Raw genomic sequence first — 57,671 nt, 5'->3', positions numbered from 1 at the left:
AACAAGTAAATCCTAAAACCGGAGGTGAGTGTAAAGGCACACAGGAGTATAATGGGCAAATAATTTCATTTGTGGATCAAGTAGCTCGATTTACAGAGGTAGGAGTCGGTAAAAAATATGCCTCTGTGGCCGAATTGCCTTCAACTATTGCTGATGGTGAGGAGAATTCAGGCGTGAGATTTGTAAAATATCCATTACCTAATATGGCAGAACGGAATTTACGATATAATCCCGATTTACCAGTTTACCGTTTGGCTGAAGTATACTATATGTTGGCTGAATGTAAAATGAGAGCCGGTTATAACAGTGATGCTGCAGCTCTTATAAATACTGTACGTAAGCGTAATTTTGAAAATCAGATTGACCCGAATCCGGTAACAGCGGAAAATCTTGATAAATATCGTATGCTCGACGAATGGCTTATCGAATTTTTAGGAGAGCAACGTCGTCGTACTGATCTTATACGTTGGGGTGCTTTTGTTAACGAAGATTGGTGGGATCATAAAGCATCGAAGAACGAAAACTTTAATCGATATCCGGTGCCTGCTAAGGCAATGTCAAGTAGTAATCTGTTGATTCAGAATCCCGGATATTAAATAGGTGTTATAGGTATTTTAAGGTAAGTTTTTATTTCCCGACTTAGATATTTAAATCTAAGTCGGGATTTTTTTTATATATAAAGATGGTACGGATTTAGTTAGGGTGTATTTATACCATTAAACTGTGCTTGTTTAATAGCCCATGCCATAACATTACACCATACAATAGAGTTATATACATTTTGTCCTGCCGAACCATAACCATAATTGGGTTTTGGAATAGGTTTCATTGTTCCAGCCTCCCAGTAGAAGGGGCATATTGTTGCTGAGTTGGAGCTATTTCCATTTGCAGTATATGTAGAAGAAGGGAATCCTCCATCACCAAAGAATATTAAGTTGAGCGTTCTGTGTTTAAATCCGGTTACATAAGAGTGTGTCGCTGTATCTCCATTATCAGTATAGTCATCTCCCCAAGAATATACATCAATTTCGCCCGATGGCAAATTTCCTATAGACATAGCCCATGAGGCATCTTCTCCCCAGTACTTACCTCTGGCATCACCGAATGGGCCATTTGTAATTTCGTCATTTATTCCCGATAACTTGTATAGACCACCACCTCTAGCGTTAACACGTTCTTGTTTTATGTTAGGATTGGCAAAGAATTCCTGAAAAAAGGTTTGAGCTCCACCATTTGAATAAGGATTAGCTTCCCAAAATAAAATAAGCACTCCTTTTTTATTCAGATATTCTGCTAAGATGGATCGGAACTCTTTATCGCTGGCGGACGTACCTCCTGCATAAATATCCTGACCAATATAGCAAATATCTACTTTCTCTGTTAATAAATAATTTTTTATTGACGATACCTGCGTTGTTGTTGGGGACCCATTTATACCTGGATATATGATCTCATAACCCTCAGTTTTGAGGTAGCTTGTTTCTTTCTTTCGTACCAAAGTTGTTGTCAGACATTAAAACTTCATATGATCCTACCCCGGATGTTCCCGGAACCCAACCGTATGTAGCTGCAGTTCCTAATACCAACATTCTTTTTTTTGGAATAACCATAATTACTGTGGCTTCACAGGTTGCCGTTGTTTTTTTACTATTTGAGGTAATCGTAAATTTCTTATCATTCAAACTGTTCGGTGTACCGTATCCTATTAGTTTTATATTTTGGGTAGTACTTGATAATAGACCTTGCCCTTTGAAATAGATTCCGTCCACAGTATTAGTTTCTATAATATATGTTGCACCTATACCTGCTAGATCCACATTAAGGGTCATCTCTATATAGTTGGTAGCAGGATCTAGAGGAGTGTCTATTTTATATACACCTCTAACTTTTGTCAGAGCACAATTCATGACAAAAAGTGGTTTTTTGGAAGAATCCTCTACCTGAACATATAGAGGGTCACAGCTATCCAATACTTTTCCGTTAAATGTTATTTTCATTAAATCTCCGGGTGTACCTTCTGTATGATTGATTGGTGTACCAGCTCCAGGTACAGTAATTGTATAATCACCTGTGGTTAAGAATACACCGGTCAGTGTAAAATAGTATCCATTCTCTGGATCCGATATAGCAGTTATAGTATAGGCCCCGGCCTTAGTTACAGTTAAATCTATTGTTAAATAATTCGAACTATTCAATGCAACATCATTTTGGTATTGACCCTTGAATTTTAAGGTATTACAGTCTTTTATGTCTGCTATTGCATTTCCCATCTTTGTTTGAAAACAATTCCATTCTTTTCCATTCCACTGATTTAATCCAATACATAGCTCTTTTTCTTCATTTTCTATAAGATTGTATACTAGCAATCCTGTGTGAGTCTTATCCAGAGTTTCTTTGTTTACAGAGTATTGGCCATTTGATCCGGAGGTAGGATCTTCTGGGTTGTTAAGAAACATTGGATAAAGTTGATATTTGTCAGATAGAGTCACTCTTGGCAACCCGAACCCTTTGTATGAATTCAGAGTGTCATTCAGTACGTTTTCTTTCTCTTTTAATTGAAGAATAGCACCACTGACAGGCCGCTCGTTCGATCCTATGGTTACTTGTGCCCTCGACGGCAGTGTAAAGTTTGAAACTACTAATAATAAGATAAACCAGAATGTAGCCCATCTTTGTCGTTGTTTAAAGGTTCTTTGTTTCATCGATTTTAATTTAAAAAAGTTTGTTTATTTCAAAGGAATAGTATCTTGCTACTTTCCAATAAAGCATCAATAAATCATCTTTACTCTGTGACTATCTAAGTAGAGATAGAGTAGGGTGACAAAGTAAAGACAACTAAAATGTCTTATTATGAATAGTTGGAGCAATCATATAAAATAAAATCCTCAGCAAATCTGAATGGATAAATACTTTTTAATGTTTCCAAAAAGTTGCCACAGAAAGATAGTAAGTGAAAGTTTTTTTTCTTAATAGTTAATACATGTGTATACGTAAAATTATTTGAATAAAATAAGAATTGATTACTAGTGTACGGATGGGTACACAGTTCATTAATAGGAAAAGAAATAAGTTGTGCTAGATACATTCTTTATACTACTCAAAGTGTAATATTAATAAGATTTATTTGTCAATCGTTAAATAAAAGCTAGACCCAAATAAACCTTTTCGTAATACAAACTTAATAAATAATATATAAAAGTACAAGAAGAGGATAGATTAAGTTCCATTAATATAGCTCAAATTTGTTTATAAAAAGGAACGACAATGAAGAAAATTAATGAGTATTAAATTAAAATTTTATATGTAAATAGAGTATAGAATAATTCTATAAATATATTTTATTGCATAAGATTAGAGCGGCAATTAGGTTGAAATCTTTGATATAGATATACCAGACCAAGTTGTCGCTCTAATTTCCTTTAACGATGAACGTATTATAATTATAACTATTTTTCTAAAAGAATATCAATCGTATAAGATCCATTGCCTATTACAATGTTTTTATTTTTATTATTAATATTTTTTTTATTTAACTTATACTCTATCATATTTTGAGGCAGAATAACTGTACCTGTACTGCCCACAGGTAAAACTACATTAATAGTTAGCCTATCAGCTTTTAGATTCCAATCTACCGAGATGGTACCATAAGGTGATTCTTTAGTTGTTTTTGCCCATGATACACCTTGTGGAATCTGAGGATCTATTATTACATGCTGATAACCTGGTTTATTTTCATCTGTACGTATACCTCCAATAGCCTGATAAAACCAAGATCCGATACCGTTGTAACAGTTATGAATACGGCTGCGTTCACCACTCCAATACTCCCATGTAGTCGAAGCCCCATTGTCTATCATATGTAAAAAACCCGGGTAATCATGTTTTTTTAGCATCGTGTACATAAAGTCAACAGCTTTATTTTCAATTGCCCATTTTGTGAGAATTGGAACTCCTACTAACCCTACAGCTATATGATTATTATGATTCTTAGTTGTCAGAGCGAATAATTGTTCCTTCACTTTAGCATATATAGAGGGAGGGGTAACTCCAACCAGCATAGGGTAGGACATATCCAGTTGTGAACCTGTTGAGTATGTTTTCTGATTATCGTTATAGTATGTTTTGTGTAGGAGCTGATTCAGATTTTCTTTTCGTATCGCAAATTCTTTGGCATCGTCTTCTTTACCAAGTAATTTTGCCATTTTTCCCATTTTGGAGAAACAATCGCTTACGAAACAGTTATTGACCAGATTGATAGATAATTCATTGCCGGAATCTACTCCCATCGGTGCTAGCCAATCACCCAGAAACCAGTCTCTATACGGAGTGTCGGGCCATCGTTTTAGCAATCCGTCAACGGTATATTTCTCAACGTAGGTAAGCCATTTTTTCATGGCTGGATAATGTTTTTTTATCAATCTTGAATCGTTATAATTCAGATATGTTTGCCAAGGCGCCATAATAATAAAGCCACACCAGTATGGTCCACCTCCACCTGCTCCCGGATTTGGGGCAACATGAGGCAGGCTACCGCCCTCACGCATAGAATCGTCCCAAGCTTGCATCCAGTTAGTAAACAATGGAGCTACATCGTACATAGTTTGAAGGCTTTCGGTCGAAGAATTTCCATCACCACCATATCCGGCACGTTCCAAATGTGGGCAATCTACCATATATCCACTGTATGCTAAACATTTCATAGTATATTGAATCATATTGTGGATAGCATTGAGCTCCGGATCCGAACATTCGAAAGCCGATGTCGAACGATAGTTGGTATGGATAAGATATGCTTTTATATCTTCTAACTTTGGTTTAGTAGCTAGATTAGATATTCGGATATACTGAAAAGCATGATTATGAAATTTATTACAAAATATATCAGTCCCATTACCTACACCAACATAAATATCACTTTGTCCCTGATCTAGAAACTGTCCTTCTTTATCCAGAAAGTCGGTATATTCTATTAAAACTTCTTTTCCTTCCTTTAACTTAGGTAAACGAATTTCAAACCATCCATTCAGAGCTTTTCCCATATCTATTAACCAAACACTATCTCTAAGCTGTTTTATGCTTCGCGGAATTACAGTTTCTTGTATCTTGTTAGGCTCAGTCATTTCAGGAGTTACTTGATGTTCAGGAACCTGGACTTCTACGGCAGGATACCAGACCATCTGATCTAGTGTTGTCGGATTCAAGTCCTTGGGAATTACTCTTCCATCCAACTTCTCTCCTGCAAACTGAAGAGCTTGCCATGTACCGGTTTCAATATAGCCTCCGTGTCTGCCGGCCCAAGAATCATTTGTAGATATTAATGTATGCCATTGGTTATTTTCTTTAATATCTAATTGAGCTCTAACTAAAGGTCCGTCATATGCTGCGTTAAATGTATTTTTACGATACCATCCCTTGGCTAACCATAAGACTAAATCGTTTCTTCCCTCTTTCAAATATGGTGTAACATCGTATGTTACAATCAACGATCTTTTGTTTAACTGCGATACGGCTGGAGAAAGTACATCATCACTCACTTTCTTACCATTGATATATACCTCATAGTAGCCCAATGCATTTATATGTAAAAATGATGTATTCTTATTTTTTATATCAAAACTTTTTCTTAGTAAAGGACTTTGTATATTTCCTGCCACTGAGGATAAACCTATATAGCTTCCTTGTAACTCAGTCTGGTCGATTATGCCAACTCCAAATCGAGCGATTTCACTCCATTCCGAGACTTCTTTCTTTTGATTCCATATGCGCACCCGCCAATAGCACAGAGAACGGGATACCAATTCTTTTCCATTATACGGAATCATTATTGAAGAAGTTCCTTTTTGTTTACCCGAACTCCATAAATCACCTTTGTTCTTGAGCAAACTCACACTGTCGGACGCAACCTGTATTTCGTAATACTTTTGTTGCATTGTACCTTCGGTATAATCAATTTTCCAACTGAAATGCGGAGATGTATTGTCAATAGCATTAGGGTTTATGAGGTTTTCACATTTTAGATCATACACTATTACAGAAGCCCTTATATTGCAGTTTGTTGCAATAAGAATGAGCGATACAATAGTGAAAATCAAATAGGTTCTTTTTTGCATGATCATCTGTTTTTCGGGTTGTATACAGCTACAGCTACCCGAGAATCTGCACATCCGTAGTATAAGAACCATTTGTTTTGATGAAAAACAAGTCCTTCGATAAATACTGTACCTGCAGGGTATTGTCCACTTTTTTCGAAGCTGGCTTCAGGTATAAAGAAAGGTTTATCTAATTGAGCAATTAATTTCGTTGGGTCTTTCAAATCGAATAATGCCTGCCCTGCACAATAAGAATTTGCTGTATATAGTGTATCTCCTTCAGCTCCTGCTCTATTTTTACCATTATATAGTAATAATATGCCATTATCTGTCATTACTGCAGGGGGGCCGCATTCGGTTAGGTCACTATCGAATTTCCCTTCACGAGTAACTATCGGTTTGATTAATTCTCCTTTCTCATCTAATATAGGTGTCCAGTTTACCAGATCTTCCGAGGTAGCCACATTTACGAATTTTTCACCCCAATACATCCAATATTTTCCATCTATTTTAGCTATAACTTGCTTTCCGTCTACCACTTTTGTTATAATAGATGCCGATTTAGAAAAATCATCTTTAAAACGGCCATTATATGCTTTTGCAAAAGCTGGTCCGTGTTTTTCCCATGTTTGCAGATCTCTTGTTGTAGCTACGGCTAAACGGGCTTGTTTACGATTCCATTGAGTATAGAGCATTACATACAGGCCATCTTCTGTAACTGCTATACGAGGGTCCTCGCAGCCTCCGGGCCATTCAAGTTCAGTTTGACTGTCATTGTCAGGATAGAAAACCGGTGTGGGCTTACGTTGAAAATTTAATCCATCTTCAGACCAAGCGTAACCTAATCTGGAAGTGCGTCTTCCAATCCCTTCGCCAAATCTGTCTTCTGCACGATATAAAACGACTACTTTCCCATCATAAATAGTAGCCGCAGGATTGAATGTATCGTTAGATTCCCAAGCAACAGAATCTTTTGTCATAGGGCAGTAGAAGCGGGTTGTAGAATCGGGAGAAATGATAGGATTGATTCCCTCTGGTCGTTGGAATTCGGCCCAAGCCCAATCTGGGAAATCAGATGATGATTCTGTCTTTTTCTTACTGTTGCAGGAAACTAATATAGTTGCTATAAGTATTATACTAAAAGTTATTCTTTTCATGATTATTATATTTTTATTTATTGATTTGAAATAACATGTGATTATTTACACATCATATGTGTACAAAATATTAATCTCAACTTTATATATTACGGAAATGATGGAGGGGCAATTTTAGTACCCCATTGTCGATTGGGCTTATTCGATGTACTATAGTCTAATATTGCTCCATTGGAAATATCGTCCCAATTAATCCAAGTATTATCGTATGGTTCTCCGTTTAACTTCAAGGATTGAATATAAATATTTTTTTCCGAACCACCATTTATTACTATATCTCCATTTTTTAAATGTATTTTGATAGAAGAGAAAATTGGTGTGTTCAGAGAGAATCCTCCAATACCCGGAATCTCGGGATATAGTCCTATACAGGCAAAGACGTACCATGCTCCCATTGTACCCAAGTCGTCGTTGCCGGGAAGGCCATTTATCTTACTTGAATATTGTTCATTCAATACCCTGTTTATTATTTTTTGAGCTTTATCAGGACGTCCTACCCAATTGTAGATCCATGGAATCTGGAAGCTTGGTTCGTTTCCTGATGCAAACCAATCGTCGCCATAACCAGCATCAAGTCTTCTGAACAAATCATCTAAACGCTTTTCGGCTTCTTGTTTTCCTCCTATTAATTCGATCAGTCCACCAAGGTTATAAGGCACCATCCAGAAATAGTTTTTATATGTAGATTCACGAAAATCGTCACTTAATGGTTTCCATGTGCCATCTTCTCTTCTTGATTGTAGCCATCCCGTTTCACTATTGTACAGATTCTTCCATGAACGGGCAAAGTGAGAGTAACGCCAACTTAGAAACTCGTCCCCAACAGCACGTAAGGCAAACTGGGCTATCGCAAAATCAGCAGAAGTATATTCCAACTGCTCGGATGCATTATAATAACCCTTCTCTAAGTATTGTTTCAGTCCGGGACGGACTTCTATATCTTGTGATTTAGTTTCCGGAATCTCTGCTCCATTTTGCATTATTCTTAATATTGGTTTCGGATCATAGTTTCTTGCACCGAAAGCCCACGCATTAGAAATTAATATTGGAGTAGGGTCTCCTTGCATTATTCCTGTTTCTATATTAGCCATTACCCAACGAGGAAAGCCTCCTCCTGCTTGTTCAGCAAATAGCTGATGTGAGACTACTACATCAGAGGCAATATCAGGATCGAGGATCGACAAAAGTTGTATTTGAGTTCGGTATGTATCCCAGTTGCTAAATGAAGTATAATGTTTTGACTTGGTTTTGTGGATTTTAAAATCGGCTCCTATATATTCCCCATTTACATCACTACATACATTCGGATGTATCAGAACTCTGTATAGATGTGTATAAAATTGGTTTATTCTATCAGCATTTGTACCTATTACTTCTATTTTTCCTAAATATTCATTCCATTTGGTTATTGCCTGATTTTTGATTGCATCAAAATCCCATTTGGTATTTTCAGCTTTGAGATTCTCTCTCGCATTTTCTACAGAAACATAAGAAATACCAATTTTGTATTGTACTTTTTTCTTTTTACTAATGTCGAACGTAAAAAAGACTCCTGAATTTTTTCCTTCTGCAAAAGTTGTCTTTTGCATTAATTTATCTCCTTTCCAAGTACCTGTCTCAACGGCTTCAGCATCGAATTCAGCAACGAAATAAACTTTATAGGGTGTTCGATATCCGCAAAAATTACCTCCTTCGGCATATCCTTCGCATGTATTAGGGGCAGTGATAACAATTGCTGCCTGATTAATATCCGTAGCTGCTATGCCTCCTCCAATTATGATTGTGCCGAAGTCTTGATTTTGCGAATATTCGTAACGAGCCATTCCTGTCCGTTCAGTAACTGTTAGTTCGGCTTTAGTATCATCCTGAACCATTGTTTCGTAATACCCTGCTGTTCCTTTCTCCTGAGAGATATTCACACGATAATTGATAATATTGTCGGGAGATATTTTTAATTTACCTTTTATAGGGAATGTAGGGAAGTTGCCCATATGTTCACATCCTCCGCCACTAAGTTGATTGATAACAAATCCAGCACGCTTATTGAAGTAGGTAGGTGTAAATTGTACCATTCCAAAAGGATATGTTGCACCTGGATACATATACCCTGAAGCTAGTCCAAGCCCTTTCGTTCCAATAAGTGTATTTACTTTATGAGCGTAATCATGATTTTGTCCATTGGTAAAACAGAATGGAAGAAATATCGATAAACACAATAATAGACTTTTTCTAATATACATATTTAGTTAATTATTATAAGGTATTACTTTTAGTTCATAATCATCTGCTGGTAATAATTCTCCGTCAAATTGAATATTAAGTTCTTTATTCTCTCCAGGGAATAATGTAAAGTAGTTTTCATTCATTATAGCAGGAAGAATACGTTCTCCATCAGATTTTCTGTATGCTTGTACATGGATAGAGAACGCTGTGGATGAACCAATATTTTTAATAGATGCTTTTATCACTTTTTTATCATTATTCGTTTCTATAGATGATTTAACGTTAAGTTTTGCCTTTGTCAATTTATTCAACGCTGTATAATCATTCAATACATTAGAACGCCAATAGAAGTTATCGGATAATAACTTACCTTCATTATTCATCAGTTCTAAACGAATAAAATGTACAGGGCTTAGATCTGTTTTTACTTTCTTCTTACCAAATAACTCAAATTCATAAAGAGAATAACCCCATTCAGTTGCACGTTTTATACCTAACATTTTTACATATCGAGCTGTAGTAGGTTTAATTTTAATATCTTCATTTCCTCCTTTCGAATTTGTATTTTCATACACATCTCGCCAAGTTACAGTATCATCCGAAACCTGTAGTTTGTAATGCTTAGCATGGGCATGTTCCCATTTAAGAGTAATGTGCGCTATCTCTTTTTGCTCTCCAAGGTCTACGTAAATCCATTCGTTATCAGAGTATTTACTTGCCCATCGACTACCATCACTACCATCGACAACTTCGTCTGCATCACCGGCATCTCCCGAAATAGAGGAAGCCAGAGCTTTCTTTTTATATGACATATTATCGGTAGTAAAATTCATATCAAAGAAATGTGTTGAACTATTTGCTTTACTATCAGCGACAGCTTGTTGTCCGTATTTTATCATTTCTTTTCCATGCAGATTGTAAACTGTAGCTCTCGCTTTCAATTCTTTGAGATCTTCTAATGTCGTATTTATTACTTTGACAGAATTGTCGGCGTAGCTCCATTGTATGTGAACATGCTCTAATGCTTTTTTTACACCCCAATATGCACCTGTAAGATCATAATAATAATCATAAGTTTGCCAAACAAAAGAAGGATATGCCGATTGGCTCATCCATGTCATAATACCACTAGCATCATTCCACATATGATCTTGCCATCCTTCGAACATGGCTTTGTTGGATTCCAGATTTACTAATTGAGCTTTACGACAAAAATCTTCAATGCCTGATGCTTTTCCGTAGTTTTCATTGACCATTTCAAAATATTTGTCAGGATTTGCATTAGCAGCCTTAGGCCCGAAGAAGTGAAGGTTCCACATCTCGTTACGGGGCCATCAGTCCTTTTGGGGCATGAATTTTTTGAAACTATCGAATGTTGTAAATACAGCGGTTCCTATTTCTGTACGAAATCCCCATCCCGGACGGCCTTTGTAACCAAATGCCATCGGATATTTGGAAAAATACCAACTTGGATGATAATTTCCCCACGGTCCACTGCCTGATAAGCCATCACTATTAGAGTTGGCTTGATAGTGACGGTCACCACCATCAAAATATTTTACATTTTCTGCAAGCCAATTATTTAATGGTGGTAATGGATAACCTTCGTTTTCTCCACACCAAACAGCAATAGATGGATGGTTTCGTAATCGCTTAATTTTTTCTATGGCATTATTATTGAACGCTTGCACATCGTCTGGTAAATTTTTATGTGAATTCAACCAAAAATCGTCCCATACCATAATACCATATTTGTCGCATGCATCGTAGAATTCTTCATCGGTGACGGAACCAATCCAATTTCGGATCATGTTCATATTCATTTCTTTATGAAGTTTAATTTTAAGATCGTATTCTTCACCGCGACAACGAAGCATATACTCGCTCATTCCCCAATTTCCCCCTTTTATATAAACAGGCTCACCATTTATTTTGATACGGAATACCTCATCAACATATTCATAACTATACTCTCTAATGCCAAATGTGATTTGTTTGGAATCAAATACTTCACCGTTCACAGAATAAGTAATGTTACAGGTATATAAATTCGGGTCTCCATAACCATTAGGCCACCATAACTTAGGGCTTTTAATTTCAAATTGCTTATAATCTTTAGCTTTCAGTTTAAAAGATTTTTGCTGTTCTGCCCCAATTGTAATTTCTTTCGTGAATTCAATATTTCCTGGTTGGATTATTCCCTTGAGAATCCCTGTTTGCTCGGTAGTCGTATTGTTTTTCAGTTCTAGTTGTAATTCTAAAAGTGCTTTATCTTTGCTCGGAACTTTGCTCCTTATCCAGGGATCAATAAGAGAAATTTCTCTTGACGTTGTAAGATAGACATCATCGGTAATACCACTTAATAGCCCCGGTACGTATGGCATCCAATCCCAGCTGGCACTTGAGATATAAGTCGGACTTGCATGATTAGGTACTGGGAGTCCTACCCACGATACAAGTACGGCCAAAATATTTTTCTCATTTTTATTTATGAAGGGTGTAATATTAAATTTACCTCGATGCATAAAACCATCGAGAGTGCCAAGTCTATTTCCATTCAGGTAAATATCCCCTTTGCGATTTACTCCTTCAAAGTTGAGCCATAGTATATCTTCAGATGAAAACTCTGGCGTATAAAATTCTGCTCGGTACCAAAAGTTTTGGTCATATTTTGATTTATCTACTTTATAGGCGTTATCACCAAAGTTTGGATCTTCTTCCAAGCCCGCCTCCACATATGACCCGAAGATTGTTCCCGGAACAACGGCCGAAACCCAGTTCGACATATTGTAAGATGTGGACATTATTTGTGTCGGATTTGCTCCGAGTTCTGATTGGGGTTTTACTTTCCAGCTTATAATCTTACTGCCGCTATTTAATGAAATCGTATTTTTCTGAGCATTCACACTAACGAGAAAGGCATAGAACAGGAGAATAATTGATAACCTTAAATTCATTATTATGATTTTATATTTATTGATAATTGCTTTAGGGAAAAATGTTTCTCTTTCCCTAAAGCACATCTTAATTGTTTGTTATTATTTAGATAAAGAGAATGGCGCAGCGTTTTTGCCTGTTGCTCTGTCCTTATTGGGTAGATTACCCATTTCGAAACGAAGAATACCTCCATTTGCAATATCTTTATAAGTAATATAATTTTTGTTTAGAGGATTTCCATTTAATGATGCAGATTGGATATATACATTTTCTTTATTGTTATTATTAGCTTCTATAATGAATTTTTTGCCATCCTCCAGAGTTAAAGTTACTTTCTTGAATAACGGGCTGCCTATTACATATTCATCAGTTCCCGGACAAACGCTATATATGCCAAGAGCACTGAGTACATACCAAGAAGACATTCCTCCCTGGTCTTCATCTCCGGGATAACCTCTCTCAGAGGAATTGTATAGCCTATCCATTATCTGACGTATCCAATATTGTGTTTTCCAAGGTTGTCCAGCGTAAGTGTACATATACGGCATATGTTGAATTGGTTGGTTGCCATGGGCGTACTGACCCATATTGGCAAGTTCCATTTCTTTCATTTCGTGAATGACACTACCGTAAGTACCCGGTTTGATAATGTTAGGAATGGTGAAAACAGAGTCCATTTTAGTTGTGAATTTTTCATCACTGCCATATAAATTTATCAGACCTTGTACATCATGGAAAACAGACCATGTATAGTGCCAGGCATTACCTTCACAATATGCTCCACCCCATTCATAAGGATCGAATGGTTCTACCCATTTTCCACTTAAGGTTCTCCCTCTCATAAATCCGGTAGAATGATCAAATACATTTCGATAATTATACATTTGTTTAGCAAAAACATCTTCATAGAATTTGTTTCCTGTCATTTTAGCCAGTTGATAGCCGCAAAAATCATCGTAAGCGTACTCTAAAGTTTGAGCTGTTGAACCCATCGACTCGGGATAGGTTACGTAGCCTAATTGCCAATATTCTTTCCATCCGGCACGTCCGTTTGCACCTCCCCAAGGCCCCTTGTTCATAGCCTCGTGTGCATATGCTTTTAACGCTCTCTCAGAATCGAAAGTACGTATACCTTTTGCCCAAGCATCGGCTATCAGTGAGATAGCGTGATTACCAATCATTCCTCCGGTTTCTCCTGGTGCAGACCACGAAGGTAACCATCCACATTGCTCTTGTGCATCTAATAAGGCATTCATATATCTACCTTGCATAGTAGGGTGGAGGATATTGGTCAATGGAAATTGTGAGCGGAAAGTATCCCAGAATCCGTTATCGGTATACATATATCCTTTATATATTTTTCCATTATATGGACTGTAGTAATATGGTTCATTGTTTTCATCGCGTTCATAGAACTTACGTGAGAAAAGATTGGCACGAAAAAGACAAGAGTAGAAAGTTCTTATTTGTTCATCTGTACCACCTTCTACAATTACCCTGTTTAGTAGCTCATTCCAAGTTTTTGCTCCTTTTGCTTTTGTAACTTCTAGTGTCTTGTCATTACCCAATTCTCGTTTTAGGGTTAGTAAAGCCTGTTCTGGGCTGATATAAGAAGACGCGGCTTTAGCCTGCACTTTTATTCCTTTTTTAAACTTGATATATCCACCTGCTCCTTTGCCTTCCCGATGAGTTTCGTTAGGAAAAGTTTGGTCCTTTTCATTTTCCCATGTACCATAAGCCTCAAAAGGGCTGTCGAATTGAACAATGAAGTAATTACGAAAATTATCCGAATGATTTACAAAACGCTGATTATTTACCCATCCGCTTATTTGTCTTTTTACAGGGTCTATCTTTATTTCGCTCATGGCTTTTAACCCATCTAATACAAGATAAGCATCTCCGTTTTTGGGGAATGAAAAACGCAGATGCACTCCTCGTATTGTTGGAGCCATTTCTGTTGTAATACCATTGTCTAAGGTTACTTTATAATAATGGGGCTTGGCAATTTCGTTATCGTGGCTGAATTTTGTTGCTCTTTGTTCTTCATTTACAATTAATTCACCAACCATAGGCATAAAAGAATAAACCGCATAATCACTCATCCAAGGACTACATTGATGTGCCTGTTGGAAGCCTCTTATCTTGTCTACAAAGTATTGATATTTCCAACCTTCGCCATTAGGCCCTGTTTGTGCCGACCAAGTATGCATTCCATATGGCATTGCTGTAGTAGGGTAGGTGTTTCCATAGCTAAGTCCGAAATGGGAGTCTGTGCCTTGTAATGTATTTACATACTGTACCAAATCTTTTAACTGAGCATTGACAGTCATTATTGGTAATATAAAAATAAAAAATATTACGGTGATCTTTTTCATTATATTTAATTGTTTGTTATCTCTTCATTACATATGCAATATTTTGCCGATTAGTGTAAGCCATATATTTTTCATATACTATGATGATATCCTTAATTTCTTTCCCTAGCAGACACAAATACCTATATGGGGCAAGTATCTGCCAGGGAAAAATCTATTATTGGAGACAATCGGTAATTTCTAATTAATCAAACTAGAACGATACCTGTACACCCAGATTAATAACACGTTGGTTCATGTATGAATCTCCTGCCGAGTTTGTCTTAATCTCAGGGTCTTGTTGATATTTATCGTAATTTGTTTTTGTAAACATATTATAAGCATTTACATAAAAACGGGTACTGTTTATTCCTTTAGGCAAACTACTTTTAGGAAGTTCATACCCAAGATCTATTGTCTTAAGCCTGATATACCATGCATTTACTAACCAGAAATCCGACATGTAGCCTTCGCTACTACTTACGGTTGCCGGGTTTGTTGTTAAACGAGGAAAATCGATTTGTTCTCCATTATCATATCTTTCCTGAGTCCAACGTTTTTGGTGGATTGGTTGAAACTGGCTCTTGAATGATTCAATACCTGTACCTACAACACTGAAACTGTAATCAAATGATCCTTGGAACAACAAGCTAATAGTAAATCCTTTGTATCCGGCGCCAATAGTCCAACCTAAGGTTGTAGTCGGGAGATTAGGTTTGCCAATTGCACCTTTATCGAAATCATCGATAATTCCATCCCCGTTAAGATCTTTATATTTTAGGTCTCCGGCAGTTACGGGAATATTAGGTATTGCTATTTTATTAGGATTCCCTTGATTATAAATTTCATCGATTTCGTTTTGAGTATAATATCCATCCCATGTATATCCAAACGGTTGACCTATAGGTTTACCAGTTTCTGAAAGCCATGGGTAGCGTTGTTGGGCTTCAGCCTTGTATTTCACATTGTTTTTGGCGTAAGAGAAAACCAGATTAGTATTGAAATCTACTTGTCCAAATTTATCATTATATCCTATTTGTCCATCAAATCCTTGATTGGTAGTCTCTCCAATATTTGTACGAGGAAGCCCGATCCCTAACATCAGAGGAACATCATTTTTTTCTACTAACTGATCGTAACGGAAGTCGTGGAAATAGTCGATACTGAATGATAATTTATGAAACATATTGGCATCTATACCCACATTGAATTTACGAGCTTTTTCCCATGTTACAAAAGCATTACCCAATGTACCCTCTTTGTATGAATCATAACTTTGAGGCGATTCGCCGAAATTGTATCCAGATCCTTTTTCATATACCTGCTTGTATAAGTAGCGATTACCCGGAGTAACATCAGAACCTACCAATCCATAAGAAGCTCTAAGTTTCAACATCGCTATGTTTTTAAAGCGTTCTTGAAAGAAGTTTTCTTCTGCAATATTCCAACCAGCTGCAACTGCAGGGAAAAATCCAAATCGATTATCTGCTCCAAATCGGTCTGTACCGTTATATGCTCCATTGAAGTCGATCAGATACCTATTCTTGTAATTGTAACTGATTTGTCCTGTATATCCTTCGAATTTCTCAGGTACAGCAGCACTAGTCCACATGTCTTTGTCTGCAGTACGACTTTGCCGGTTATACATTAACATAGATTTTATAGTATGCACTTCATTAAATGTTCTTTCATAATTCAGGAAAGTCTGGATATTGACATCCCTGATAGCTTTTTCAGTACCTCCATTGATTATATACCTTGAGTAGGCATAAGATGTTGCTGTAGGATTGATAGTATATGATCCTGGTTCTGTGTTAGGATTGTAGTGATAGGTAGGATACATATCCTTAGACCGTCTCATTCCTCTGAAATTTTCATCTATACTAGAGTAAGCTATACGAAACATACCAGAAAGCCCTTGAGTGACAAAATCCAATTTTTGAGATACATCGAATAAAATATTGGAATCGAATCGTCTTGTACGCTTATATCCTTCGTTTGCCAAGCGTGCGTTTAGAGTAGGATCTTTACTCTCTGTCAAAAAATAATTATGATATGCATATGTTCCATCAGGATTAATTACCGGAGCCGAGAATGGAGTCATGCTCTTGAAATTGTAAATTTCTCCTACAGCATTCAAACTATTTGGTTCGTTAATATTCATAAAACGAGATGACATGTCTAAACGTGCTTTTGTCGTTGACGTAACATCAAAATCCAGATTTGCACGGAAATTGAATCTTCTGTAGAAATAGTCTGTGTTTACTTCTCCGTATGGATCATCAAAATTCCGGGTCAACCCGTTCTGGGAGAAAAATCCTCCTGTCAGAAAGTATCTCAATTTCTGAGTACCACCCGAAATATCCACATTCATATTTTTCTGAGAGGCTGTTTTCTTAAAGATCTCATTGTACCAGTCTACATTTGGGTGTCCATATGGATCTTCTCCTGTCTGATATAATCTGAGATCCTCATCGGTAAATGGTTTCTGGGTATACAATCCGTCATTTTCGTAGGCTTCATTTACTAATGATGCCGATTCGTAAGCATTTAAGAATTTAGGAGTACGAACAGGCATTGTCAAACCTCCTTCTAAACGAACGTTTATGCGAGGTGTACCTTCAGATCCGCGTCGGGTTTTAACTACTAATACACCATTGGCTCCCTTTATTCCATAAATAGCTGTAGTCGAGGCATCTTTCAATATAGAGATACTCTCTATTTCATTTACATTGATTTGTTGTAACTGATCGTATGAATATTGTACATCGTCGACAATAATAAGAGGTTGGTTTCCGCTGTCATTTAAAGAGCTAGCTCCACGTATAAAAAAGTCCGAAGCGTCCTTACCTGGCTGTCCCGATCGCTGTTGAGCAAAGAATCCCGGAAGTTTACCATATAGAGCATTCTGCACGTTAGATGTGGGCACATTTTGTATTTCAGAGGCAGAAATGGCACTTACAGCTCCGGTTAGAGTGATTTTTTTAGTTTTTCCAAAACCAACTACTATAACTTCATCCAAATCTGTTTGATCGCTGGACAATACAATGTCCAATACTTTCTGATTAGTTATTTTGATAGTTTGTTTCTTAAAGCTAATAAAAGAAAAAGAAACATTATCTCCTGATTTTACTGTTAATGTATAATTCCCGTTTATATCAGTCATCGTACCGTTTATCGTACCGTCTACAACAACACTAACACCGGCCAATAACTCACCGTCTGTTGAAGATACTTTTCCTTTCAGTTGGATCTGTTGTTGTCCAAAAGCGAAGGTAAATATCTGTATACTAATAAATAATAAAAATAGTCTTTTCATATTGTTTATCTATATTAAAGATTCAATAAACATTCATTTTACCACATCGGGTTTTGAACCAGATTACTGTTTTTGTTTACTTCGCTATATGGTATAGGGTAGAGATATCTTCTTGTATCGAATTTTGCATCCAGAATATCTTTTTCCATAAACTGCATATTTCCTGTTATAAGCGTTATAGTCAATCCTTTAATTGGTTTATTGAAAATCTCTTCAGCTTTCCTCCAACGGCGTATATCCCAATAACGATGTTCTTCGAATGCCATTTCTATCCTTCTTTCATTACGAATAAGTTCTTGCATGGCTTGGCATGTTACGTTGTTATCGATTCCATATGTACCATCATCACCTTCGATACCAGCTCTTTTTCTAATTTCTCTTATTACGTTTAATACTTTCGGATTAACAGTGCTTTTCCCTGTTGACAAATCATATTCATTTTGCGCTTCGGCATAATTGAGCAAAATTTCGGCATAACGAAATACTACCCAGTTGCGAGTAACACCTGAATATTCCACTTCATTTTCGAATTTGCCCATAAACTTACGCATATAGTAACTCGTTCTTGTTTTTGTTTCACTTATGCCTGCAGGATTGCTTCGCCCGCCTTCATAAGTAGCCAAGATAGAGCTCAACCAATGTGATCCTTGATGTAATATTGTATAGTCTAGTCGAGGGTCACGATTGTCGTACATACTTGCATTGAAGCTATAAGGATATTTAGAACTTTGCCCTATTGCTTTTCCATCTTTCATTGGGAATGCATTCACTAGGTCTTGAGTAGGACTGGTACGGGCATTTCCTTTTGCATTGCCCGAATATCCATACGGACCATTAGCCATTTCCACATCTTTATTGCCAGAACCACCTTGTACATGGAATATTACTTCTTTAGCGTTTGCATTGTAATATTGTAGGAAGACATCTCTGAAATCACTCATCAGCTCATAACCTTGATAGGTACCGTCCGGACCCCATTCGGCCATAAATTGTTCGGCTGCGTTTGCTGCTTTTTGCCAACGTTCTGCTTTATAGTCTGTATACCCCACATATGGATTATTGGCATCGAGTGTGTTACCATTAAAGAGTGGGCTTGCGGCATATAAAAGTACTCTCACTTTAAGGGCCATTGCGGCACCAGCTGTTACAACATGTCCGTTATCATTTATATTGGCTACTGGAGCTGATCGTAAACTATCCTTTATTACATCGAGTTCGCTTACAATATAGTCTATACACTCTTCGAATTTATTTCTGGGTAATTCCATTGATTGATCTAGCTCATAAGGGATATCTCCAACTAACGGTACACCGCCATAACGTTTTACCAATTCGAAATAATATAGGGCTTTCAAGAAACGAGCTTCTGCTTTCCAAGCTCTGTTCATTGGTATTCTTTGAGCTACATGATTATTAAATCTCTCCTTAAGGGGAACGATATCGATATTGTTTATAAATGTATTAGCTCTGCGGATACCTGTATAAAACTCACCCCATGACATATCTTGACTTATACGTGTCGATGCTGTATATTGCCCTGCGGATAGTTTTTTTATTTGATTATTGTTTGTCACAGATGTTACTGCATCATCAGTCGCTGCGTCCAAATAATCGCCATCGATGCGATTATGTCCATACATTTTAGTTCTTAAAACACTATATACTGAATTCAAATATTTTTGAGCATCGACTCCTAATGAGTCTCTATCTGAAAATACATATTCGAGGGTATATTTTTCTACTGGTACTTCTTCGTAATCGTTACACGCCGATAGTCCAAAGAAAAGACCTATTAGTATTATATATATATTATTTTTCATATACTTCATTTTTTAGGAAATACTAAAATTTGATATTGATTCCTGTATTAAATCCTCGTAGCATAGGGTAATTTCTAAAGTCCATAACTTCAGGATCTACAAGATCGGTGGCAGATTGTGTCCATAAGTTTTGTCCTCCGACGAATATTTTGACTTTTGCACCACCCAAATAGTTTCTGGATAGAGATTCGGGTAATGTATATGCTATGTTTAGATTCTTAAGTCGTATATAGTTGCCTGATCTTAGCCAAAAAGAGTTGTTCATTCCGTTCGGTCTGTTATTGTATTGATTCGAACCTGACGATAATCTAGGGAAAAGTGCTGTTTCAGCAGTTTCTGGAGTCCAACGATTTATTATGTGTTCATAAGCTTGGCTATAATCACCGAAGACCTTGTGGAATCCGGTAGTGAATTCATGCCCGGCATCGGGTAAGTAAATCTCTCTGTTATATACACCCTGAAATAAAGCCGACACTTCAAAACCTTTATATTCAAAACCTAAGTTTAACCCAAAATAAGAAATGGGCTTATCACCTCCGATGACTGTTTGGTCAAACTCATCTATAACTCCGTCTCCATTCAAGTCTTTATATTTCAGGTCTCCCGGTATAATTCTTTCTCCTGCAATAACAGGACTGTTTTTAATTTCTTCCTCAGTTTGGAAAAAGCCATCGGATACTAATCCATATATAGCATTTACAGGACGCCCTGTTCTACGCAAATAATCATAAGGAACATTTTGTTCGTCCATAAACTTAACCTTCGAGGAGTATATATTCCAGTTTCCTGTGATGTAATAATTAAAGTCCTCAACATTATTCTGATAAGTGATCGATAGGTCTATTCCTTTATATTGATTTTTCCCTATATTTTCAGCAGGGTAGTTTAGTCCTATAAGTTCTATAGTTTTACCTCTTTGTCTTAGCAGATCAAAGTAATTGTCACAATAAAAATCAGCTGTAATCAAAAGACTTTTGTTTAATAATGCTGCATCTACTCCCACATTTAGCTTATGTGCTCTTTCCCATGAAACGTAAGGGTTTGCCAATGCATTGTCAACTTCATTTATACCATTAGCAGAACCAGCTAACCAGCCTCCATATCCGGACCCGTGATCGTACCATACTCCATTATTAATATCATTACTATATTGTTGTCTCCATGTAAAATAACCGGCAGAAGAATTTCCTGTTTCACCGAATACTCCACGTAATTTAAATTGATCTAACCAATTTGCGTCAGATAAAAAGGCTTCTTTGCTTATATCCCAGCCTAAGCCTACAGCATAAAATGTACCCCATCGTTTTCCTGGAGCTAATCTGTTAGAATAACTTCTTGAAACCGAAGCCTGAGCAAAATATTTTTTGAGATAATCATATTTAGCTTCGACATTAATATTTACGGGCTTTTCAGGTAATAAATAGTTATCAAGGACTTCACCTACGTCAGAGAATACATTACCTTCTATGGTATGAGCATTATTTATTGTTTTAATATAGTTTAAAGCTATTTGCCCATACATAGACTGATAATTGGAAACTCCCCGAAATTCATTTATTTGGGTATCAGTTGATCCAAAGTGTTCATAACTACCTCCTTGTCCGTTAGCATATGGTATATATAAAAATACCGGTTCACGTTTGCTGCGTACTAATGCACTACGGCTCTGAAAAGCAACATTACCGACCATGTGTGCTGATAAACCTTCGAGGAGCCAGTTCATATTGTGATCTAATGTTATATTTCCAGTTCCGTCACGAGTTATATCTTGTGTATATCCCGAACTGATAGTTCGAGCCATTAGGTTTTGATCATGTAAATTGTTTCCGCCAAAAGAACCATTCGGATTATATATTGGATATGCAATATTAGATGTGGAATATAGGTTGTTAAAAATCTCTTTCCATCCGTTTCCCGGCTGATTTCCATCTTCGATACGTCCCATAATGGAAGCTCCCAATTTGAGGTTATCCATTACATTTACATTAATTTTAGATGTAATCATGTAACGTTCATACTTAAGATTGGTATTATAACCATTGTTTGAAGATTCTCTTAATAAACCATCTTCTGACATATATCCCAGATTCACAAAATATTGAGCAACTTTACCTCCTCCGGTTGCATTGAGATTGTATGATTGTATTGCAGAATTATTTTTCAATATTTGGTCATACCAGTTCACATTTGGGTGTGTTTCAGGGCTAGTAGAGTTACGGAATTTTTCGATGTCGGCTGAGCTGTAAATTGGTTTTTCACCATCGTTAACTCTTGCTTCATTTAGCAAATATGCATATTGAAAAGCTGAAAGAGGCTTAGGTGTTTTTATCGGTTCTTGTATACCATACCTTCCGGTAAATGATACTTGAAATCCTCCTTCTACAGGTTTCTTGGTCGTTATATACAATACTCCACGAGAACTGCGTCCACCTAGAAACATCGAAGACAAAGCGTCTTTTTGAACCGAGACAGACTCGATACTTTCTACATCTAAATTGAATAGGTTACTCTGAAAACCATCAACTATTACCACCGGGCTTGTTGCTCCTCTGAGATTGATGCCAAATTGAGAGGTATTGTCACTATATCCGGAATTGGCATCTATCGGTTGTGAACCAATGTAAGCATTGTTATCGACACCCGAAGAAGTGAAAATATCTCTCATTCCACTATTTTGTGTAATATTTAAGCCTGGAATTCTTCCAACCAAAGCAGGAATTATACTATGCGACAATGTAGATGACAGTTCTTCGGTATATATAGTAGAAATTGCGCCTAAATGGCTTTCTTTACTGATGGTCTTACCAAACGGAACATCTATAGTATCAGGATTCTTAAGCTTTTTATCCTTTAAGGTTACTTTGAATACTTTTTTCTTGTCCGATGTAGAATTCACTTTTACTTCTTTTACCAAATAATCTGGATGAGAGAGAACTAATGTAGCTCCATTTCCAGAGTCAAGGTTAAAGGAGCCATCCATATCGGTAGTTACTACATGATTACTCTTCTTTATAGATACTTTTACTTTAGAGATAGGCCTTCCATATTGGTCTATTACCATACCCGAGAACCCTGGCTTATCAGCAGGTGTAATGTCTTGGGCATAACAGAATCCGTACCCTGACAAAAACCATACAAGCATAAGTAAGAAATAGTTTTTGCTAATTCTTTTATATATTATATTATACATATATTTTGGCTTTTTAATTTAAAAATTGACTCACGATCATTTACAAATAAAATTGTATACAAACGGTTCTATTGGTTTTCCCGGTTGATTAGGGTTTTGCTCCACTTCTTCTTTATGCTGCTCGTCATAGTCGCTGACATATTTAGTCTTATCACTATTTGTGAAGTAATATTTTATTGAAGTTATAGTCTCACCTGCGGGTATATTGAAATATGCTTCAGACCAAAATGTTTTACTATAGGCTATTCCGTATTCAGAATCTTTCTTCATTTTCGTTTTATCGGATATTTCATCTACTTTATAACTATTGCCTTTATCTGTAATGGCCGTAGCATTTAAGTAAATATTATTTACCTCTGACATTAAGTCGTTGGTATAGTAATCTCCGATATATTCGAATGTCAAAATATCATTTTGAGTAGCTGTTCCCGGAGTAGCTCTGTTAAAATGATATTCACAGAAATCGATAATATCACCTTCTCCATCAGTAACATCAAAGCAGTCGCCCCAAAGCACCTTCCATCTGTCCTCATCGCTACCTAGTCCATCATCGGCATGATTGACAAAAAAGCCAATTTTAGCCCTTAAATTATCCGGACCTGTTTTTATCTTTATTCTTACTTTAATAAATAAGTGTATATTATTGTGGATAGTCCATGAGTCTTTTGCTTGAAACGCATACCATTGCATATCATCCAAAACATTTGTAGTACGGCCTCCTACGGTATTTAATAGAGCCTGATCCCAAGATAGTCCCGGCTTATTTTTAGGAGATCCGGTTAGCAATTCCATAGGTCTTAATTCTCCTATATCATTCCACAATTCCCATGTTACTTCAGCATCCTTAGCTTCACTCCATGATTTTGGAACTTGAAAAGCTATTATCAGCTTATCGGTTTTATCTTCGTTAGCCATTGCTTTTACATAAAATGTAAAATTTGCATATTCCCCGGCTTTCACAGAACTTGTATTATATACTACCGGAGACTTGATGTCTTTGAATTCGTCATCGAAATATGCGCCATGATCATTAAGCAATTCAAAACCACAAGCAACAAATATGATGGCAATTATTGCTACTCCAAGGGGCTTTAATATTAGCCTGATATTTAATTTGTTTTTCATCAGATTCGGATTTTTAGTTAATTAGCTACTCTTTCCAATACATAGGTATATACGTTGCTATGGCAACCTGGAGCGAAGGACAAGATTATCTGCCGCTCTCCTTTATTTATTATGTATTCGAAAGATGAAATATTAGCTGTCGGAGCTCCGTTTTCTTTGAATATAAGCTGAGATGGGTACTGAGGGTCATCAATATTCCATGTACCGTTTTCTTTGACTAGAAATGGAAGATAATTTTCTATTTTGTATGTTTTATCTGTATTGAAAGTTATTGAGAATGCTTTAAAGTCCATAGCATTAGTAATATCCGATCCATTTCTTGTAACCTGACTGATACTCCAGCTTCCACTAAGATTTTTATCTATTTCTTCAGCCGAATAATCATTTGAATCTTTGAATTCATCACAGGAGCTAACCATGCTTGCCAGTAAGATAAGTAAGATGACAAGCTTAAAATTCAGTATATTCATAATTAATTAGGTATATAATTAAATATCTATTTTTATAAATTATAATTAGGATTTTGTATCAATCCTGGCGACTTGATTGTTTCCTTGTATGGGATAGGCCAGAAGTACATTGCTTTTCTGAAAATACGTTTACGTACATTGAACTTTTGGTACGTTCTGCCACCATCTGTGGTCATACGGGGCTCCATTCCGGTCATTTGCTGATTTTCGGTTTCTTCAGCTATTTTCCAACGTCTTACATCCCAAAATCTATGTCCCTCTATGGCAAATTCTATACGTTTCTCATTTTGAATAGCTTTACGCATTTCTAAACGTGTCATGTTGGGCTTCAAACCAAACATATTGTTAGAATTTGCAGGGTCGTCGTTAATATTGATTCCTCCTCGTTTTCTTATTTGCTTCAAGATTTGATATGTTTCTTCATTGGCCGGTACAATAGCACTTTCCCCTTGTGATGTTATCAAAAACTCGTTCATTGCTTCCGCATACATCATCAAAACTTCTGCATAACGAATAATAGGAGTTTGTTGTGGACCACCATGTACTGTATTTGCAGCTAAATCGCGGTTAACCATTTTGTTGATATAATAACCGGTAGGTGTACCTTGATGAACCGCATCTTTATCACCAGATGAACCGTCTGCATTGAGTGCAATGATTATGGGTGTAGGCGAGCCCGAATTAGATTGTAGCGATACTCCGTCGTAAACAACCGTATTGCGAAGGCGTGGATCTCTGTTTTTATACGGATTGTTTGGATCATATCCTGAAGCAGGATCATTTATTGGTAGGCCGTTATTCATCGGAAATGCATCTACAAGTTCCTGATATATATAGCCTCCTCCCGAACCATTACGGCTAGGTGGTTGAAACCAGCTTTCTCTTGCCCGATCTGATTGACTCCGATCTTCTAATATAGCTTCTACAAAAGGCTTCGAAGATGCATATTTTGTGTCGGCTGCTATAAATTGGGCATAAAATCCATGTCCGGGATCCGGCGCATTATTATTTAAAGGATCGGTATGTAATTCGAATAGACGGTATTGTCCTAGTCGTATAACCTCATAGGCTGCATCCATTGCTTCTTTCCAACGTTCAGCTTTATACTCGGGATAGCCTAATAATTCGGCAGGACAATTTGAACCAGCCACTATATCACTATTTCCATTAAACAATGGACTGGCTGCATATAGTTTTATTCGTGCTATTAATGCTTTACACGCCCCCCCGCTTGCACGTCCGTATAGACGTCCCGAAGGTCTTACAGCAAGGTCTTTTTCGGCACTCTCACATTCCTTTATAATGTATTGGGCACATGCATCATATGTGTCGCGTACATCTTTCATTTTATCTGTTTCGAGATATACTGTATCTCCAATCAGAGGTATTCCTCCGTAATGTCTTAATAAAACAGAATAATACCATGCACGCAAAAATTGAGCTTCTGCTTTGAGCCGTTTCTTCAGTCCCGGCTGAATCGGTGTTTTTTCAATACCTTTGAAAAAGATATTTACCCTTCTGATATTTTCATAAGGGATTCTCCATGCGTCGTCGGTTATAACTACAGGATTAACTGTTCCTGTTGCAAATTGTAAATCGGCGGTTACTTTCGACGACATCTTGTATTCTGCTTCATCACATGCAGTCTGCAATCCTCCCAGATTTTCACCGTCTTTCGAAAAACGATTAGCTCGGGTATCAAGACCTATTTCTCGATAGATCTCATTCAGAAATCCTTCCGTAAGGGCACTATCTGTAAATACTCTTTCATAATCCAGATCAGTGGTCACAGTTTCGTCAAGGAAACTGTTGTCTTTACAGGAAAAACCTCCCCATACGACCATTATGATTAATAATGAATAGAAAATGTTTTTCATACACAATAATGTATTAGGTTAATAAAAAATTAAATGAAATAGTGAAGTCTTTACTAAGACATGATGCTATTTATATTTTGTGAACTAGATATTTATGAAGCAATCGAATTATTTTAGCAGATAGGACTGTTCACTAAGAGTTCGATAACAGAATCTAGGAACAGTTATACTATCATGCTATATTAGCTAGATAATTCTCTCTTTTATTTCGTTCAAAATTAACATGTTCATTTACATGCCCCAATCTTTATTGGGCGTATTACCCATATATAACTCCAATGTTGCCCCATCAGCAATAGAAGAAAAATCTATATAACAGTTTTTATATTCTTTGCCGTTCAATAAAGCTTTCTGTATATATATATTTTCCGGGGAGTTGTTATGTGCAATAATGGTGAATTTACCTCCTTTAAAATATTTTGAGTCCAGATTATATTCTATTTTGTCGAATATAGGACTTGTTATTTCGAGACGTGTATCTCCCGGGCAGACAGGGTGTATTCCAGAGGCTGCAAGTACATACCAAGCCGACATTTGACCAACATCTTCATTCCCCACAATACCTTCTACTTTGTTTGCGTAAGCTTGATTACAGATATGGCGTGTCCATTTTTGAGTAAGCCATGGTTGCTTTAGCCTATTGAATAAGAATGGAATGTGATGTACCGGTTCATTCGCATGGTTATAATAATCGTTCCATAACATATTTTGTGGAGTCTTTTCAAAAAGGTTGGTTAGATTGGCAATAACTTTCTCTGTTCCTCCCATCAATTCAACCATACCTGGTATATCATGAGGTACAAACCAACCCTGTTGATAAGGGTTCGATTCGATACATCCATACCACTCTTTAAGTAGAGCATCTTCCGGCCATTCTTCCCAAGTTCCGTCAATATTACGCGGTCGGAACCATTCCTTTTCTTTATCGAAAATATTTTTATAAGCCTGTCCTTTTCTCAAAAATAATTCTTCATCTCCATGGTTCCCTATTCCTTTTGCAATCTGAGATATGCACCAGTCTGCATAAGCATATTCAAGAGTATGAGAGATACTGAGAGATGATCCTGTATAGCCTAGATCTCCATTTCCATATTTTTTCGAAGTATTTACTGCATATTGATATGCTTTATCTATATTATAATTGCGTATACCTTTCACGTAGGCATCAGCAAGGACTGATAATGCGGGATTTCCTATCATACAACCAGAATATGCATTGAGCATTTCCCAACGTTCGTAATATTCACGTCCGCTTTGTTCTGCAAGCGTTATTAGGGAGTTTAGCTGATCGTTTACCAGTTCAGGATTGATAATCGTTTGTAAAGGGAACTGGCTGCGAAATACGTCCCATCCACTAAATATAGTACGCTTAGTGAATATTGAATTACTATTATATATCTGTTTGTTTCCACCTACATAACGGCCATCAACATCGGTATATGTACGTGGATCTATCATTGTATGATAGAGTGATGTATAAAAGATTGTTTTTTGATCTTCTGTTCCTCCGGAAACTTCTATTCTACTCAATTCTCTATCCCATAAATCTTTTGCTTCGTTACGTACTTGATCGAAATCTTTATTTGCTATTTCAGCATTGAAATTCTTCTCGGCACCATCCATATCGACAAAAGATATTCCCACTTTTAGAATAACTTCTTCATCTTTTTTTGTTACGAATTCGGTGAAAAATCCAAGATGTTTTCCTTCCAGTTCCTTAACATTATTAATGATTTTAGCTTCAGATATCCTTTGTTGATAAGATTCACTTACAACGTCATTACGCTTACGTTTCCAGTTGTTGGGTATATCAGCACTCCAGAAAGCATAATTCTTCAGAGGTTGGCTAAATTGAGCATAAAAAAATACAGTATAGTCCGCATTGCCTTCTCCGTCACCCCAGCCACCACCTTCCGGCGTGCATTTCATCCATCCTTGTATAGTGCTATCATTGACTACTTTTATATATTGATACGACGATGTTCCTCCAACTCTTCTTGCCAGGTCGATTTGTATACGCGATTGCTTATGTTCGGGGAATGTAAATCGTAATATTCCGCTATGGGGTGCAGCTGTGGCTTCTACCCCGATACTATAATCGGATAGTTCTACCGAATAATATCCGGCTATAGCTATTTCTGTATCTTTATTGTATAGAGAACGATATCCATCGATGCTACCATCCTCTTTGCCTGCTATTATTTTCAAATCTCCTGTAGTAGGCATCACAAGGAAATTACCTAAATCTCCGAACCAGCCTACACCACTCATTTGAGTGAAAGCAAAACCTTCTATTGTTTTATGTTCATAACTATACCCCGGAGCGTTATCACCTCCTGTAATTGTATTTGGATTAATCTGAACCATTCCGTATGGAGTAGTTGCTCCCGGAAAAGTTTTACCTAACCCATGATATACTCCGGCAGCACCCACACTGGTGCTAGCCCCAATAAATGGATTAACATAATCGGAGGGAGCATATTTTTTTGTGCTAATATTAGATGTGCACCCTGTCATTGACAGGCATAGTAGAGCTACGATAAGCAGCATTGTCGTTCTATACATAGTATTTTTGATTTATCTTTTTATTAACAATGTTTTGATTCCAAAGCGAGGAATTGATAAATGTATATTGTTCTTTTCGATTGTTTTTTCTGCAATAACATTACCATTTAGGTCAATCTCTTTCACAGCCGATAAAGGAAAACCAAAGTTTAGTTTTTGCTCAGAATCATTTTCTTCAGCATTAAAGAGTCTAATAATGAGATCATCGCCTTGGCTTTTAAAAGCGGTTACTTCGTAACCTGAATTAGCTGCATCAAAATAACACTTGTCTTCTGAATTAGTTTTCTTATGAAACGAATAGACTAAAGGTTCATTCCACTTATTACTTTCAGTTGCTATTCCTGCATAATCCCATTTGCCTGAATGAGGGATGATAGCATATTTCATTTTCAAAGGCTTGGTTATTTTATAATCAACGCCCCACAATCCAATACCTGAATATTGGGCAGTTAGACTTAATGGAAAGTCTTCCCCGTGGGAGTATGAGGTAGTATGATCAGATAATAATGCAAATCCATATTTTTCATTTCTGTCCACAAGATCTATCCAGTTAAGTATGATATTATGCTTTATACTATCCCATGTATTAAAGAATGTATCTTTAAGATTACTCTCGCATACATCGAATGGAGCATTTTTATATAATTTGGCTGAGTGTAGATTGAGGGGAAACATTACATTCAATTTGAATTTATCATTGACAAAAGCTCTTCTGTTTTCGCGCCAGTTATGTCCTTGCTTATATTCCCCTATGCCAACATTGTTTTTCCAATCTATAGTTAAATCAAAATCAATACGCCTTTGCCCATTGTTTAATGTGATAATTTGTGTGTATGGATGGGAAGATATATTTCCTTCTATTTTGAGGATAGTTCTGAGGTTATTTTCTTCCAAAATAGTCACTTTAGCAAGTGAATCGGCAGAAGAATAATATTTTTCATCTTCATAAAAATAGCCTCTCAATTCTCCAAAGTTATATTCACTCGTGATATCGATATATTCCTTATTATCCTCATCTTTAGATGTTAAGCTTTTTATTATACCTCCTTTCGTAGAGCTAATAATGATTTTGTACATATCGTTTTGTACAGTATAGTCTCCATTTGGATGGCATTGTACTGTAGAATACTTTTCTGGCTTAGATTGTTTATCTTGCAGACTATATGTTGCATAACCAAAAGGAGGTACCTTTGCTTTGAAGATAAGATAAACAGAATCTCCTTCTTGTATAAAGGATGAAGGAGTTTTGCTTTTTTTCGAATCGTAAACAGTTATACCATGTGAAATATTCACACTCGATAAATTAATCTTCACGAGCTCTGATCTTTCAATTGCAAGCGTATTATAGACTCTTATATAAGGTAGATTGTCCGATGATAATATATTGGATATATCATAAGTTTTAATGGCATCTTTAATGATATTGTCTGATATATCGTTTGTATTATTAGTCCATAGGGTGATTTCCTGCGCCCAAGTATGTTTTTCGTTCAATCTATTGTAAGGCACTATCCAAGAATCATGATGTTGCGCCATCATCAACGTTCGCCAAGCATCATCTAAAGATGTCTGTAAAGGCTTGTAGTTGTTATCAATAGTTGCCATGGCTGCAATCTTTTCGGCCATAACAATTTTATTTTCGGAAACACGTACTTCCTGTGCAATTCTTTGAAGCACCTGACTTCCCCACATGAGATTTACTAAAACATTTTCTTGCGAAAAGTGCCAATTATCATCAGACTTGCCTTCCGATATATTCTCTATATAGTCTTTCCACGTCACATATATAGAATTATTCTTAATATTATTTCCATTGCCAATCCAAGGGCCATTTTTCCAACCGGCATCTTGATAACACATTCCAACCGGCATCTTAATTCCATAGTCGAAACAAGCCTTGAGGTAAGAATCAGAATTGTTCCATGCTTTAGTTTGCCATGTAGAATGATCTTCAAGAGCTTCACAGGCATATCTTGGTACTGTAAGAATCGAAGTTCCGTCGGGCCCTATCCAATTGACCAATTGTCCTCCATAAGCAGCAGTGTATCCGCCCCAACAAGTATCGGGACATTTAAGTACGGCATACTTAAAACCGAATAGTTTTAGAATTTGAGGCAAACAACTGGTGAAACAAGGTTCTTCAGCCGAATATGTACTAAAAGTTACCTCAGGAAAATGTTGATTAAGTTTTTTTATACCATATTCAAATTGTCGAATAAGGCTTTCTCCTGAGATATTATAACAATAGGGCTGAGCATATGTCGGATTTGTAAATTCAATTCTTTTGTCTGTTATAATATTTTTAAAGTTATTGTACGCTTTAGTATCCTTTACTCTGACTGTATCCCATGTTTCCGGTTCTATTTCAAGCCCTATACGCCATTCGGGATGCTGAGCCAATTTATCAACCATAAATTGTGTTACCCACATCGGATAGTGACCATAAATACCACCATGATAACCGTCAACAAAATAAGCCTGTGTTTGAGACGACACTTTGCTTGATACAGCTATAGTTATTAGTATGAATATAATAATTCGCTTCATTATCTTTACTGAGACTTATTTTATCTTTACTAGTGTTATCTTTCTTTCACGAGGTTTGTTAATCTCATAAATAGTTGAGGTAAGCAGATTGATTTCATCTTGCCATGCTTTTCTTATTTCCGGAAACATTGCTTTCGAGTAAAGATCACGTCTGCCATTGAGCCAACCATTGCTATCTTTGTATTTATCTAAAATCTGGATTGCTTCCCGGCTATTGAGATTGGTTATACCTTTAGGCAGAAAGAAATTAAATTCTACCCATGCATATTCGCGGAATCGACGTTCTATTTCCCAACGTTCTTCGTTAAGCATCATTATTTTAAGAGCCTGTTGGTATTGAGGAGTATTGGTGAGAGTTGCAAGATTGATCCCTTCAGCCAGTTCTTTTGCTGACCAGATTCCAATATTTTCTTCATCGATTATGAGCTTATAATTTCCGGTCAATCCTTTAACAGTCAATGTCTCTTTGTTCATTTCGTCCACAAATGGGACTATCTTCATAGATTCGGCCTGGCTTTTCTTACTTCCCCATCCTCGCGCTATTGTATCCATAGGATATGGTAACGATTTCGCTAAATAATTGAAGCTAATTCTGGTTGAAGTTTTTCTTAGATTATTTATTTCGCAGTTTGAAGAAGACATAACACTTATTTTAGAAGCATCGATTTTAATATCTGCAACTTCCTTTCCTGCAAATCCTTGTTCTTTAAGAAACATATAAGCCATTATCATGTGGCCGTCATTATCGGGATGAATACGATCATTTCCACAAATAGTAAACGTCGGGTCTTTTTGTTGAAATTGTTTATTAAGGGCTGTTATAGGGGTATTAAGATCCAAAAATTCCCATCCATTGTTTTTTGCCGATTCTCGCTGAAAATCGACAATACGTAACATTGCTTTGTTTTTATTTTTGAAAGCGTTATTTCCTTCTATAACTGCAGTTTCATCATATGGAGAGCTTCCCATGAGTACCATCCTCATATTCTCAAGGGATTTAAATCTGGATTCTAATTGCTTATATGCGTCATACGATTCTTTTACTTTTTGGTCGGCAAATGCTTCAGGTTGTTCACCATTATATTCGAAATAGCCTGAGTCGTTCATCCCAAAAGTTGTAATGAGGACTGTAAGATTTTTACTCAGTACATCTCCATCAAATCGATTCACCATGTCGATAGCTCTGTCTCCACCAATTCCGATATTAAACAAGGTTAACTGCATATCAGGGAAGCGAGTCATGTAATAGAGCCATATATATGAATGGTAATGGCCTCCATCGGTAATGCTATTTCCGAGAAATCCTACTCTATCTCCGTCCTTAAAAGGAGTAATATTTTGAGCAGTCAGTGAGGAACAAACACAAAATAGGGCAAAAAAAGAAATTAGTATATTTTTCATTTTGTATTAAAAAAAGATTCTTAGCTATATTCTTTTAAATTATTCCAGAGACCTTCCTTTATTATACAGTGATACCGGTAAATTTATACTGTATATTCCTAAAAAGGCCTTAAAATAATTTGTATACAAATATATAAACTGAAAGAGCTCACTGCCGGATGGTAGTAAGCTCTTGAGTAAACTATTTTATAGCGTTATCTTGATTAAGTGTAATATATACAGGGTTTTATATCTGAGTCTATTTTGCGTTTTGGTAAACTATATGGAATGGTTTGTATCGGAAAAAGTGCCTATTTTCTTTACTTCTTCTTCAAAATTTTCACTTTCAATTATTGCCTTTCCTTTCACTTTACTTTTATAGTTATAGATAGTTTGAATAGAATAACGTAGAAATACAGCAATTTGATTGACATCGGTAATACCTAAACGGATAAGAGCAAAAATACGAAGTTCGATATTCAGTTGTTCTTTTTCCAGTTTGTAATGTGCCTCTTTTTTTAGTAAAGCATTAAATTCTTCTACAAAATTAGGGTATATTTTAAAAAATGCCTGGTCGAATGTTTTATATAATTCTTCAACATCTTTTTCTATATTGCGAGTAGAAGAGGTTAGCTTGTACAAGTCATCTACTTGACCTGCTTTCAACTTTCTATTTACATTTTTTCTATAATCATCTAATTTATCAATATAGACAGCGCATTGGTTCATAAAATAGCCAATATATTTTTCTTTGATGAGATTTGCTTCATCTAGTTTTTGGTTTATAGTGGCTAGTTTTTCATTCATATCCTTGAGTTTTTTTCGGGCTCTCGATACTGTTTTTATTTGCTTATAGATGAAACCTAAAGCGATTACTAATACTACAACAAACAGACTTATGAGTATTGCATATAGTCGGAGGTTTTGTCTTTGCTGTTCTATTCTATTCAGATATGTATCTTCGATAATAGGTTGGACTCTTGCGATTACTGTATTTTTAAAACGGGAATTATAAAAGTTTGCATCGTCAAGCGCCGCTCTGATATAATTGTATGATCTATTAACATCGCCTTTACTATAAAGATTAATAGCTAATGCCAGAAGCGCTTCGTTTTCTTTTACTGCAAGCCTAGTATCTGTTATGGCAGCAAGAATAAGATATTTCTCCGTCAAAACATTTTCATTAAGGTGTTTATATACCAAGGCCAGACTCATGGCAGACATTGCATAACTATGAGTATAAGGTTCTTGTTTCGAGAATATTTCGGTCAATATTTCACAAGCTTCTTCATATCGTCCTTCATCCTGAAATTTAAATGCTTCTTCTTTTAGGTATATATCAGTTCCTTTATCAAGAAATGATATGATAATATCTCTATAATGCATTTTTTCGGACAGGTATTTACTTTCATACTTTGTATCATCGGTATATTTTATAAGATTTTCATAGTATCGTATGTATGTCCAGCAGTACATAATTTTTAAATGCGTAGGCAATTTCTCAAATTCTATACTATTTAAAACTTCTAATGCTTGGGTAAATGCACCTGATAAGCACAATACGAAAGAGTATTGTAATTTACTTTGATATAAGAGCTCATTATTGTTTAATTTATCTGCAATATCTATATTTTTATCAATATATGTAACAGCAGAATCACATGAAAAAGATTCATATTCAGAAATGATATTTTCATTTATTCGGAATGTTTCCAGTAACGAAAGGTGGTTCTTTAACTTTGATTTCAAACTATCTATTCTAAAGATTTTCTTTTCTATATACATAGGTCGTTCCGAAATAGTTTTATCCAAAACTTTTAGAAGAGAATCGATCTCATTTTTAGAATATAGATTTCCTGATATATTATATATAAAACAAAACAAGAGAAGTAATATCTTTTTCATTACGTATAGGCTATAAATAGAGATAGATGAAAAACTTACACAAAAATAATCAAATTAATCATTATAATGAACTAAGTTTTTCTAGTTTAAGGGTATACAAAAGGCTTTTTTATATCTAAGTTATACAGACTATTGCTAATCTGTTTCAATTAATTATTTATATATGGAGTTTGTCTGATTCCTACAAAAGCAGAGATGAACTTATCACGTTAAAGATAAATGTAAAGTTTCTGTATTGAATAAAAAAAACTAAATTTGGGACGATAAGATAAAAAGATAAATGCACTATCAGTCTCTTTTGTAAAAAAAAACTATAACAAGCTAAGGGCAAAAGATATTTTGCATCATGGATAAGGAGCAAGATCTGATAAAAGACTTAATGGCCGGAAAGGAAGATGCATATAAATATATATATGATTATCACTATCAGGCTTTATGCACATATGCTTATCAGTATGTGAAGGACATTTATATTGCGGAAATGATTGTAGGAGATGTCATTTTCTCTATTTGGTCTAAACATGAAAGTTTGACGATAAACAGTACTTTACGTGGTTATCTGATGAGTGCCGTTAAAAATACATCGATAAACTATTTGGTCAGGGAGAAAAAATTTGAATCCATAAAATCAGAACTTCAATCGGCAATAGAGAAAAACACAGATGTATTGACTTATCTGGATAACACTCCATTGACAAAACTAATAGAAAGAGAGCTTGATTTGAAGATTAAAGATAGTCTTGCCAAGATGCCCGACTTAACCCGAAGGATATTTGAGTTAAGTCGATTTTCTGATATGAAGTACCAAGAAATAGCAGGAACGCTTGATGTATCTGTCGATACTGTAAAGTATCATATGAAAGTTGCTTTGTCGCGTTTGCGAAACGATTTAAAAGATTATATAAATGTGTTAATCCCTTTCTTGTTTATTTTATTAAAAAAAGATCTGTTTTGATTTACCCTTTTTCCATTTTGGTTTGTCTTAATTATATAAGCAACATTATAAATGGAAAAATATCGCGATATAGACGAACATAAGCTCACTCTTATAATCGATTTTCTTGAAGGAACTATTTCGGCAAGAGATAATGATGAATTACAACTCTGGCTATCGGAGTCGGAGCTTCATGTTTCCTATTTTGAAGAAATAGAAAAGATATATCATTCTATTGAATATATTAAGGAGAGTCAAAAGTTTGATAAGGATAGGGCATTCAATCTTTTTAGAGAAAGAATAGAATTATCATCTAATAACAGATACGAAGAAGATACACAAACAGATAGGGTTATAGATAAATCATATAGTAGAAAAACACTTTTAAAAGTGGCTGCTATTGCAGCAACTATTGCTTTAATTACAGGCTTTTCTTTTTCTCTATTTCACATAAAATCGATAACACCCGCACAAAAGGAAGTAACAGTGGAATCACCTCCAGGGCAGAAGACAAAACTCTTCTTACCTGATGGAACATTAGTATGGTTAAATTCAGGCACAAAAATAACTTATAATACCGATTATGGAGTTGATAACCGGAATATAGAAATGGAAGGAGAAGCTTTCTTCGATGTGACAAGGAATGAAAACCTAAACTTTAAGATATCGATAAATGATATAGAGGTAAGTGTATTAGGTACTTCGTTCGATGTTGAAGCTTATCGAGGTGATAAAGAGATTTCAGTTTCTGTTATAAATGGACGTGTTTCGGTAGGTAAGATAAATGATAAAGTATTCGGTGTTTTAAAGCCTAATGAAAAGATCGTTATAAACAAAGATGATAATAGTTTTAAACTGAAAATCTGCGATCCGGAAATAGATGGTATATGGAGACATGGACAACTCAAGATTATAAACGATCCAATGCCGGTAGTTATATCCAAAATGGAGCGTTGGTACGGTGTTAAGATTACTATAGAGGGACAGATGTCGCATGAAAACTATTGGTTAACTATAAAAACAGAATCATTGACAGAGATTCTTGAACTGATCAATAGAATAACACCAATAAATTACCAAATAAAGGGAGAGGAGGTGACTATCAAATATAAATAGAGCGGAAAAACGGGTTGAGAAATTGGGGTTTCTCAACCCGAATCAAGCAACAATTCGATTATAATACCTGGTGTGAGTTACTAAGAATTTATTCTTAGTAGTAGGTTATTATCTTAATTGTCTGTTGCAAAGATAATGGTTTATTCAAAAATTTAACAATCTAAACTATGATAAAAACGACCAGATTTATCGCAATTTTGTCTTTTTTCGTGTTTTCTCTTTATTCGTTACCTTCAATAGCAAATACAAATCAAACCTTATCAAAAATTAGTATCACCGGAGAGATGACACTTAAAGAGCTTACGGCTCAGATAGAAAAGAAAACAAGTTATACTTTTGTTTTTAATTCATCGATTAATATGAACCAGCACGTTACTGTAAATTTTAGCAATGAAACAGTACCTGCTATTTTGCAAAAAGCATTTGAAGGAAAAAGTATTTCTTTCGAAATATTGAACAAACAAATAATTTTAAAGCCTCAGTCACAACAGGTTCCTGCTTCTAACAAAAAAGTAATGATGAAGGGTACTGTCTCTGATAATGAGGGAGAACCTTTGATTGGAGCTACGGTAAAAATAGTAGGAACAAGCATAGCCACTTTAACGGATATCGATGGGAAATTCTCTATTGAAGCATCTATCGGAGAAGTTTTGGAAGTTTCTTATGTGAGTTATCAAACAGAGGCTATAAAAATAAAGAATGAGTCCGAACTTAATATCGTATTACAACCGTTGGATAAACTTTTGGACGAAATTGTTGTAGTCGGATATGGGACACAAAAGAAAATCAACCTGACGGGTTCTGTAGCTGTAATTACTCCGGATGAACTGAATAAGCGTCCGATAACCAATGTTTCTACTGGTTTGCAGGGGTTAGTACCCGGAATGACGGTTACGGCAAGTGCAAATGGAGGTTTACCTGGACAGTCTAATGCTTCAATACAAATAAGGGGTATTGGGTCTGTATCTAATAATAGTCCATTAGTGTTAATTGATGGGGCGGAAGGTGATATGAATATTATCAATCCAAATGATATAGAAAGCATTTCTGTATTGAAAGATGCTGCCTCAGCGGCAATATATGGAAATCGTGCAGCAAATGGGGTAATATTGATAACTACTAAAAGTGTGAAAGGTAGCGAACGCGCTCCTCAAATCAGTATCCATTCTTATGTAGGAGTACAAAAACCAACTAAAATGCCAAAAATGGCTGATAGCCCTACTTTTATGGCTTGGGAAAATGAGGCCCAGGCAAATGTTGGCGGAAATCAGAACTATACGGCTGCGGATATACAAAAGGTTATTGACGGTTCAGATCCTAATTATTATGCTAACACTGATTGGATAGATGCTGTATTTAAATCGTCTGCACCGCAATATAACTTTAATGCAAGTGTAGACGGTAAAGCAAAAAATATGGGATATCTTATATCATATGGATATCTTGATCAGAAAGGTTTAACAGTAGGAGAGTCTACCAGCTCACAAAGACATAATGTCCGTTTGAAACTAAGTACAAAAGTAGCGGATATATTCAATATTACAGCTAATATGGGATATATCGAAAGAAATTTCACAGCACCTAATGCTTCTTTTGACCTAACTGCCGGATCTTTATACAATGCAATGAGAACCCGTCCATTAGTACCGGTTCGCTTTACTGACGGAAAATGGGGATACGGAGGGGGACAAAGTAACCAGGTTGCTTATCTAACCGACGGTGGCGGTCAAAATTTTAGATCGAACGAGTTTACCGGTAATTTTACGTTGCAAGCGACTATAATGAAAGATTGGACGGCTTCAGCGAATTATATAACTCGCCAATCTAATAGTTTCAGAAATCTTCTTAGTAAAACTATCAATTTCTATTATCCGGACACGGACGAAATATGGTACACAACTAACACACCAAACTCTATAGAAAACAGGGATTACAGGACTCTTAGCCAAAACTTATTTATTCAGACAGACTATAATCTGAAAATTAAAGAGCATAGTTTCCACACAATGTTCGGTTATCAGCAAGAATGGCAAAGAAGTGATCAGTTTAATGCTTCGAGAAAAAATCTGATAACAGAAAAAGATCCGGTACTAGAGTTTGGATCAGCTGATACTCAGGCAAATTCATCCGCTGCTAGCCATTGGTCTATGCGTTCAGGTTTCGGGCGTTTAAATTATGATTATAAAAGTAAATATCTATTGGAAGCTAATCTTCGCTACGATTTAACGTCCCGCTTCGATAAAAGTTACCGAGGAGAATGGTTCCCTTCTTTCTCTGCCGGATGGCGCATTTCTGAAGAAGATTTCATGGAAAACTTCAAGACTTTCTTAGATCAATTAAAATTGCGTGGATCATGGGGTATACTTGGGAATCAATATTCTACAGGCTCGGATCTTTACCCTTATATTTCTCGTATAGGTTATGTGTCAGTACCTGCTTTAGGAGCAGTTGCAAATGATGGATATGCCGAAACTTATATAGGAAACCCTCTATTGTTGTGGGAAATGGTGCATACTACCAATATTGGATTGGATATTAATATATTGAACAATAAACTCTCTTTTTCAGGCGATTACTATCTTAGAAAAACAAAAAGGATAATGTATACTCGAGAGCAGCCTGCTGTAGGTGGATTCCTTAAAGACATGGATGAAAATGGCGGCGAAATGGAAAATAAAGGATGGGAGATACAGCTAGACTGGAGAGATAAAGTAGGTTCCGATCTCAACTATGGAGTAAGATTTACTTTGGCCGATGTGAAAAATAAAATAACAAAATGGGAATCGCAAAAAATCGGAACATATACTATAACCAGGCAAGGGGATACATATGACGCTTTTTATGGTTTAGTGGCTGATGGTATAGCTATGCCTACCGATTTTGAATATTATGATGCGACAAAGGGTAAATACATGAATCCTAAGTTTCCTATTATGTCTGGTGATGCTGGTTTAGTGCAGCCTGGAGATATAAAGTATAAAGATTTTAACGATGATGGTGCTATTGATTTGGATAACGACAGGAAAGTAGTTGGAAGCTCCCTCCCTCGCTATACATTTAGCCTAAAAGGAGATATAGAATATAAGGGGATAGATTTCAGTTTCTTACTTCAAGGAGTAGGGAAAGTGGACGGATACATTTACGGACCTGCGCGTCATGCATTTACCGATCAATCAACATATCCTCAGACCTTCCACGTAGATCGCTATCAGGCATCTAACCCAAATCCGAATGCAAAATATCCTCGTTTCACGTACAATCAAAGTTATAACCAACGTTTCTCTACATTTTGGATCGAAGACGCATCATACCTGAGGATGAAAAATATACAGCTAGGTTATACATTACCGGCTAAGTGGACAAGACACATGAGGATAGATAAATGTCGTTTTTATGTCTCGGCAGATAACCTGTTTACAATCTCCGATTATTTTTCAACTTGTGATCCCGAAACACCTATTCAGGGAGGTGGTAATTATCCACAGATAAAAACTTTCGTATTTGGTGTAAATATAAGTCTTCATTAAAACTAATTTGACTATGAAAAAGAATATTACATACATCTTTATACTCGTATTTTCATCTATACTTTTTTCCTGTAATGATGACTTTCTGGAAAAGGCCCCGCTAGACGAACTTACTGATGCTAATTTTTGGGAATCAGAGTTGCAAGTAAAAAATGCGGCAAATGGCTGTTATTGGGCTTTGATAGGGAAAGATATGATGATTAATATCTCGGAAGGATTGAGCGATAATGCTTTATGGTATACTCTTAGCGGATGGAGACAAGTCGGAAGCGGATTATACGGTTCGGACTTCTCTACGTTAGATAGTCGCTACAAAGATGCATATAAACAAATGAGACGCTGTAATTACTTTTTAGCGAATTATAAGCGGGCTGAAGGTATTGTCGACTCTAAAAAGCTGGAACAATATGCCGGAGAAGTACGATTCCTAAGAGCATTTATCTATTACTATCTTACATGTTTCTGGGGCGATGTGCCATTCATTACAGAACCTCTGCCTCCGGGAGATGATAGATTGTTTGCTGCACGTACATCTCGTGCCGAAATTGTAGATTTTATTTTAGAAGAACTAGATGCTGCTGCTAAAACACTACCACGATATATTGAGCCGGGAACTACTAGTTTTGGCCGAATCTCTGGTGCTGCTGCGAAAGCGATGGAATCTCGTGTAGCATTACAAAATGATCGATGGAGTGTAGCAAAAGCCGCATGTGAGGCTGTTATGCCTGGTGGTGAATATGCTTATCATGGATTATATACTACAGGACGCCCGAATCAGGACTATTTCGACTTGTTTACATTCGAAGGGCGGGCCTCTCGTAAAGCAAGTAATAAAGAGGCTATATTATCTTACGTATACAATTTTGATCTACCTTCTCCAACCAGACACAATTTGAGCCGTGAGTTGCAGGTTCCCGATCAAATTATAAGGTTTAATCCTACTAAATCTATGATAGATAGTTATCTATGTACTGATGGATTGCCGATAGAGAAATCCAAATTGTACAAAGGAAATGGTACATACACTCCTGCTTATAGTGCATACGATAGTGTATTTGTAAACAGGGATCCTCGACTAAAACAATCTATAGTATATCCGGGATACGACAAATGGTACGGTAAGGTAGATGGCAGAGGCATCGCAAATGCTGCCGAAGACGCATCTAAAACAAATATCTTCCGGTCACCTAAATTCAATAATGATGGAAAAGGTGCAGTAACTTATACGGGCTATTACATTCGTAAATATTGTGAGCCATCGAAAGTTCCTCTTTACAACCAAGATGACAATGATATAATCTTTATCCGTTATGGAGAGATTCTCCTCAATTATGCCGAAGCGATGTTTAACTTAGGTTCATTAGATCAGGATGTTATTGATAAAACGATCAATAAACTGAGAGACAGAGTAGGTATGAAAAGAATGATTCTTACAGAATTGCAAAGCAACGGATTGGATCTGAAGACTGAGCTTCAACGAGAACGTCGTGTAGAATTATTTATGGAAGGGCATCGTTGGTACGATCTTATGAGATGGAAACAAGGCTATGAATTAGGAGTAGATAAATCGGAAACACCAGAACGTCAGGAAAAAGGAGTTATGAAGGGAATTCGCAAAGATTATGCTTACGATCCGGCGGTATTTTCAACAACTACAAAGTTTGATGATAAAGGTTTTCTCATATTTGACGATTCCCGCGTTTTCTCAAGCCCTAAAAATTATCTCTTTTCTCTTCCATACAGGCAAATGGAGTTAAATCCAAACTTGAAACCAAACAATCCGGGGTGGGAGTGACTATTATCAAAATAAATGATTATGATTAACAATATTAGATATTTATTTATTTGTGTTCTATTAGTATTGCTGCCCCATAGCTCGTTAATGGCACAGACATCTTTCAGGTTGATGAATTTCAATACCCGTATGTCTGGAGAGTTGGTTAATTACTCTGCTAAACCGTTTGCTACTTTGATAAAAAAACATAATCCCGACTTTATTATTTTGCAAGAAGTAGATTATTTTACAGTAAGAAATGGAGGAAAAGATTTTACAACAGAGCTGGCCGCAGAGTTAGGAATGTTTTCGGCTTTTGGCTCGGCTATTACTTACCAACAAGGAAAATATGGAGTTGCTATTCTGTCAAAATATCCGATACAGAAAATCTCTAATAATCCATTGACAAGTAATTCTGCAGATCTGAAAGAAAAGCGAACGGTTCTTTATATTGATGTAATACTACCCGGGAACAATGAAAAAGTGCGGGTCGCGGCTACTCATTTGGATCATTCAACCGATAATGTACGTTTAGACATGGTACGTCAGTTAGATTCATATATAGGAAATTCACTTCCTATCATATTAGCTGGAGATTTTAACGCCAAGCCCGGAGAGAATGCAATTGTTCAGGGAATGGCAACCTGGCAACGAATTTGTAATAATTTTCCGACTTTTCCGGCGATACCTACAAGTAAAATAGACTATATTTTTGCTAAACCTACAGGCAAATGGACTGTGAAAAGCTATGAGATACTCAAAGAAACAGGTATTTCAGACCATTGTGCTTTAGTGACGGATGTTGAATATAATAAATAACCGGATATGAAAGATTTAATAAAACTGATAGGAATACTGTTATCATCACTATTGTTTGCTTGTTCATCCGATAATGGTGATGATGGGAACAATGGAGGCGGAGGAAAGGACGATATATGGGATAAAAGTAGGACCGCTAAAGTTTTGATAATATCTGATTTATCAGCGGAAAGTCTTTTCCCTAATTCAAACTACACTCCTGTAGTTAATGCAATAAAGGCAAAAGAGCAAAATGCAATTTTACTAAACAATACGAATGTTTCTTTTTCGGAAACAGAGATGATAAATCCTGCCGTAAAAGTTGCACATCAGTCGCTTTATATGCCCTATTTTGTTCCCTATGGGAGAGCTGATAACGAGTATTTGGGAAATACCATCCTCTTTGGTCAGGCGTTAGATGAGATGGAACAAACAATTTTAACTACTGATTGTTGGATGTTCCAAGCAGAAATAGCATTTACTTCTTCTTTGAAGATGAGATTCTTATCAGCATCTATCAATTCGGATGATCAGATCACGCCTGCTGTCAGTTTTCTAAAGAACAATCTTTTTGTTTCGACATTAGTTGTTGGTACTGTAAAAAGAAGCGTTCTATCTAAATTAGAATCATCTCTAAGTACTACGTTAACAAAAGATTCTTATATGTTAGATATTATTGACAATACAGGCAAATCGAGTGAATATTGCATATATGTTCTTGGATCGTCAAAATGGAAATTGAGAGATGTGACCGAATCTGTTGTATCAGGAGATATTAAAAGCTTTCTTATTCAGATTGAATTACTTAAATAAATACAGATGAAGAAGACATTTAACTTTCGTATATATATACTGATAATCTTTTCTTTTTTAGCAATAAATTTATTAGCACAAGATAAGGTACAACTTAAGGTTTTGTGCTATAATCTTCGTTTTGGAGAATTGGCTTCATTAGAAGAATTTGCCGATTTTATAAAAAAAGAAAATCCCGACATCGTTGCATTGCAGGAGGTGGATGTGAACACATCTAGAACGAGAGCTCCACATCAGAATGGTAAGAACTTTATTTCCGAACTGGCTTTTCGTACCGGAATGCTATCTCTGTATGCCAGAACTATAGATTATGCCGGTGGGTATTATGGAATTGGCATACTTAGCAAGTATCCTTTTAGTCAGTCGCAACGCCTATTTTTGCCAATGCCAGATGGTGCAAAAGAACGGCGTGCCCTTTTAATCAGTGAAGTGGAATTGTCTGATGAGGAATCAATTACTTTTGCTTGTACACATCTTGATTACACAACTTCAGATGTGAGGAAAACGCAAGTAGATTTCATTAATCAGCAATTAATGAAGATTAAAACGCCAATGATACTATGTGGTGATTTTAATGCCAGACCCGATTCGGATGAAATTGCTAATGGAATGAAGAACTGGATGCAGGTAAGCAGTCCTGATCATACAATTCCAGCCAATAATCCCAAATCGAAAATAGATTATATATTCTGCTATCCATCTTCAAATGTCTGGAAAATAGTGAATTCATACACACCGGTTACTCAATTATCAGATCATTTACCAATTATTACGACATTAGTTTTAGAGACTAATTAATGACTAAAAATGAATTAATATGAAAAAGAATCTATTATATATCAGGTATAGATTATTGTGCTTTTCGTTTATTATGGCTACTCTTTTTATGGCTTGTAGTGATGAAGATAAGGCAACTAATTATTTAGATGACAATGCCTATCCTCCTCCAACCTTGAATCTAACTACTGAGACATCTTATAACGAAGTTGATATAAACACCAACAAGATTATTGAAGGTACTGTTGCAGCACCTAATGGATTGCGAAATATATATGGTACACTTCTGCGTAAGACAGCAGATGGATATGAAGAAATTGATGCCAGCAAAAGAGTACATGTAAAATTAGCAGAATTTCCTAATACTTATAATTTTTCTATCGAAGTTCCGATATATGCTGAAGATGCAGGTGGCATTGCGATTGTAGCCAATGATATTTATGTAAAACAAGTAATACAGAATATCTCAATTGGAAAAATAACAGGAATACCACCCAAAATAACTACAGAGCCAACGGAGATAGAATCTGTAGAACTAAATGGTTCTGTTTCGTTGAAAGGTGAAGTAATTTCTATTGAGGGACTTAAATCGCTGAGTTATTGTTTAGTTCAAAAATCCCCATACCTTGAGCTTCAGGATGTAAAGGATATTGCAGTGTCAAATGAAAAAGAAAAAACATTCCAATTCTCTATTACAGTAGATGATGAAAGGGCTGATGCGATCATGATTAAAGCTGTCGATATCAGAAATGTTGAAAAGGTACATTTTGTTAGTATTAAGGGAATTACAGGAATACCTCCGGGTAGAGCTTATATATTTGATAATATAGAAATGGCGCCCGAATGGGAAAATCCGGGAGATCCGAATCAACCATATATATTCTCAATTGATGGAGTAAACGTAAATGGAACTGTTAAGAATATACTGTCCTTAAATGATGCTATTTCAGCAAGTAAAGGCAATGTTGATTTTATGTTTGCAAATATCTGGCGTAACCAGACAAATTTTGCTTATACTGCACAGCGTGGATTTGCATTTGTTGGTGCAAGCCGCCTGAATGGAGGGCCTGTAGGTAGACAGCAAGATGCTCAATGGTTAACTACAATGACTTTAAATCTCTCTAATTTTAAGATAATTACTGATGCGATAGCTACAAGTATGGACCTAGATAGTTTCTTTGAGAATAGCACAGGGAATTGGGAAACTTTCCAGGCATTGGATGAACTCAAAGATTATTTAGCAGCATCTACCGGTACAACAAGCAACCTTGTTATGTGGCGCCAGGGAGCATCTACAGATCAGGCCGATGCTTGTAGCCACAATATTAAACAAGGTACATATGTTGCTTTTAACCGTCGCAATATAGATGGTGAATTTAAATGGGGTATAATAAAAGTTCTGGAAGCTCCAGACGATTCTGATGCTTTGAAGGATGGCTGTAAGATAGATCGTCCAGCTTCAGGTAATGGAATGAGTGCTCACTACTCTGCTCCTAATCTAGCTGGGTTCGATTATTCAGGAGTAACAAAACTCTATGGAAGAAAATGTAAACTGAAAATTATAGTTCAACGCTAATAGAAAAAATCTTATCTTTGAGGAAGTACAGAATACAATCTGTACTTCCCTCTTTTATCAACAATCATTACTGTCTGGTTAGATAGAATGCTCAGATAGAATAGCTTTAATATGCCTGATAAATTTGTATTAAAGTTTAGAGAAAGAATTATACAGTATTAATTGTTTGATAGATAGAGTTAATAAACAGTCTATATTATAAATTTTGGACCTTGAAACGCTAAACCATAAAATATAAATAGCAGATATTATGAAAACTAATCGACGAAATTTTATTAAGACCATAGGGGCATTCGCTGCTCTTACAATTATTCCCCGGCAAGTACTGGGAAATGGCTATATAGCCCCCAGTGATCAGCTCACCAAGGGAATAATTGGTACGGGAAACATGGGACGTGGCCACCTTAAATATGCTGGTACACGTTTGGTTGCAGTTTGCGATGTAGATAAGAAACACTTGGAATTAGGTAAAAACCTTGTTACTGAAAAAATAGCGGCATATCATGATTTCAGAGATCTTATTTTAGATAAGAATGTGGATATTGTCCATATAGCAACTCCACCTCATTGGCATGGAATCATGTCGGTAGAAGCAGCTAAAGCAGGTAAAGATATTTGGTGTGAGAAGCCTATGACCCGGACTATAGGGGAAGGTAAGAGGGTAATGGAAGCCGTAAAACAATATGGTAATATGTTTAGGTTGAATACTTGGTTTCGTTTCAAAGATAATTTTTATGGATTGGGAACACCAGTTCAACCTCTAAAGAAACTAGTTCAGAGTGGTATGTTGGGCTGGCCTTTGAAGGTGACGATAAGCAAACATACCGGATTCGACTGGAAATTCTTTTGGGTAGGCAAAGAATATCTCGAACCGCAACCCATTCCCGAAGAATTAGATTATGACATGTGGCTCGGACCCGCGCCGTACAAACCATATAATTCTCACCGTGTTCATAGTACATTCCGGGGTTATTGGGATTATGATGGCGGAGGATTAGGAGACATGGGGCAACATTATATAGATCCTGTTCAATATCTCTTAGGTAAAGATAATACAAGTCCGGTAAAAGTGGAAGTGGATGCACCGCAACAACATCCCGATGCTATTGGGGTTTGGCGTTCCATAACATATACTTATGATGATGGTTGTCAGATTGTATTGTGGGGAGGCGATTATGGAGACCCTGATACTCCATATATATCAGGTCCTAATGGAAATGTATATAAGAACTTTGTATGCGATATTCCTAATTGGGAGAAAAAGTTGGCTGATTATCCAGAACCGGAATCTCAGGTAACAGATTTTATTGAAAGTGTAAAAACTAGGAAAGCATTTGCCCTTAACGAGCAAAATGGTTTCAGATCTGCTACTATTGTTAATATGGGGCTTGTAGCATTAAGACTAAACCGCACATTGCACTTTGATCCCGTAAAATTGGAGTTTATCAATGATGAAGCGGCAAACCGCCTTGTCAATCAGCCAATGCGCTCACCATGGAATATATAATGATTTAATTCTAAAAAAAATCTTATGAAAAAAATATATTTATTATGTTTAGCATATATATGTTGTCTCGTATCTATAGCTCAGACACCTACAGGAAGAACAGTTGAGACTATTATTGCTGATGTTCTGGCCCAAATGCCGGCACAAAATGAAAAGCAATACAATATCTTGTTAAATGATCTAGTTTCGACAAAAGAAGAAGGTGTTTTTCGTCTGGTAAAAATGATGAATGTTCCCGGGAAAGGGAGTAATGCTCAGGTTGAATATGCTCTAAACGGACTCTCTTACTATGTTTCAGCTCAAGGGCAGGATATCAATCGTTCAATTATTTCGAATGCTTATATAAAGGCATTGGATATGACTGATAATAGAGAAATCAAAGCCTTTATTATTGGTCAGTTGCAAATATTGGGAAAAGACGAAGCTGTTGAAAAGCTATCGTCATTTTTTAACGATGAATACTTAAGTGGTCCTGCCTGTCGTGCATTGGCCTCTATTAAATCAGATGATGCAGCCAGAGCACTGCTTAATGCACTTGATGTAGCTACTAATTCTAATACAAAGAAAGACATTATTGAAGCTATAGGAGAAATGCAAATAGCTGCGGCAGAAGATAAATTGCTTGCTATATTGAACAATGAAAATGATGATATTCAGAAAGCAACCCTGTATGCTTTAAGCCGTTCTGGCACTAAGACCTCCTTAAAAGCTTTGTCTATTGCTACAGAGAAAGTAAATTATGCGATGGATAAATCAGGTGCAACAGAAGCTTACATATCTCTACTAAAAAGATTACTTGATAAGGGAGAGGTAAAAGATATTGCAAAAGCAGCGAACAATTTGATGAAAAAAGCTGAGAAAGCAGGGCAAAATCAGACTCGTGAAGCGGCTTTACAAATACTTATGACTGCAAAACCCCAAGAATCAATAAAGTTATTGAAAGCAGCCTTGAAAGAGGATGACAGAAATTATCGGTTTGCAGCTCTCAATTTTGTATCGGACTTTACTTCCGAAAAAATGTATAAAGAGCTATTGAAGGTTATGAAAAAAGCTCAACCGGCGGTAAAAACAGATATTACTAACTGGTTTTTGCAAGAGTGTACAGATGTAAAGAAGAAAACATTGATAGGTTCTTTAGCCACAGATATGTTTATTGAGCAACTGGGTGATAACGATATGGTTCTAAAAAAAGCTACTGTCGATGTCTTAGTTCGAATCGGTGGAGAAAAATCTATAGAAGCTTTGTCTGGTTTGTTAGCATCAGATAATAAAGGCGTTATAGTGATGGCGAAAAATGGATTGTGTTCTACAGATGGAGATATATCTGCTGCGATTGTTCCAATAATGAAAAATGTAACGGATGAAGGAAAAATAGCAGCCTTAGAATTATTGGCCGCACGAAAAGCTTCAAAATTCGATAATATAGTATTTGACTTATTAGCTTCCGATTCTCAAGGAGTAAAAACTGCAGCTTATGCTGCTCTCAAAGATATCAGTGTTTCCAAAAACTTACCTGATTTATATAAGCTTCTGGAAAAAGCGGATACTCCTTTTGTTCAGCCAATACAACAAGCAATAATAAATTCATTGTCAGATTATTCTGCTGATAAGCAAGTAGCATTAGTAATTAACCAAATGGATAAAACTCCTTTAGATAAAAAATATCTGTATTTTCCTGTCTTAGCAGCAACAGGAGATAAACAGTCTTTAAAAATAATATCTGATGGTTTTAAAAGCTCAACAGGTGAAGCGCAAGAAATTGCTTTTCGTTCGTTGCTCGATTGGAAAGGCATAGAGGTAGCTAAAGATTTATTGGCTATCTGTAAAGATACTAGTTTGTCTGCTTATTTTGACCACTCATTATCTGGATATATACGGCTTGTATCTGATCCACAGATTAAAGCAGAAGATAGATTTAGATACCTTAATAATGCTTTGTTGTTAGCTAAAACTACAGAGCAAAAGAAATCCATATTGGTACAATTAGGTAAAACCAATGCATATCCGGCTATGCTGGCTGCAGGGCAATATCTTGATGATAAATCGGTTCAACAGGAAGCAGCTCAGGCTGTAATGACTATAGCGTTGGCCAATAAAAACTTTACTGGAAAAAATGTAGACGATTTATTAAATAAAGTCATTCTAGTTCTGGATAATCCGGATGCTGAGTATCAGAAACAGGCTATTCGTGATCACCTAAGTAGTTTAATTCCTCCTAAACCGTTTTTGCTTTCGGATGAAGAAAAAAAAGAGGGGTACTATATTCTCTTTGACGGAACAAATATGGATCAATGGACAGGAAATGTAACTGATTATGTATTAGAGAATGGCTGTATTTCACTTCATCCTAGTAGTGCTCATGGAGGAAACTTATATACTAAAGAAGAATTCTCGAATTTTATTTTCCGTTTCGAATTTCAGTTGACTACTGCTGCAAATAATGGTTTGGGTATCCGTACCCCGATGGAAGGTGATGCCGCATATGTTGGTATGGAATTACAAATTCTGGATAATGAAGCAGCTGTGTATAGTAACCTTGCTCCATATCAATATCATGGTTCGGTCTATGGTATTATCCCGGCCAAGAGAGGATATCTGAAACCTGTCGGAGAATGGAACTATCAGGAGGTCATTGCTAATGGTGATAATATAAAGATAACATTAAACGGAACTGTTATTCTGGATGGAAATATAAGAGAAGCCACTAAAAATGGAATACCGGATAAAAAGATGCATCCGGGACTTTTCAATAAAAAAGGGCATATAGGTTTTCTAGGACATGGTTCGCCTGTTAAGTTTAAAAATATAAGGATTAAGAATCTGAAATAAACTATATATGGAAGCAGCAACCATTGAATGGTATGGAGCCTTGATAGGTCTAGCTATAGCGATCATTTTGATTTTAAAGAAGCTGAATCCTGTTTATTCTTTATTTTTAGGTGCGATACTAGGTTGCCTGATCGGGGGGGCCAATTTATTACAGACAACTTCTATCATAATTAATGGGACTCAAAGTATTATAGGTATAGTTGTTCGGGTATTAGCGGCGGGAGTACTAGCCGGAGTCATGATGGACTCCGGTGCAGCGGAGACGATAGCACAGACTATTGTCAAAAAGCTGGGTGGGAGTAAAGCCATTCTGGCCCTTGCTTTAGCAACTATGATAATTACCGCTGTAGGAGTATTTATACCTGTGGCTGTACTTATTGTTGCTCCGATTGGGTTATTGGTTGCTAAAACAATGGGATTTTCTAAAATCGCTCTTCTTTTAGCTCTTTCGGGTGGAGGGAAGGCTGGAAATGTAATATCGCCTAATCCCAATTCTATTGCAGTGGCTAATGGTTTCGGTGTAGAACTGAGTGAGGTCATGCTATATGGCTTTATTCCTGCAGTTTTTGGATTACTTATGACTGTTCTTGTAGCTACAATGATCAAGAATAAAGGATCGGAAATAAAAGATAGTGATATAAAAATGCCTGCCGATACTTCAGATTATCCCTCTTTTAGTAAAGCGATTATTGCACCAGTAGTCGCAATATTACTATTGATGGTTAATCCGATTGGTTCCATTTTTGGAGTATCAGTATTGCAAAGCTTGAAATTGGACGCTATGTATGTGCTTCCCATCGCAGGTATAATAGGAATGATAGCAATGGGTAAAGCAAATAAGATCCTTGAGTATACGTCAAGTGGTATGAACCGCATGACTGCAACGGTGCTTATATTAATAGGAGCGGGAGCAATAGCGGGACTGATATCCGCATCGGATTTATCAGTGAGGATTGTTGCCCTTATCAACGAATCTGGAATATCTGGAACATTTCTGGCTCCTATTGCAGGTGTACTGATGGCGGCCGCAACAGCCTCTACATCGACAGGCGTAATACTGGCTTCAGGCTCCTTCGGAAAGGCAATACTTGATGTTGGAACTATGCCTATTTCAGCAGCTGTGATGGTACATACAGGCGCAACAGTGATAGATCAGCTTCCTCAGGGTAATTATTTTCATGTGACAGCAGGTTCGATGTATATGTCTATTAAAGAGCGTATGAAGGTTGTTCCATATGAGGCTATTATAGGAGGAATTATGACATTGGTCTCTACAATCTTATATGGATTTGTATTTTAAAGTTAGTTTTATCAATTTCTCATTACCTTGATTATAATTTAGTTTAAGCAAATATTTATTATATATGAAGAACGCAGTTTTTGTTCTCGCTCCCGATTCGTTTAAAGGATCGATGACTGCCAAACAGGTTTGTGATGCTATGGAACGCGGAATAAAAAAAGTTTTGCCCGATGCGGAATGTATAAAAGTACCAATGGCCGATGGAGGAGAGGGTACAATGCAGTCGTTGGTCGATGCTACAAATGGAACTATTTATGAGTTGGAAGTTACAGGTCCTTTGGGTAAACCGGTAAAAGCTCGGTATGGAATTATGGGTAGTGGTAAAACTGCTGCTATTGAAATGGCTTCTGCTAGTGGAATCCACCTTGTGGATGAGAATACAAAAAATCCACTCATTACGACGACCTTTGGTACAGGACAATTAGTCAAAGCATGTCTCGATATGGGTGTTCATAAGATTATTCTTGGAATAGGAGGGAGCGCGACTAATGATGGTGGTGCAGGTTTTGCACAAGCGCTTGGCGTGAAATTTCTGGACATAGAAGGGCGGGAGCTTCCTTCGGGAGGGGCTGCACTAGCCAGGTTGAATAGAATAGATATTTCTTCGCTTGACCCTAGGCTGAAAAATGTGGATATTGAAGTAGCTTGTGATGTCACAAATCCTCTTTGTGGTAAGACGGGAGCATCTTTTGTCTTTGGTCCGCAAAAAGGTGCAACCACTGAAATGGTAACAATTCTGGATAACGCACTAGGTCACTATGCCGAGATTATCCGACGAAAACTGAAAAAAGAAGTGAAAGATATACCAGGGGCAGGAGCCGCAGGCGGCTTGGGTGCAGGGCTATTAGCTTTTACGAATGCAAGGTTAGAAAAAGGGGTTGATATAATAATTAATTATACAAACCTAAAAGAAATAATAAAAAATGCAGATATAGTACTAACTGGGGAAGGGGGTATTGATTCTCAAACACAATACGGAAAAACGCCTTTTGGTGTAGCAAGGACTGCAAAAGCTGTAGATAAAACAGTAGTAGCTATTGCCGGTTATATTGGAGAGGGAATCGAGCAATTATACAATATGGGATTTGATGCCATTTTGGGAATTGTTCCCGGAGCAATGACAATTGAAGAAGCTATGAAAAAAGGAGAAGAAAATGTGGAGAGAACGACTGAAAATATAGTAAGGTTATTAAATAGTCATCCTAAAATATAGAAATACTAAAACTTAACCTTTTGCTTATACAGTTAATTATAAAAATAAAATCTGAGAGATTCATCTCTAAAATTTATGTTTTTGATAAATAAATATTATAGACCAATGAAAAACAATGCTTTTTTGCTTCTGCTAGTAGGTTTCTTACTTTGTCAGGTAGATATTCTGGCTCAAAAACAACTTACTCTAAAATCACCTGATAACAAAATAGAAGTAAATATAACAATAGGGGAATATATAGAATATTCAATTTCTCATCAAGGAGATTTAATGCTTGATAGATCTGCTATATCTATGACTCTAAGCAATGGATTGAGTTATGGCATTAATGCCAAACTGGAAAAAACATTGACTAAGACCATTAATCAAACTATCGATGCCATTATTTATAAGAAGACTAAAGTTAAAGATAATTACAATGAACTATCCTTGAAGTTTAAGGGCGATTATAGTATAATATTCAGGGCGTATAATGATGGTGTCGCTTATCGCTTTGTATCTATGTCGAAGAAGCCTTTTGAAGTCTTAAATGAACAAGCTGATTTTAATTTCTCTGGCGATGCCAAAGCTTTTATTCCTTATGTAAGAGATAATCAATCAAAGCGAGCTAAAACTGGTTATCAGAATATAACTACTGAAATGCAGTTTTATAATTCATTCGAGAATATATATGAACATAGCTTTTTATCTCAATGGACAAAGGGGCGTTTAGCTTTTTCCCCATTAGTAATTGAAGCGAGCAACGGGAAAAAGATATGTCTCACAGAGGCTGATTTAATCAATTATCCGGGTATGTATTTATATAATAAGACAGGAGGTAATACTCTTTCAGGAGTCTTTGCACCCTACCCGAATGAGATTAAACAAGGAGGACACAATATGTTGCAAGGAGAGGTGCAATCCAGAGAATCATATATTGCAAAGTTTGATGGTGCTACTGAGTTTCCCTGGCGTGCAATAATTATTTCATCTAAAGATTTTGAATTGGCAAATAACGATATGGTTTATAAACTTGCCGCACCTGCTCAAGGAGATTATTCATGGGTAAAGCCTGGTAAAGTTGCATGGGACTGGTGGAATAACTGGAATCTTTATGGTGTGGACTTTAAGACCGGAGTAAATACCGAAACTTACAAATATTATATTGACTTTGCTTCAAAATTTGGTGTAGAATATGTCATTTTGGATGAAGGCTGGGCTGTGAATCTGAAAGCTGACCTATTGCAGGTGGTACCGGAAATAAACTTAAAAGACTTGGTAGATTATGCCAATAAGAAGAATGTCGGTCTCATTTTATGGGCAGGATATTGGGCTCTTAATCGTGATATAGAAGGTATATGTAAACATTATTCCGAGATGGGAATAAAAGGATTCAAGGTTGATTTTATGGATCGAGACGATCAGCCAATGGTAGACTTTCATCATCGAGGGGCACAAATTGCAGCGAAGTATAAAATGCTGATTGACTATCATGGTACATATAAGCCAACAGGATTACAACGTACTTACCCGAATGTTATCAATTTTGAGGGCGTATTTGGGTTGGAACAGATGAAATGGGACGCAGATGTGGATCAGGTTACTTATGATGTTACAATACCATTTATACGTCAGGTTGCCGGGCCGTTTGACTATACCCAAGGTGCAATGCGCAATGCTATTAGAAGTAATTATCGGTCTGTATATACAGAAGCCATGAGTCAAGGTACGCGCTGCCGTCAACTTGCGCAATATGTTATATTCGAATCTCCTTTGAATATGCTTTGTGATAGTCCCTCCAATTATATGGAGGAGAAAGAATGTACAGAATACATTGCTTCAGTACCAACTGTTTGGGATAATACTGTTTCTATAAATGGAGAAATAGGTAAATACATAACTATTGCCCGTCAAAAGGGAGATATATGGTACGTCGGCTCAATGACTAACTGGGACCCACGTAGCCTTGAATTAGACTTATCATTTTTAGGAGAAGGTAAATTTAAAGGTGAGGTATTTAAGGATGGAGTAAATGCAGATAAAGTTGCCCGTGATTATAAAACAGAAGTGATAGGTATTTCGGATAGCCGAAAACTGCCTATTTCAATGGCTCCAGGAGGAGGATACGTTATAAAGATTTATCCTGAACTGTAGTTATCAATCTATCATTTTAGTTCATTTTAATTGACAATTTCCATTAAGTAAAAGAGGTTTACAATTTATTGTAAACCTCTTTTTGTCTAGGTAGCGGGACGGGGAATTGAACCCCGGACCTCATGATTATGAATCAATTAGAGCTGATTTTTATTGATTTTTTCTATTTTATTTACCCTTACAATATTATGTAAGTATTTGATATATAATAATTTGGTGTTTTAGATTGTTTTTTGTAAGTTTATATCATTAAAGAGGGTTTGTTTACACCTCGTTTACACCAATAATTATGAGTACTCAAAGAATTGAATCGGTATTAAAGCCACTTTTAGAGAAAACCATTGAAGGAATTAAGTTAACTTTAATCCTAGACCCTCGAAAACATTCTTCCTATATAAAAGAATTGAGAGAGCTAAAGGATGAAGACCTTCTTAAATATTTATCTAAAATAAAAGACCTCGAACAAGTACCTGTCGCTATAAGAGTTACATGTAACAGTAAGTTGTTTTATTACAAAACAGGTTTCTCTTGTACAATCGCTCAATGGGATGCTATGCGTTTGGCTAAGGGTAATAGTCAAAGTTTTAAAGAGAAGAAGAGTCAAGAACAAATATTCGACAAAGCAATAAGGGCAGTAGAAGAATTATTGGAGAATGATTCTTTTAGTTTTGAGAACCTGAAAACCAAGTTGACAGGTCGTCATCAATTAAGTTTTTCAGATGTATGGATTGATGTAATAAGTCAAAAGAAAATAGGAACGGCAGATGCTTATAGGTATGCTTATAATTCTTTCACTAAATTTGTTGGTAAAAATATAAGCTTCGACAGAGTTGGTGCTGACCTCATCGAAAAATGGGAAAAGAAGATGAAAGATGACAGCATTGGTAATACAAGCCAAGGTATGTATATGCGTGCTTGTCGGGTTGTCGTAAACGAATGTCTTCGCCAAGGCTATCTAAAACAAAGCCAATACCCTTTTGGCAGAGGTAACGATGGCAAAGTGAAGATAAAGAAGGGCAAGAGTAGGAAGGATGAATTTATCTCTGTGGCTGAAATTAAGAAATTAATGTCCTTTGTTGCTCCCGATAGTTGGCGAAAAAGCTACTCAGAACTCGTATATCAGTCTATTAACTTCTGGGTGTTCTCTTATCTCGGGAATGGTTTAAACATGGCTGACATGGCATTATTAGAATGGAGTGAATATTATTTTCAGTCTGGGGAAAGTGAACTCAAATTTATAAGGAGGAAGACTCAAGACACCACAGACGAAGATATAGAGATAATAATACCAATCATACCAGAGCTAAAAACTATCTTGAACGAATATGCTTCTGCTCCAGAGTTAGAAAAACGTATTTTTCCGCAAATACTTAACGGAGAGACGAATGAAGTTACAATAAAAAAGGCTGTCGCTCTGGAGAATAGCAATATTCGGGATAGGGTTCAAGTGGCTTGTAAATTACTTGGGATTGAAAAGAAAGTGAGTATGACATATGCACGCCACAGCTTCGCCACGAATCTTACTATTGCTGGAGTATCCGAACGATATATTTCTCAAGCAATGGGTCACTCAACAAGTAAGTCTGTTACTCAAGGATATATAACCTGAAAAGAGAATGAGGTTTAATAAAATGTTGTTAGAAGAATAGTTATGGAGTATAATGAGTATAAAAATATGCTATTTAAAGCAATTGTGGAAGAGGCTAAGCCAGAAGACGGTTTTGAGCGTTATGCTAAACTTTTTAAGAGGTTGTTAAATCTCGCACCTAATAAGAAAGAGTCAGCAATAGAGGAGTATAAAAGAATACTAAATGATATACGAGAAGATGAGATTGGAATTGTGTGGCTTGAATCTGGTTCAAATGATTATCCTAATGAATTTATATATTGGAGCTTCTATCCAATGTGGAAAGAGGAGGAGGATAGATTAAAGGAGTTAAGAAAAGAATGGTTGCTAAAGATGCAAACATTCAACTTTATATATCATAAATACCTATTAGTCATTGCTGCAAATGAGAAGCTAAATAATATAAAATATAAGTTTAAGCCTAAAAGTAATATAGATGATAGAAGACTGGAATATATATATAAATTTCTAATAACTGAGCAAAAAATAGAAACGACTTTAGACAATTGGCTTTATTGGTTTGGAAGAGGATTTGTATCAAACCCTCAACAGATGGAATGGCATGGAGCGATGGGAGCTTGTGCATGGGTTATTCAACAAATTTGTGGTACTAATGATAATAAAGTATTGAAAGAAGCTTTTGGCTTTGAGGCTAAACCCCATGGAGGTAAGCTTGATGAGAAAATAAAAAAAGAGTAGAGAAGTTGACTAGTTAAGTTATACTTTTTTTGCGAACTTATACCGCCCTGCTAATCCTATGATTAGTGGGGTTTTTCTATACTAGGC

At 36.3% G+C, this 57,671-nt stretch carries 32 protein-coding genes and 1 pseudogene (1 of these 33 running past the window's edge); 16 read left to right on the top strand and 17 right to left on the bottom strand.

The annotated features are described in order from the left end of the window. A protein-coding gene (locus JGH11_RS03985; protein WP_370567557.1) for a RagB/SusD family nutrient uptake outer membrane protein crosses the window boundary here: on the top strand, window positions 1-596 show its 3' end. Its footprint begins 1,099 nt before the window's first position; the window shows 596 of its 1,695 coding nt (coding positions 1,100-1,695); its start codon lies off the left edge, out of view; it ends in the stop codon at window positions 594-596. A 101-nt stretch (window positions 597-697) separates the two neighbouring features. Here the strand turns inward: JGH11_RS03985 and JGH11_RS20125 are convergent, their stop codons facing one another. The 17 genes and pseudogenes from JGH11_RS20125 to JGH11_RS03905 all read right to left on the bottom strand — a co-directional run bounded on the left by JGH11_RS20125 (window position 698) and on the right by JGH11_RS03905 (window position 34,961). Continuing rightward, window positions 698-1,498 carry a hypothetical protein gene (locus JGH11_RS20125; RefSeq protein WP_236263854.1) on the bottom strand — a complete coding sequence of 267 codons (801 nt, stop codon included), beginning with the start codon at window positions 1,496-1,498 and terminating at the stop codon, window positions 698-700. Beyond that, window positions 1,461-2,702 (bottom strand): hypothetical protein, encoded by a 1,242-nt coding sequence (locus JGH11_RS20120; RefSeq protein ID WP_236263853.1) that lies wholly within the window; start codon window positions 2,700-2,702, stop codon window positions 1,461-1,463. The genes JGH11_RS20125 and JGH11_RS20120 overlap by 38 nt, the downstream gene beginning before the upstream one ends. Window positions 2,703-3,446: 744 nt before the next feature. Next, window positions 3,447-6,113 carry a family 78 glycoside hydrolase catalytic domain gene (locus tag JGH11_RS03975; protein ID WP_201110273.1) on the bottom strand — a complete coding sequence of 889 codons (2,667 nt, stop codon included), beginning with the start codon at window positions 6,111-6,113 and terminating at the stop codon, window positions 3,447-3,449. Window positions 6,114-6,115: 2 nt separating this feature from the next. Further along, complete coding sequence (locus JGH11_RS03970) at window positions 6,116-7,249, bottom strand: glycoside hydrolase family 130 protein (protein ID WP_201110272.1); 1,134 nt, start codon at window positions 7,247-7,249, stop codon at window positions 6,116-6,118. 89 nt (window positions 7,250-7,338) lie between these two features. After that, entirely contained in the window at window positions 7,339-9,489 is a 2,151-nt protein-coding gene (locus tag JGH11_RS03965; protein ID WP_201110271.1) for a GH92 family glycosyl hydrolase, read from the bottom strand. A 6-nt stretch (window positions 9,490-9,495) separates the two neighbouring features. Next, window positions 9,496-12,429: pseudogene (locus tag JGH11_RS03960) on the bottom strand (discoidin domain-containing protein). An 81-nt stretch (window positions 12,430-12,510) separates the two neighbouring features. Next, window positions 12,511-14,784, bottom strand: a complete 2,274-nt coding sequence (locus tag JGH11_RS03955) for a GH92 family glycosyl hydrolase (RefSeq protein ID WP_201110270.1) — start codon at window positions 14,782-14,784, stop codon at window positions 12,511-12,513. A 193-nt stretch (window positions 14,785-14,977) separates the two neighbouring features. Beyond that, the gene (locus tag JGH11_RS03950; RefSeq protein ID WP_201110269.1) at window positions 14,978-18,082 is read right to left on the bottom strand and encodes a TonB-dependent receptor; all 3,105 of its coding nucleotides are present in this window, start codon (window positions 18,080-18,082) and stop codon (window positions 14,978-14,980) included. 38 nt (window positions 18,083-18,120) lie between these two features. Beyond that, the gene (locus tag JGH11_RS03945) at window positions 18,121-19,902 is read right to left on the bottom strand and encodes a RagB/SusD family nutrient uptake outer membrane protein (RefSeq protein ID WP_370567556.1); all 1,782 of its coding nucleotides are present in this window, start codon (window positions 19,900-19,902) and stop codon (window positions 18,121-18,123) included. A gap of 22 nt (window positions 19,903-19,924) precedes the next feature. After that, window positions 19,925-23,092 carry a SusC/RagA family TonB-linked outer membrane protein gene (locus JGH11_RS03940; protein WP_201110267.1) on the bottom strand — a complete coding sequence of 1,056 codons (3,168 nt, stop codon included), beginning with the start codon at window positions 23,090-23,092 and terminating at the stop codon, window positions 19,925-19,927. Between the two features lie 36 nt (window positions 23,093-23,128). Next, entirely contained in the window at window positions 23,129-24,217 is a 1,089-nt protein-coding gene (locus JGH11_RS03935; RefSeq protein ID WP_201110266.1) for a DUF4961 domain-containing protein, read from the bottom strand. A gap of 17 nt (window positions 24,218-24,234) precedes the next feature. Further along, the gene (locus JGH11_RS03930) at window positions 24,235-24,687 is read right to left on the bottom strand and encodes a DUF5004 domain-containing protein (RefSeq protein ID WP_236263852.1); all 453 of its coding nucleotides are present in this window, start codon (window positions 24,685-24,687) and stop codon (window positions 24,235-24,237) included. 32 nt (window positions 24,688-24,719) lie between these two features. Next, a complete protein-coding gene (locus JGH11_RS03925) occupies window positions 24,720-26,564 on the bottom strand; it encodes a RagB/SusD family nutrient uptake outer membrane protein (protein ID WP_201110265.1) in 1,845 nt (614 codons plus the stop codon). Between the two features lie 231 nt (window positions 26,565-26,795). After that, complete coding sequence (locus tag JGH11_RS03920) at window positions 26,796-29,129, bottom strand: GH92 family glycosyl hydrolase (RefSeq protein WP_201110264.1); 2,334 nt, start codon at window positions 29,127-29,129, stop codon at window positions 26,796-26,798. A gap of 12 nt (window positions 29,130-29,141) precedes the next feature. Further along, window positions 29,142-31,676 (bottom strand): glycoside hydrolase family 38 C-terminal domain-containing protein, encoded by a 2,535-nt coding sequence (locus JGH11_RS03915; protein WP_201110263.1) that lies wholly within the window; start codon window positions 31,674-31,676, stop codon window positions 29,142-29,144. A gap of 15 nt (window positions 31,677-31,691) precedes the next feature. Then, window positions 31,692-33,077, bottom strand: a complete 1,386-nt coding sequence (locus JGH11_RS03910) for an SGNH/GDSL hydrolase family protein (protein WP_201110262.1) — start codon at window positions 33,075-33,077, stop codon at window positions 31,692-31,694. A 258-nt stretch (window positions 33,078-33,335) separates the two neighbouring features. Beyond that, entirely contained in the window at window positions 33,336-34,961 is a 1,626-nt protein-coding gene (locus tag JGH11_RS03905; RefSeq protein ID WP_201110261.1) for a DUF6377 domain-containing protein, read from the bottom strand. Window positions 34,962-35,307: 346 nt separating this feature from the next. Here JGH11_RS03905 and JGH11_RS03900 point away from each other — a divergent pair, with 346 nt between their 5' ends. From JGH11_RS03900 to JGH11_RS03830, 15 genes are all read left to right on the top strand, one after another. Then, window positions 35,308-35,916, top strand: a complete 609-nt coding sequence (locus JGH11_RS03900) for an RNA polymerase sigma-70 factor (RefSeq protein WP_201110260.1) — start codon at window positions 35,308-35,310, stop codon at window positions 35,914-35,916. 51 nt (window positions 35,917-35,967) lie between these two features. After that, entirely contained in the window at window positions 35,968-37,011 is a 1,044-nt protein-coding gene (locus JGH11_RS03895; protein ID WP_201110259.1) for a FecR family protein, read from the top strand. A gap of 167 nt (window positions 37,012-37,178) precedes the next feature. Then, complete coding sequence (locus JGH11_RS03890; RefSeq protein WP_201110258.1) at window positions 37,179-40,538, top strand: TonB-dependent receptor; 3,360 nt, start codon at window positions 37,179-37,181, stop codon at window positions 40,536-40,538. A 13-nt stretch (window positions 40,539-40,551) separates the two neighbouring features. Continuing rightward, complete coding sequence (locus JGH11_RS03885) at window positions 40,552-42,333, top strand: RagB/SusD family nutrient uptake outer membrane protein (protein ID WP_201110257.1); 1,782 nt, start codon at window positions 40,552-40,554, stop codon at window positions 42,331-42,333. A 21-nt stretch (window positions 42,334-42,354) separates the two neighbouring features. Continuing rightward, complete coding sequence (locus tag JGH11_RS03880) at window positions 42,355-43,131, top strand: endonuclease/exonuclease/phosphatase family protein (RefSeq protein ID WP_201110256.1); 777 nt, start codon at window positions 42,355-42,357, stop codon at window positions 43,129-43,131. Between the two features lie 6 nt (window positions 43,132-43,137). Beyond that, on the top strand, window positions 43,138-43,923 hold the full coding sequence (locus JGH11_RS03875) for a hypothetical protein (protein ID WP_201110255.1): 786 nt from the start codon (window positions 43,138-43,140) through the stop codon (window positions 43,921-43,923). 6 nt (window positions 43,924-43,929) lie between these two features. After that, window positions 43,930-44,721 carry an endonuclease/exonuclease/phosphatase family protein gene (locus JGH11_RS03870; RefSeq protein ID WP_201110254.1) on the top strand — a complete coding sequence of 264 codons (792 nt, stop codon included), beginning with the start codon at window positions 43,930-43,932 and terminating at the stop codon, window positions 44,719-44,721. A 19-nt stretch (window positions 44,722-44,740) separates the two neighbouring features. Further along, window positions 44,741-46,276 (top strand): hypothetical protein, encoded by a 1,536-nt coding sequence (locus JGH11_RS03865; protein ID WP_201110253.1) that lies wholly within the window; start codon window positions 44,741-44,743, stop codon window positions 46,274-46,276. Between the two features lie 250 nt (window positions 46,277-46,526). Next, on the top strand, window positions 46,527-47,783 hold the full coding sequence (locus JGH11_RS03860; RefSeq protein WP_201110252.1) for a Gfo/Idh/MocA family oxidoreductase: 1,257 nt from the start codon (window positions 46,527-46,529) through the stop codon (window positions 47,781-47,783). 24 nt (window positions 47,784-47,807) lie between these two features. Then, window positions 47,808-50,612 (top strand): DUF1080 domain-containing protein, encoded by a 2,805-nt coding sequence (locus JGH11_RS03855; RefSeq protein WP_201110251.1) that lies wholly within the window; start codon window positions 47,808-47,810, stop codon window positions 50,610-50,612. 7 nt (window positions 50,613-50,619) lie between these two features. Beyond that, the gene (locus JGH11_RS03850; protein ID WP_201110250.1) at window positions 50,620-51,912 is read left to right on the top strand and encodes a GntP family permease; all 1,293 of its coding nucleotides are present in this window, start codon (window positions 50,620-50,622) and stop codon (window positions 51,910-51,912) included. A gap of 64 nt (window positions 51,913-51,976) precedes the next feature. After that, window positions 51,977-53,125, top strand: coding sequence for a glycerate kinase (locus JGH11_RS03845; protein WP_201110249.1), 1,149 nt, complete (start codon window positions 51,977-51,979; stop codon window positions 53,123-53,125). A gap of 105 nt (window positions 53,126-53,230) precedes the next feature. Beyond that, a complete protein-coding gene (locus JGH11_RS03840; RefSeq protein ID WP_201110248.1) occupies window positions 53,231-55,258 on the top strand; it encodes a glycoside hydrolase family 97 protein in 2,028 nt (675 codons plus the stop codon). A gap of 289 nt (window positions 55,259-55,547) precedes the next feature. Then, complete coding sequence (locus tag JGH11_RS03835; RefSeq protein WP_201110247.1) at window positions 55,548-56,867, top strand: phage integrase SAM-like domain-containing protein; 1,320 nt, start codon at window positions 55,548-55,550, stop codon at window positions 56,865-56,867. Window positions 56,868-56,933: 66 nt separating this feature from the next. After that, entirely contained in the window at window positions 56,934-57,584 is a 651-nt protein-coding gene (locus JGH11_RS03830) for a hypothetical protein (RefSeq protein ID WP_201110246.1), read from the top strand. Window positions 57,585-57,671: the final 87 nt, after the last annotated feature.

The organism is Dysgonomonas sp. Marseille-P4677 (assembly GCF_016652235.1).
Lineage (GTDB): Bacteria > Bacteroidota > Bacteroidia > Bacteroidales > Dysgonomonadaceae > Dysgonomonas.
Note: the sequence above shows the minus strand (reverse complement) of the source record. Positions and strands in the feature narration are given on the sequence as shown.

Bases quoted from the DNA above. Each gene is read 5' to 3' on its own strand.
- JGH11_RS20120 (WP_236263853.1), bottom strand. From the start codon at position 2,702: ATGAAACAAAGAACCTTTAAACAACGACAAAGATGGGCTACATTCTGG.
- JGH11_RS03975 (WP_201110273.1), bottom strand. From the start codon at position 6,113: ATGCAAAAAAGAACCTATTTGATTTTCACTATTGTATCGCTCATTCTT.
- JGH11_RS03970 (WP_201110272.1), bottom strand. From the start codon at position 7,249: ATGAAAAGAATAACTTTTAGTATAATACTTATAGCAACTATATTAGTT.
- JGH11_RS03965 (WP_201110271.1), bottom strand. From the start codon at position 9,489: ATGTATATTAGAAAAAGTCTATTATTGTGTTTATCGATATTTCTTCCA.
- JGH11_RS03955 (WP_201110270.1), bottom strand. From the start codon at position 14,784: ATGAAAAAGATCACCGTAATATTTTTTATTTTTATATTACCAATAATG.
- JGH11_RS03950 (WP_201110269.1), bottom strand. From the start codon at position 18,082: ATGAAAAGACTATTTTTATTATTTATTAGTATACAGATATTTACCTTC.
- JGH11_RS03945 (WP_370567556.1), bottom strand. From the start codon at position 19,902: ATGAAAAATAATATATATATAATACTAATAGGTCTTTTCTTTGGACTA.
- JGH11_RS03940 (WP_201110267.1), bottom strand. From the start codon at position 23,092: ATGTATAATATAATATATAAAAGAATTAGCAAAAACTATTTCTTACTT.
- JGH11_RS03935 (WP_201110266.1), bottom strand. From the start codon at position 24,217: ATGAAAAACAAATTAAATATCAGGCTAATATTAAAGCCCCTTGGAGTA.
- JGH11_RS03930 (WP_236263852.1), bottom strand. From the start codon at position 24,687: ATGAATATACTGAATTTTAAGCTTGTCATCTTACTTATCTTACTGGCA.
- JGH11_RS03925 (WP_201110265.1), bottom strand. From the start codon at position 26,564: ATGAAAAACATTTTCTATTCATTATTAATCATAATGGTCGTATGGGGA.
- JGH11_RS03920 (WP_201110264.1), bottom strand. From the start codon at position 29,129: ATGTATAGAACGACAATGCTGCTTATCGTAGCTCTACTATGCCTGTCA.
- JGH11_RS03915 (WP_201110263.1), bottom strand. From the start codon at position 31,676: ATGAAGCGAATTATTATATTCATACTAATAACTATAGCTGTATCAAGC.
- JGH11_RS03910 (WP_201110262.1), bottom strand. From the start codon at position 33,077: ATGAAAAATATACTAATTTCTTTTTTTGCCCTATTTTGTGTTTGTTCC.
- JGH11_RS03905 (WP_201110261.1), bottom strand. From the start codon at position 34,961: ATGAAAAAGATATTACTTCTCTTGTTTTGTTTTATATATAATATATCA.
- JGH11_RS03900 (WP_201110260.1), top strand. From the start codon at position 35,308: ATGGATAAGGAGCAAGATCTGATAAAAGACTTAATGGCCGGAAAGGAA.
- JGH11_RS03895 (WP_201110259.1), top strand. From the start codon at position 35,968: ATGGAAAAATATCGCGATATAGACGAACATAAGCTCACTCTTATAATC.
- JGH11_RS03890 (WP_201110258.1), top strand. From the start codon at position 37,179: ATGATAAAAACGACCAGATTTATCGCAATTTTGTCTTTTTTCGTGTTT.
- JGH11_RS03885 (WP_201110257.1), top strand. From the start codon at position 40,552: ATGAAAAAGAATATTACATACATCTTTATACTCGTATTTTCATCTATA.
- JGH11_RS03880 (WP_201110256.1), top strand. From the start codon at position 42,355: ATGATTAACAATATTAGATATTTATTTATTTGTGTTCTATTAGTATTG.
- JGH11_RS03875 (WP_201110255.1), top strand. From the start codon at position 43,138: ATGAAAGATTTAATAAAACTGATAGGAATACTGTTATCATCACTATTG.
- JGH11_RS03870 (WP_201110254.1), top strand. From the start codon at position 43,930: ATGAAGAAGACATTTAACTTTCGTATATATATACTGATAATCTTTTCT.
- JGH11_RS03865 (WP_201110253.1), top strand. From the start codon at position 44,741: ATGAAAAAGAATCTATTATATATCAGGTATAGATTATTGTGCTTTTCG.
- JGH11_RS03860 (WP_201110252.1), top strand. From the start codon at position 46,527: ATGAAAACTAATCGACGAAATTTTATTAAGACCATAGGGGCATTCGCT.
- JGH11_RS03855 (WP_201110251.1), top strand. From the start codon at position 47,808: ATGAAAAAAATATATTTATTATGTTTAGCATATATATGTTGTCTCGTA.
- JGH11_RS03850 (WP_201110250.1), top strand. From the start codon at position 50,620: ATGGAAGCAGCAACCATTGAATGGTATGGAGCCTTGATAGGTCTAGCT.
- JGH11_RS03845 (WP_201110249.1), top strand. From the start codon at position 51,977: ATGAAGAACGCAGTTTTTGTTCTCGCTCCCGATTCGTTTAAAGGATCG.
- JGH11_RS03840 (WP_201110248.1), top strand. From the start codon at position 53,231: ATGAAAAACAATGCTTTTTTGCTTCTGCTAGTAGGTTTCTTACTTTGT.
- JGH11_RS03835 (WP_201110247.1), top strand. From the start codon at position 55,548: ATGAGTACTCAAAGAATTGAATCGGTATTAAAGCCACTTTTAGAGAAA.
- JGH11_RS03830 (WP_201110246.1), top strand. From the start codon at position 56,934: ATGCTATTTAAAGCAATTGTGGAAGAGGCTAAGCCAGAAGACGGTTTT.